The organism is Streptomyces calvus (assembly GCF_006782915.1).
Taxonomy (GTDB): Bacteria; Actinomycetota; Actinomycetes; order Streptomycetales; family Streptomycetaceae; genus Streptomyces; species Streptomyces calvus.
The window spans coordinates 1,034,101-1,089,941 of record NZ_VCNP01000056.1 but is presented as its reverse complement, the minus strand read 5'-3'; the positions used below and the strand labels follow the sequence as shown (position 1 = coordinate 1,089,941).

Sequence of the window (55,841 nt, the reverse complement as noted above, 5' to 3'; positions counted from 1 at the left end):
CACGGCGAGCATCCACACCGCGAAGTGGCCGCGCCGTGCGCCGGGCCGCACGAGCGGGCCGAGCCGGTCGGCGGCCTCGCGGGGGCGGCCGGCGCCGAGGTCGGCGCGGGCCGTCGCCCAGTGGGCGAGCGTCGCGGCCTGCACGAGCCCGTGCCGGCGGGCGGTGCGCAGGGCCGCCGCGCCGTGCTCGGCCACGACCTCCTTCTCCCCTTCTATCGAGGCGGCGAGCGCGAGTACGGCGTGCAGGTGGGCGGCCGTGTTCCGGCGGCCGGTGTGCCGGGCGGTGCGCAGCCCCTCCTCGGCGTGGGTCCGGGCGAGCTGGTGGTGCCCGGCACGCAGTTCGGCGTAGGCCAGGTACTCCAGCGCCCGCGGTTCGAGGGCGGCGGCGCCGCGGGTGCGCGCGGTCGCGAGCGCCCGCGCGCCGGCGCGCCGGGCGGCGGCCACGTCGCCGAGCATCAGCGCGGCCGCCGCGGACCTCAGCAGCGGCTCCGGCTCGTCGCCGCGCAGTCCGTGCTCGACGACGCGCCGCAGCGGGGCCGCGGCCAGGTCGAACCGCCCCAGCAGCACGGCCCGCATGCCGTCCCGGTGGTCACGGAGCACGGCGGTACGGGGCGGGGTCCCGGCGCCCGTGGGGCCGCCTGCGCCACCCGTGACCCCGGTACCGGCCGTGCCGGTCACGGAGTCGGTGGCCGCGAGGGCGCGCAGGCAGGCCGTGGAGTCGCCCGCCGCCCAGGCCGCGTCCGCCGCGCCCAGGACCGCCGCGTCGGCGTCCTCGCCGCGGGCGGTGGCCAGCAGGGCGGCGGCGAGCAGGAAGGACTCGTGGGCGTCGTCCACCGGTCCGTCGGCCAGGAGCACGGCGCCCCGCAGGAGTTCCGCGGCGCCGCGGGCCGCCGCGGGGACCGGGCCGCTGCGGGCGGCGTCGAGGAGGCGCCTGGCCTCGGCCGGGTGACCGGCGAGCACGGCGTGCTGCGCGGCGGCGGTGTACCGGTGGGCCCGCCGGGTGTCGTCCGTGGTGAGTTCGGCGGCCCGGGCGAGCGCCCGGTGGCACAGGGCGGGCGGGAACGCGCAGGCCGTCGCGGCCCTCGCCAGCCCGTCCGCGAGGGCGGGGGCGCGGCCCGTGACGCTCCACGAGCGGTGCAGCAGCGCGACGACGCCGTCGGGATCCGCCAGGCAGTCGGCCAGCGCCCGGTGCACGGCACGGCGCCGCTCGGGCGGCGCACCGGCGTACACGGCCCGGCCCAGCAGTGCGCTGCGGAACCTGATCCGGCCCTCGGCCATGACCAGCACCTCGGGTAAGGGCTCCCCGCCCGTCGCTTCGCCGCTCTCCCCCGCCGCGCGCAGGACCAGTTCCGCATCGGCGTCCGGCTCCCCCGTCACTCGTACCGCCGCCGCGGCGGCCAGCAGCAGTCCGGCCCGCTCGGGCGGTACGGCGTCGAGGCATCCGCCGACGACGTCGGCCAGCACCTCCGCGTCGGCCGGCGGCCGCGGCAGGGCCCGGCGGCCGCCGAGCTGGGCGGGCGACAGCCGCTGCACCATCGCCAGCAGCAGCGCGGGATTGCCGTCCGCCTCCGTCAGGAGTTCCTCGCGGACTTGGGGGTCCACGGCGCCGCCCGTCACGTCGTCGACCAGGCGCGCCGCGTCCGCCGGTGCGAGCGGGCCGAGCCGCAGCAGGGGCAGCGCCGCCCATTCGGGGTCGACGGGCCGGTGTCCGGCGACCGTCAGGAGCAGCCCCGCCCGCACTCCCGTCGAGCGCACCCACGTGGCCGCGTGCGCCAGCGCGGCGCGCGACGCGGCGTCCCAGAGGTGGGCGTCGTCCACGCAGACCAGGAGCGGGGAGGCGGCGGCCGCCGTCCGCAGGGCGTCGGCCAGCGCCTCGCCGGCAGCGCCGGGCCCCGGGGTGTGCGCGGTGACGCCGGCCGCGCGCAGCAGGGTGTGCAGGCCGCTCAGCGGTTGCGCGGAGCGGGCCGGTTCGGCGCGTACGTGCCACACCGGTCCGGCGCGGAAGGAGCGGGCCGCGTCGTCGAGGAACTGTGTGCGGCCGCATCCGGGTTCGCCGGTCACGACGCGCACGCCGCCGGTGCGCAACTCGTCCAGGAGCCGGGCGGCCGCCTGCCGCCGCGAGGTCGTCTGTCCGGTCATTCCCGTACCTTACTCAGGCGTAAGGTACGGCGGAAGACGCGGGTCCGCCTCCTCGGGGAAGCTCAACCGCCCGTTCACCAGCGGTTCTCGTACGGATGCGGAGCAGCGCGGTGTGCCGCCGCCCGCGGGCGCGGGCCCTCCTCTGTGCGCCCGCACAAGGCCGGTGGCGGCCCGCGTCGTGCACGCGGACCGCCACCGGGTGGTCGTGGAACGGGGTTGCCGGTTCCTCAGGAGGTGTGCGGGCAGTTGCCCCGGGACTCCTCGATCGTCAGGCTCGGCCTGGGCAGCGGGCAGAGGAACTGCTCGTAGCGGGTGTCGTTGTCGATGAACCGCTTGAGCCAGGAGATGCTGTACTTCGCGATCGTCGTGTTCGACGAGTTCGGCGTGAAGTGGGTGGCGCCGTTCAGTTCCAGGTAGGCGCGGTCCAGGGAGGACGGCAGGCCCGAGTACAGGGGCTCGGCGTGGCTGGAGACCGGGGCGATCGAGTCGCCGTCGGCCCCGAAGATCAGGGTGGGCGTGCGGACCTCGGGCCAGCTCTTGTCGAGGTTCCAGGGCGTCAGGGGGACGGCGGCCTGGAGCGAGGGCCGGTCCTTCGCGGCTTCGAGGGTGCCGCCGCCGCCCATCGAGTGGCCCATGACGCCGAGCCGGCTGCTGTCGATGCGGCCGCGGACGGCGCTGCGCTGGGTGAGGTAGTCCAGCGCGGCGAGCAGCTGGTTGCCGCGCGAGGCGGGCTGGTCGAGGGTGGAGTTGGTGTCGATGGTGAAGACCACGAAGCCCTGGGAGGCCAGGCGCGGTCCGAGCCAGGCGATGGAGGACTGGTAGGCGGTGTAGCCGGGCGAGATGGCGACCGCGCCGAAGGTGCCGTCGGCGGTGCTGGTCGGGTAGTAGATGGTGCCTCCGCCGAAGCCGGAGACGGCGAGCGAGGAGACGGAGAGCTCGGACACGGCGTAGGGGCCGCGCGTGGCCTCGATGCTGGATTCGGTCGGTGCCGGGCCGCGCTCGTAGGGGTTGTCCGCCGCGTGGGCGCCGGGGCCGCTGAGGGTGGTGAGGGAGACGACCGCGGCGACGGCCGCCGTGAGTCCGGCGAGCCGGCGGGTTCCGCGCCTGGCGGTGTGGGGGTGCTGGGGCACGAGGAGTGGTCCTCTCTGTCGCGGCGGGCCGCCCGGCCGGGCACGGAAGCACGGCTGGATCGGGGCCGTCCGGCCGGGGGCTCCACCAATGGGCTTGCGGTGCCACTCTCGGAGAGGAGGGGGCCCACGCGGACCGGCAATCTCACCGGTCTCCTGCGGCGGGCGGCGCGGCGAACCGGCGCGCACAGGCGCCGCATGCCGGAGGAAAGCGGGGGTACACGCACAGGCGCGGTCACCGTCGGAGTCGGCGCCGGCGGTGACCGCGCCACGGGTCGTCACGTCGATTCCGGCAGGCCGGCGCCGTTTCTGGCGCGGCGCTGCGCCGGTTCCTCAGGCCGCGTCGTAGACGTGGGCCCGGCCGCCGACCCACTTCACCCAGGCGGGATCGTCCAGCAGCCGTTCACCCTCGGGCAGCCCCGCGCGCCGCAGGAACTCCACCACGTCCCGGTCGGAGTGGGCGAGGCCGACGATCTCTCCGCGCACGGTCACCCGGCGTCCGCCCGAGCCGAGCGGCCGGTGTACCACGATCGGCGCCTTCGTCATCCTTCCAGGATCCGTCCGGGCCCGCCGGCCTGCATCCCGGCCCTCCGTCACTCGAGTGCCGCACCGGGCGAGCCGTCCGGGCCCGCGCCGTGCTCGTATGGAAGCGGCCTCCATGCCTACCGGGAGGGAGCCGGAAATGCACGAGATGTGGTGCGGTGCGGACACTTCGGGGGAGCCGGTGTGGCACGTCCTCACCCCGGACAAGACCTCGACGCTGTGCGGAGTGGAGAAGCAGGAGGAGTCGCCGCGGCGGCACTCGACGGACCGGCACTGCTTCTCCTGCATGAAGACGTTCCAGACGGTCGTGGCGTCGCGCTGAGGCGCGTGCGTCGCGCCTTCGCACGGGTGGGGCCGGGAGCGGTCCGACCGCCGCGGCCGGCATCGGCGGCGCGTGCGGACCGGGCCCCGGCGGTCAGTGGCAGGAGGAGCGGCCGTCCGGGTGCACCGGGTCGTGGGGCCGCTGCCGGCAGAAGCAGGACGCCTCGATGGGTACGTCCGCCAACGCGACCGCCTGGCGCAGCTGCCGGGCGACGATCGCCGCCTCCCCCGCCCTGCCGGTGCGCAGCAGGCACTCGTGGAACCCGTGCAGCGACCAGACGTTGCCCGGGTGTTGCAGGGGCCGGGGCAGGGTGTCGTCGAGACCGAGGTCGGCGCGGTACACCGCCTCGGCCTCGGCGACGCGGCCCTGTTCGAGGAGCAGCGCGCCGTAGGCGTGCCGGGTGGGCTGCATCCAGCCCCAGGGTTCGTCGTAGGGCAGGGTGTCGTCCAGTTCGACGGCACGCTCCAGTGCGGCGAAGGCGGTGTCGTACTCGCCCTTGCGGTAGGCGAGTTCGCCGTCCAGCATCGCCGCCGCGATGTCCAGGACGTCCCGGCAGGTGTTGTTGAACAGCATCCGGGTCCCGGGGACGCGGTCGACGGCCGCGCGGAAGCGGTCCCGTTCGGTCTCCGCCCGGTCGGTGTCCCCGGTCGCCGAGAGGGCCACCCCGCGGGCGTAGTGGAGCATCGCGGTGGTGACGCAGTGCAGGTGCGGATCGGCGGGGAAGGGCAGCGCGAGGAGGTCGTCCCAGCGGCCGAAGCGGACCAGGACGTGGAAGCGCATGGCGAGGAACCCCTCGAGCCAGTCGGCCATGGGCGGGCTCTGCACCCGCAGCAGGTCCTCGGGGACGGCGGCCTCGAGCTGTGCGGCGGCGTCGAGGGCGGTCCGGTACTGGCCGGCGAACATGGCGCCGTACATGCGGAAGTGGTGGTTGTGGACGCGGTAGAGCGTGTAGAAGTTCATGGCGCCGGCCCGCCGCAGGTACTTCTCGTCGGCGGCGACGGCGAGCGTGTTGTCCGAGACGACCCTGCGGTAGTCGCCGCACAGCACCTCCAGGTGTGAGGGCATGTGGTGCAGGTGCCCGGCGTCGGGCACGGCTCCGCGCAGCCGGTCGGCGACGGTGAGGGCCGCCTCCGGCGTCGGGGACATCTCCATCAGGTGGATGTACAGGTGGAGGACGCCGGGGTGGTGGGCGCCGGCGTCGGTGGCGAGCGCCCCTTCGAGCACCGCCCTGGCCTCCGGGGTGCGGGCGCCCTCGGCGGGCCGGCCGGTCGCGATGTCCCACAGCTGCCACGGGGTGAGGTTCATCAGCGCGTCGGCACACAGGGCGGCCACGTCCGGGTCGCCGGGCGCGCCCTCGTACACGGCGAGCATCCGGTCCGCGTACGGCTCGTTCCACACCGCGCAGTCCGCGGCGGCCCGTGCCTGCGGGTAGCGGGCGCGCAGGGCCTCGATCAGGGCCCGTTCGACGGGGGTGGCGTGGGCGGCCTTCTCGTGGGCGCGTTCCACCGCGGTGTGGGTGCGGAGGACGGTGCGGTCGAGTTCGTCGCCGTCGAAGGCCTCCCAGGGCTTGTTGTAGTTGGGGCCGAGGGCGTAGGCGATGCCCCAGTGGGCCATGGCGCAGTCCGGGTCGGCGCCGGCCGCCTTCTCGAAACAGGCGACGGCCTCCTCGTGGTTGAACGCGTAGGTCCACATCAGTCCGCGGTCGAACCAGAGTTGTGCCTCGGCCGACGAGGTCGTCACGGGGCGGCGGTAGGTGCCGAGGTCGTAGTAGTCGTCCATGTGTGCCTCCCGGGACGCGGACGGGCCGGAGACGGAAGCCGCTCGGGGACGGGCGGACCGGACGCCGGCGGGGCGCGGGGCCTCGCTCGGGCACCGGTGCGGGCCGCCTCCGGCAGGCGGGTCCGTCAGACGGAGGTGAGGAGTTGCGGGGACAGCACCTTGATCATGGTGTTGGTCCATCGCATCTGCCGCAGGGTCTGCGGATGGCAGGCGGAGACCAGGTCCAGCAGCGGCTGGTCCCGGGCGGCCTGCGCCGCCTGCGCGAGCATCTCCCAGTGCAGCGAGTTGCGCACGGCTGCCAGGTGCAGTTCCCGCAGGTCGTGCAGGAGCAGCAGGCCCGTTCCCGGGCGGCGGCCCAGGGCCTCCGCCGCCTTCTCCCGCAGTGCGGCGAGCGCGCCGGGCGAGGAGTGGTCGCGGGGCCCGGACAGCTCGACGCCGTGGCCCGGGCCGATACGGGCGAGCCGCGTGGCGTGTTCCCGGGACCAGCGGGCGACGTCGGTGGCGACGTGGTGGAACTCGTGCTCGGTGCGGTGGCGCTCCGCGGCGGCCAGCAGGTCGTGTTCCAGGTCCCGTTCGCCGTCGTGCAGGGCCCGCAGGGTGATGCCGATGCCGCTCATGCTCCGCTCCCCGCCGTCCCGTCGCTGCCGTCCACGGTGCCGCTCCGCGGCGCGTCACGCCGGGACACCAGCGTCAGGCGGGCCGCGGCCGTCTTGTACAGGGGCTGTTTGGAGACCGGGTCCCAGTCGGTGATGGTGGTCTCGTTGGCGGCCCGCCCGGGCACGTCGTCGGCCGGCCGGAACCCCGCCGGTGTGTCCCAGTAGCCGTAGTGGAAGGGCACGAACACCACGCCGTCACGGACGGCGGTGGTGCGCAGCCGGGCCCGGATCGCGCCGCGCGGTGTGGTGACCTGGACGAGGTCGCCGTCGGACAGGCCCTGTGCGGCGGCCTCGGCGGGTGAGATCTCCGCCCACACGTCGGGTGCGGCGGCGTTGAGTTCGGGGACGCGGCCGGTCTTGGTGCGGGTGTGGAAGTGGTACACGGTACGGCCGGTGATCAGTTGGAGGGGGTGGTCGGGCGAGGTGTCCTCGTGCGGGGGCAGGTACTCGGCCGCCTTGATGACCGCCTTGCCGTCCGGGTTGAGCGAGCGGTACTCCACCGGGGTCACGGTCGCGCCGGTCACCAGGTCCTTGCCGTAGCTCTCGCAGACGTCGGGGTGGGCGTGGGCGAAGCCGTCGGAGTGGAGGCGGGCGGTGCCGTCGAACGCCTCCTCGGTGCACGGCCACTGGATGCCGCTGCCGCCGCGCAGCCGGTCGTGGCTCAGCCCGGTGTAGTCGCAGGGGCGTCCGGCGCTGCACCGCTGCCAGGCGGCGAACGCGCCCTCGGGGTCGTGCCAGCCGATCAGCGGACCGCCGTCCTTGTCGCGGAAGTCCATGCGGGCGGCGAAGTCGAGGAAGATGTTGAGGTCGGGCCGGGCCTCGCCGGGTGGTTCGACGGCCTTCTCCGACAGGTGCACGGTGCGGTCGGTGTTGGTGAAGGTGCCGGTCTTCTCGCCCCACGTCGCGGCGGGCAGCACCACGTCGGCGAGTTGGGCGGTCTCGGTGAGGAACAGGTCCTGCACCACCACGAACAGCCGTTCCTGGGCCAGGATCGAACGGATCCGGGCCAGTTCGGGCAGGGAGACGGCCGGGTTGGTGCCGGTGATCCACAGCATGCCCAGCGAGCCCTGCTCGGCGTAGCGGAAGATCTGCATCGCGTGGGTGGGCGGCCCGTGGTGCGGGATGCGGTCGGGCTCCACGTTCCAGATCCGGGCGAGTTCCGCCACGTGCTGGTCGTTCTGCCAGTTGCGGAAGCCGGGCAGGTCGCCGTCGGCTCCGCACTCCCGGGTGTTCTGGGCGGTGGGCTGGCCGTTCATCTGGAGCAGCCCGCAGCCGGGCCGGCCCAGCATGCCCCGGACCAGGTGCAGGTTGTTGACCTGGACGGCGGCGGCGGAGGCCTGATGGGACTGGTAGACGCCCTGCAGCACCGTGGACAGCAGCCGGCGCGCGTCACCGAGGATCTCCGCCGCCCGCTCGATCTGCGCGGCGGGGACGTCGCAGATGCCGGCCGCCCACGCCGGGGTGCACCGCTCGACGCGCGAGGCGAGTTCGTCGAAGCCGACGGTGTGCGCCTCGATGTAGGCGCGGTCGGTCCGGCCGGTGCGGATGATCTCGTGCAACAGGGCGTTCAGCAGGGCGACGTTGGTGCCGGGACGGGGCGCGAGATGCACGTCGGCCCGGCGGGCGACCGGGGTGGAGCGGGGGTCGACGCAGACCAGGCGCGGCGGGTCGGCGCCCTCCAGCCGGTCGAGCATCCGCATCCACAGCACCGTCTGGGTCTCCGCCACGTTGTGCCCGAACAGGGCGATGGTGTCGGCGTGGTCGACGTCCTCGTACGAGCCGGGCTGGCCGTCCGAGCCGAAGCTCTCCTTGAGCGCCTCCGCGGCCGTCGCCGTGCACAGCCGCGTGTTGCCGTCGAGGTGGCTGGTGCCGATGCCGGCGTGGGCGAGGACGGCGAGGGTGTAGTACTCCTCCAGGAAGAGCTGCCCGGAGGTGTAGAAGCCGACGGCGCCCGGGCCCCGCTCGTCGAGCAGGTGCCGCGTGCGGGACACGACCCTTGCCATCGCCGTGTCCCAGTCCGTCTCCACCAGGCGGCCGTTCTCCCGTACCAGGGGCCGGGTCAGCCGGTCAGGGGCGTGGTTGGCCTGCCAGCCGTAGAGGTCCTTGGGTCCCAGCCGGCCCCGGTTCACCCGGTCGACCGCGCGGCCCCGCACGCCGACGATGCGTCCGCCGCGCACCGCGATGTCCATGGCGTCGCCGTTGGAGTGCAGGACGGAGGCGGACTGCGCCCACCGTTCCACGTCCTCCTCGGTGATCCCTTCCGCCAGGTGCATGTCGGTGCGGACCGGCCAGGGGCTTCCGGGCGCGTACGGGGTGCGCGGCCCCCACGGGTTCGCGATCCGGTCCGAGCTGTCCACGGTCCGACCTCCCTCGGGAAACGGTGACGCCCCGCGAGTACCCCCGCCCCGGGACACAAGGCACCACGATAGGCATCCGGCCGGACACGGCGGGTGACCGGAAGGCTCGGCGCGTCGTTCGTTCGAGCCCTCATCGCGCGACCGGCTGGCCCCGGCCGCGCGGGGCTCCCTAGGATGTACTCCCTGTCCAGCCCGTCCAGTTGGCGGCACGCCGCAGGGGGAACCATGCACACCGGTAAGCAGTTGTCCACCGAGATCGACGCGACCGTGCCGACGGCCGCGCGCATGTACGACTTCTATCTGGGCGGCAAGGACAACTACGCGGCGGACCGCGCGGCGGTCGAGGAACTCGACAAGGTGGTGCCCAGCACGCGCCGCCTGGCCCTGAACAACCGGCGTTTCCTCCAGCGGGTGGTGCGCACCCTCACGCAGGAGTACGGCGTCCGGCAGTACCTCGACCACGGCTCCGGCCTGCCCACCCAGGACAACGTCCACCAGGTCGCCCAGAAGATCGACCCGACGACGCACGTGGTGTACGTCGACAACGACCCGATGGTGCTGGTGCACGGCCGGGCCCTGCTGGAGCAGGACGAGCGCACGGTGGTCATACAGGCCGACATGCGCGACACCGACGGGATATTCGGGCACGCCGAGACCCAGCGCCTCATCGACTTCTCCCAGCCGGTCTGCGTGCTGTTCAACTCCGTGTTCCACTGCATCCCGGACAGCGACACCGACGGCCCCCTCGCCCTGGCCCGCCGGGTGCGCGAGCGGCTGGCGCCGGGCAGCTTCATGGTGATGTGCCAGCTGGTCAGCGAGGACCCGGAGGTCCGGGACTTCGTCACGAACTTCATGGACCAGGCGACCCAGGGGCACTGGGGCCGGGTGCGCGAGGAGAAGGACGTCGAGTCGTACTTCGAGGGCCTGGAGATCCTGGAGCCGGGGCTGGTGGAGGTGTCCACCTGGCGCCCGGACACCGAGGTGGCGCCCCGTCAGCTCACCCAGGAGTGGATCGAGTTCGGCGGCGTGGGCCGGATCCCCGAGTAGCCCTCCCCGAAACGACGCGACGCCCCTCGCGGCAGGACCAGGCGTCCGGCGAGGGGGCGCGGCGTGCGCACCGGGCGCCGCGAGGGCGTCGTTCCGCTCGTGCGTCACGACGCCGAGTAGCGCTGCCTTATCGTCGTGCGCAGTAGTTCCAGGGAGTCGCGGGGGCGCAGCGCCTCGTCCGCGAGGCGGTCGAGCGCGATCCGGTACTCCTCGGTCTCGTCGCGGTCCTCGAGGAAGTTGGCGCTGCGGATGTGCTCCAGGTAGACGACGTCGGGCAGGTCGAGTCCGCCGAAGCGCAGATAGGTCACCGGGATCGCGGGAGCCGACGCGTTCGTGACGTCCAGCGGCACGATCTGCACCGTCACATTGGGCCGCTCGGCCATGGTGACCAGGTGCTCCAGCTGCTCCTTCATCACCTCGGAGCTGCCGAGGACGCGCAGCAGGACCGACTCGTCGACGACGGCCCACAGCTGCGGGGCGTCCTGACGCATCAGCAGTTCGGCGCGGCGCATGCGCAGCTCGACCCGGCGCTGCACCTCGCTCGCCGGGGCGTTCGGCAGGCCCCGCTCGACCACGGCACGCGTGTACGCGGCGGTCTGCAACAGCCCGGGGACGTACTGGATCTCGAACGTACGGATCGTGGCGGCGGCCTCCTGGAGTCCGACCAGGCGGTCGAACCACTCCGGCATCAGCCGCTTGTCGTACCGCTGCCACCAGCCCGGCTCGCCGGCCCGCTGCAACAGCTTGAGCAGCACCGAGGCCTCGTACGCGTCGGTGCCGTACAGCGTCAGCAGGGCCCGGACGTCGTTCTCGGTCGGCGGACGGCGGCCCTTGCCGGACTCGATGCGGGACAGCTTCGCGCCACTGAAGCCGACGGAGCGCGCCGCCTGGTCCTGGGACAGTCCGGCGTCCTCGCGGAAGCCTGCCAGCTGCACGCCGACCAGCATCTTCAGCAGAGTCGGAGCCGGCTCGGGCCTGTCCAGATAGGGTTCCAGACGGGAGATGCGATGCGACGCGGCGGACATCCTGACTCCCAGCAGACCGGCACAAGGGCGACTTACACTATCGCACCTGACTCTGCCTCACCGCGCCCGCGCGCGGAAGCCCGCACAAAAAGTGGCGCGCCGAGTTCCGTTTCACCGGCGCCCGCCCGGGTGGCGGCCCGGATTACCGCCGGGCGTTCAGACGAGGTGGTCGAACTCGCCGTCCTTCGCGCCGGCCAGGAAGGCCGCCAGCTCCGCGGGCGTGTAGATGAGGGCGGGGCCGTCGGGGTCACGGGAATTGCGCACCGCTATCCCGCCGCCGGTCAGCGGGGCCACCTCGACACAGTTGCCCTCGGCGTTGCTGTGCCGGCTCTTGATCCAGCGGGCGTCCAACTGGCTGGCCCGCACTCCGTTCCGCACTCCTGGCACCGCTGTCTCCTTGCTCTCCGCCTGTCCCGCGGCGTGGCGAAAAATCTCGCGCAATTTCTCGTGCAATTGCACGGGCCCGCCGTCAGCGTGGATAATAGCCGCGGCGTCAACCCCCGTGCTGCCGCCCCGTCCTGACGTCGCATCGAGGAGATGCCGTGTCATCACCTGCGTATCCCGTACTCCGGCCGCCGATCGCGGCCATGGTGCGGGTGGGTGACCCCGGCACGACCCCGGTCTTCCCGTACGGCCCGCTGCCCGCGGCGCCGCACGAGGAGCCGCACTCGGCGGCGGCGGAGGCGGCCCACACCGCGTCCGACCCGGTGGTGCTGCGCATCGCGCGCGGCCCGGAGGGCCTGGCCAGGGCCCGTTCCTTCACCCGGGACACCCTGCGCGACTGGTCCCTCGGCCACCGCTGCGACGACGCCACCCTCGTGATGACCGAGCTCGCCGCCAACGCCGTGACCCACGCGGCACCGCGGTGCGCGGGTGCCCCGGACGTGCGGCTCGGGTTCCGCCTGGAGCCGGCGCACCTGCTGCTCACCGTCTCCGACCCCGACGACCGGGCGCCCGTCCTCGCGCCCGGGGCAGGCTCCGGCCTGGAGGAGCACGGCCGCGGCCTGCACATCGTCGACGCCCTGTCCGAGGCGTGGGGCTGGACGCCCACCCCTCCGGCGGGCAAGACGGTGTGGGCCCGGTTGTCGACGAGCCCACCCACCTGACACGACTGCCGCGGAAAGGCACCCACGCCATGCGCAGCGCTTCTACGGAACAGCCGAGCAGCGAGCGCCCAGTGCGCCACACGCCCCCCACCGAAGTGGCCCCCACCACACCTCTCGCGGCCCTGTCCCGCGTGCCCTGGGCCGACATGCAGGACTCCACCGGATCGGCGGCCGCCATCCCGCTCCTGCTCAACAGCATCGCCTGGGGGGACGCCGACACCGCCCGGGCCGCGCTGGAGGACCTGCGCAAGCGGATCTGCCAGTACGGATTCGTCACGGAACAGGCGACCGCGGCCGTGGTCCCCTTCCTCTGGGAGCTGGCCCGGCTGCCGCACGTCACCTGCCGGGCCAGGATCATCCAGCTGCTCAGGGCCATCGCCGACGCCCGGCAGTGGGAGAGCACCGCCACCGCCTATCCCAAGCTGCTCAACCGCCGCGAGAACCCCGTGGTGTGGGAGCGCAAGGCCCGGCAGGCGGTGCGCGCGCGGCGCGACGACCTGGACCGCCTGCTGGCCGAGGAGGACACCGAGATCGCCCGCGCCACCACGGAACTGGCCCGGGCGCTGGCCGACTGAGACGACGGGCCGCGCCGTCCGGTGCGGCCCGTCGGGGCACGCGCGCGACCTTCGGGGGACGAGTCGCGCGCCGGGGGGAGGGTCGCGCGCGGTCATGGGGGACGACCGCGCGCGACCCGCACATCCGGTGACGGCCGACCGGCCGGTCAGGGGCCGCCCCTCGCCTCGCCGGGCACGGCAGTGTAGACATGGCACATGGTCCGACTCATGGGTCGATCCCAGGCCCGGTCGCCCGTGCGGCCCGGCGCCGCCGCGTCCGTACGGCGCCGACGGGAGGGGAGCGGCCGGTCTCCGTGGCATCCGGCGGCGGTGCTGCGATCGGTGCTGAGCGGTCGCAGCGTCGCCGGACAGGTGTTCGTGCTGCACCTGGTGATCGTGTTGCTGCTGGTGGTGGCCGCCGTCGTCGCGCTGGTGCTCCAGGTGCGCAGGGACAGCACCCAGGAGGCCCGCAACCGCTCGCTCGCCGTCGCCGAGACCTTCGCCAACGCGCCGGGCATCATCGAGGCACTGGAATCCCCCGACCCCACGGCCGTGCTCCAGGCGCGCGCCGAGGCCGCCCGGGAACAGGCGCGGGTCGACTTCGTCGTCGTCATGAACACCGACGGCATCCGCTACACGCATCCCAGGCCGGACCGCATCGGCAAGCGGTTCGTCGGCACCACCGCACCCGCGCTGGCCGGGGAGCCGGTGGTGGAGGAGATCGAGGGGACCATCGGGCAGCTGGTGCAGGCGGTGGTGCCGGTGGAGGATCCCGACGGCACCGTGGTGGGCCTGGTGTCGGCGGGCATCACGACCGAGCACGTCGGCGGCGCCACGGAGGCCCAGCTGCCGCTCGTGCTGAGCGCCGCGCTCGCCGCGCTGGCCCTGGCCACCGGAGGCGCGGCGCTGGTCAGCAGACGCCTGCTGCGCCAGACCCACGGGCTCGGCCCGCACGAGATGACCAGGATGTACGAGCACCACGACGCGGTGCTCCACGCGGTCCGCGAAGGCGTGATCATCGTCGACGGCGACGGCACCCTGATGCTCGCCAACGACGAGGCGCGGCGGCTGTTCAGCCTGCCCGAGGACGCCGAGGGCCGGCATGTGAAGGACATCGGGCTGGATCCCGGCACCGCCGACCTGCTGTCGTCGGCGCGGGTCGCCACCGACGAGGTGCATCTGGTGGGTGACCGGCTGCTGGCCGTCAACCAACGGCCCACCGACCGTGCGGGCGGCCCGCGCGGCAGCGTCGCGACGGTGCGCGACTCCACCGAGCTGCGGGCCCTGTCCGGCCGGGCGGAGGCCTCCCGCGAGCGGCTCAACATGCTCTACGACGCCGGGGTGGGCATCGGGACGAGCCTGGACGTCACCCGCACGGCCGAGGAACTCGCCGAGCTGGCCGTGCCCCGCTTCGCCGACTTCGTCACGGTCGACCTGTTCGAGTCGGTGCTGGTCGGCGGCCACCCGGAGGCGGGCGGCGCGCTGCGCCGCACGGCCCTGACGGGGATCGCCGAGGACGCTCCGCTCTACCCCAGGGACGCGAAGATCCGCTGGGTCGAGTCGTCCCCGCAGGCCGTCAGCCTCAGCACCGGCAGGCCGGTCCTGGAGCCCCGGCTGGGCCGGGCCAGGGGCTGGCAGGCGCAGGACCTGGAGCGCTCCGGGCAGATCGTGGAGTACGGCATCCACTCGCTGATCACGGTGCCGCTGCGGACCGGCGCCCTGGTGCTGGGCGTGGTCTGTTTCTGGCGGTCGAGGAAGCCGGAGCCGTTCGACACCGAGGAGCTGGCCCTGGCGGAGGAGCTGGTCGCCCGCGCCGCGGTCTCCATCGACAACGCCCGCCGCTACACGCGCGAGCACAGCATGGCGGTGACGCTCCAGCGCAGCCTGCTGCCGCGGACCCTGCCCGACCAGAACGCCCTGGAGATCGCCTACCGCTACCTTCCCGCGCAGGCGGGCGTCGGCGGGGACTGGTTCGACGTCCTGCCGCTGTCCGGCGGCCGGGTCGCGCTCGTGGTCGGCGATGTCGTCGGGCACGGCCTGCACGCGGCGGCCACCATGGGGCGGCTGCGCACGGCGGTGCACAACTTCTCCTCCCTCGACCTCCCGCCCGAGGAGCTGCTCGCGCTGCTCGACGAGCTGGTGGCGCGCATCGACCAGGACGAGGCGCAGGACGAGCACAGCGCACCGGTCACCGGGGCGACCTGCCTGTACGCCGTGTACGACCCGGTGTCGCGGCACTGCACCGTGGCGCGCGCGGGCCATCCCCCGCCGGCGCTGGTCCGGCCGGACGGCACCGTGGAGTTCTGGGAGGTGCCCGCGGGGCCTCCGCTGGGGCTCGGCGGCCTGCCGTTCGAGTCGGCCGACCTGGAGCTGCCGGAGGGCAGCCGGCTGGTGCTCTACACCGACGGGCTGGTCGAGGACCGCAGGCACGACATCGACGTCGGCCTGGAGCAGCTGCGCGAGGCGCTGTCCCGGGCCGGTGACTCGCCGGAGGACACCTGCCGGGTGGTCCTGGAGTCCAGGGGCCCGCTGCGGGCCGGCGACGACATCGCGCTGATCGTGGCGCGGACGCAGGCGCTCGGCGCCGACCGGATCGCCGACTGGCAGGTGCCGCCGGACCCGGCGGCCGTGGGCGAGGTACGGGCCGCGGTGATCCGGAAGCTGGCCGAGTGGGGGCTGGACGAGCTGGCGTTCGCCACGGAGCTGATCCTGAGCGAGCTGGTCACCAACGCGCTGCGCTACGGCGGCACCCCCATCCGGGTGCGCGTGCTCCACGACCGGAACCTGATCTGCGAGGTCTACGACAGCAGCAGCACCTCGCCGCACCTGCGGTACGCGACGATGACGGACGAGGGCGGACGGGGATTGTTCCTGGTCGCCCAGCTCGCCGAGCGGTGGGGCACCCGCTATCTGCCCGCCGGAAAGGTCATCTGGGCGGAACAGGCCGTTCCATGATCCGCGGCGGTCCTGCCATAAGGGCCGCCGGGAGACCTCATAAGAGAGGCTTATGAGCCCATAGACCGGACCCGCGTACCAGGTAAGGCATGCCTCAGTTTAGGCTTCCCAGCGAGTCGCTTGTCATCGCTCGAAGGGAACCTGACCATGCCCCGCCCCCTGCGGGTAGCCATCGTCGGATCCGGCCCCGCCGGGATCTACGCCGCCGACGCCCTGCTCAAGTCCGACGTGGCCGCCGAACCGGGCGTGTCCATCGACATCTTCGAGCGCATGCCGGCGCCGTTCGGACTGATCCGCTACGGCGTAGCCCCCGACCACCCGCGGATCAAGGGCATCATCACCGCCCTCCACCAGGTGCTCGACAAGCCGCAGATCCGCCTGTTCGGCAACGTGGACTACGGCACCGACCTCCACCTCGACGATCTGCGCGCGTTCTACGACGGCGTGATCTTCGCCACCGGCGCCATGGCCGACCGCGCGCTGCCCATCCCGGGCATCGACCTCGACGGCTCCTACGGCGCCGCCGACTTCGTCTCCTGGTACGACGGCCACCCGGACGTGCCGCGCACCTGGCCGCTGGAGGCCGAGAAGGTCGCCGTGCTCGGCGTCGGCAACGTCGCCCTCGACGTCGCGCGCATCCTCGCCAAGACGGCGGACGAGCTGCTGCCGACGGAGATCCCGCCGAACGTCCACGAGGGCCTGAAGGCCAACAAGGCCGTGGAGATCCACGTGTTCGGCCGCCGCGGTCCCGCGCAGGCCAAGTTCTCCCCGATGGAGCTGCGGGAGCTGGACCACTCCCCCACCATCGAGGTCATCGTCGACCCCGAGGACATTGACTACGACGAGGGCTCGATCGAGACCCGGCGCGGCAACAAGCAGGCCGACATGGTCGCCAAGACCCTGGAGAACTGGGCGATCCGCGACGTCGGCGACCGGCCGCACAAGCTGTTCCTGCACTTCTTCGAGTCACCCACCGAGATCCTCGGCGAGGACGGCAAGGTCGTCGGCCTGCGCACCGAGCGCACCGCCCTCGACGGCACCGGCAACGTCAGGGGCACCGGCGAGTTCAAGGACTGGGACGTCACCGCGGTCTACCGCGCCGTCGGCTACCTCTCCGACAAACTCCCCAAGCTGCCCTGGGACATCGAGTCGGGCACCGTTCCGGACGAGGGCGGCCGGGTCGTCCAGGAGACCGGCGAGCACCTGCAGTCGACGTACGTCACCGGCTGGATCCGGCGCGGTCCGGTGGGCCTGATCGGCCACACCAAGGGCGACGCCAACGAGACGGTGGCGAACCTGCTGGACGACTTCGCCAACGGCCGCCTGCAGACGCCGGGTTCGCCCGAGCCGGAGGCCGTGGACGCGTTCCTCGCCGAGCGCGGGATCCGCTTCACCACCTGGGACGGCTGGTACAGGCTGGATGCCGCCGAGAAGGCGCTGGGCGAGCCGCAGGGCCGCGAGCGCGTGAAGATCGTCGAGCGCGAGGACATGCTGCGGGAGAGCGGCGCATGAGCCACTGACCCCTGAGCGGTCGCGCGAGAAGCGTCCGTTCGGCCCGAACCCGGGCCGGACGGACGCTTTTTCTGTATATGATCCAGCCTTCACCGAAACACCACATGGCCTTCACCGAAGGGTCATGCAGGGGGGATGAGTTCATGCGTATACGCACCGCTGCCGTCGCCACCACCGCCGTCGCCGGCGCGCTGGCCGCTCTGACGGCCGTTCCGGCCCAGGCCGCCGAGTACAGCTCCGCACTGAAGGTGCGCGGCGTCCAGTACGACGCTCCCGGGCGCGACTCCAACCGGTGCTCCACCGGCAACACCGACGAGGAGTACCTGACGGTCAAGAACTACTCGTCGTCCTCGACGGTCAACCTCAGGGGGTACGTGGTCAAGGACGCCGCCGGGAACCGGTTCACCTTCACCGCCAACCACTACCTCCAGCCCGGCGACTACGTGAAGCTGCGCGGCGGCAACGGCACCGACTCCGACAAGTACAACGTCGTCTACCGCGACAACTGCAACTTCCTGTGGAACAACGACAAGGACACGATCTACCTGTACAAGCCCTCGGGCGCCCGCGCCGACGTGCACGCGTACACCAGGAGCGGCTCCGACCCGGACGGCAACGGGTACATCACGTTCCACAAGTGACCGGGCGGCGCTCCGCGCCGTGGCGGCGGGCCGTCAGTCCGGCAGGACAAGGCGGTCCGTCTCGCCCGGCTGGACGCTCACGGCACGGTCCGGCAGGTGCACCTCGATCGGGGACCGGCCGGACGAGGGCACGGTGACCTCCAGCAGGCCGCGTTCCAGGCGCAGCCGCACGCCCCAGTGGCCGTGGTAGCGCAGGGTGAAGCCGTAGGAGGACAGTTCGGGCAGCGGTACCGGGTCCAGCCGGAGGGCTCCGGCGCGGGTCTCCAGCCCGGTCAGTCCGCGCTGGACCAGGTCGAGGGTGCCGGCCATGGCGCCGAGGTGGATGCCCTCACCGGTGGTGCCGCCCTGGATGTCGGCGATGTCCGCCTGGAGGGCCTCCTGGCAGAACTTCCAGGCGTCCGCGCGCCGGGCCCGGGCGAGCACCCAGCCGTGCACCAGTCCGCTGAGGGTGGAGCCGTGGCTGGTGCGGTGCAGGTAGTGGTCGACGGTGCGCCGCCAGGTCCGGTCGTCCAGGTCCAGGCCGAGTCTGCGGAAGACGGCCTGGAGTTCGGCGGGTGAGAACAGGTAGCCCAGCATCAGCACGTCGGCCTGCTTGGAGGCCTGGTAGCGGTTGACGGTGTCGCCCTCGGCCTCCAGGATCCGGTCCAGGCGCCGGATGTCGCCGTACCGGCGCCGGTAGCCGCGCCAGTCGAGCTCGGCGAGTTCGCCGTACCCCTCGAACTGGCTGATGACGCCGTCGTGGAAGGGGACGTGCAGGGTGCGGGAGATGTGGTCCCAGGCGTCGAGTTCGCTGTCGTCCAGCCCGGTCCGCTCGGCGAGTTCGCGGCGGCGCGGCTCGGGCAGGCCGCGCAGCACGTCCAGGGTGCGGCCGAGCACCCAGGCGGCGGTGACGTTGGTGTAGGCGTTGTCGTCGAGTCCCGGTTCGGCGGCGTCCGGGTAGGCGTCGTGGTACTCGTCGGGCCCGACGACGCCCTTGATGCGGTAGCGGCCCAGGCGTTCGTCGTGGGTGGCCGAGTCCGCCCAGAAGCGGGAGATCTGCAGCAGCATCTCGGCGCCCTTGGTGTGCAGGAACTCCTCGTCGCCGCTGGCCTCGCAGTACTGCAGCACGTTGTACGCGATCGCCGACCCGACGTGGTGCTGGAGGTGCGAGCGGTCGGGCAGCCAGCGGCCGGAGCGGGGGTTGAGGTGCAGCTTCTGGGTCTCCTCCCGGCCGTCGCTGCCGCTCTGCCAGGGGTACATCGCGCCCCGGCGGCCCGTGTCCCGCGCGGCGGCGCGGGCGCGTTCCAGGCGCCGGTGCCGGTAGTGCAGCAGGGCGCGGGAGACCTCCGGGAAGTGCAGGTTGAGGTACGGCAGCACGAACAGCTCGTCCCAGAAGACGTGCCCGCGGTAGGCCTCGCCGTGCAGTCCGCGGGCGGGGACGCCCACGTCGAGGTCCGCGGTGTGCGGCGAGAGGGTCTGCAGGACGTGGAAGAGGTGCAGCCGCAGGATGCGGCCCGCCTCGCCCGGCACGTCCAGCTCGGCGCGGCGCCACAGCTGGTCCCAGGCCGTCAGGTGCGGTTCCAGCAGCGCGTCGAAGCTGCCGGCCCGGCCCACCCGGTCGACGGCGGCGTGCAGCGGGTCGCTGATGGCGGGGTCGCGGGAGGTGTGCAGGGCGACGACCTTGTCGACGGTGGCGGGCCGGCCGGCAACCAGTTCCAGGCGGGTCGTCTGCAGGGCGCGCGGGCGGTCGTGCCGGTGGGTGACGGGCGCGGGTGACGTCAGCCGGGCGGCGAGGGCGATCCGGACGTCGGAGGTGCGGGTGCGGCAGCGCAGCCACACGGTGTCGGCGTCGGCGGTGCCGGTCAGCACGTGGGTGAGGTGGCGGCCGTCCAGGTCCCGGTAGCGCGGCACTCCGGCGTTGGTGACGCCTCCGTCGAGCGCGGCCTCGGTCTCGAGGGGGCCCGAGTAGCCCTCGGCGGTGAACTCGGTGCGCAATCCCGCCAGATGCGGGTCGGCCATGTGGACGAAGCGGTGCTGGCGCACCAGGAGCGCCCGTCCGCCGCCGAGGTCGTAGCGGGTGCGGCGTTCCAGCAGTCCGGACGACAGGTGGAGGGTCTCGCCGTGGTCGAGGACGGGCGCGGTGTCCGGGGAGAGCCAGGCTTCGCCGGGCAGCCGGAAGCGCAGCGGCAGCCAGTTCGGCAGGTTGACCATGTCCTCGTTCTCGACATGGCGTCCGGCCACCTCGGAGGTGAGCCGGTTGTAGCAGCCGGCCGCGTACGTGCCCGGGTAGTGCACCTGGTCGGCGGAGCACTCCGGCAGCGCGCCCCGGGTGGCGAAGTATCCGTTTCCCAGGGTGCACAGGGATTCCCTCAGGCGCGCGTCGGCGGGGTCGTACCCCTCGTGTTCCCAGGTCCAGGCCGTCACTTCGACGCTCCTCCCGCCGACGGCTCTCGCGCGTCGTCGGACTTTCCGTACGCCGACGTCGGCGCCGTACCGCAGCAGTCTGTCCCGGAGGCGTCACCGGGGGTGAGACCCACGCCGGTCGTGGGCCGGACGGCCCTGCCACGGCCGGCGGCCGCCGACGGGTACCCCGGACGGGTGCGGGTCACACACCGCCCGGGGAGGGCCGGTGGCGTCGGCGGGAGGGCGTCGGCGGGATCAGATCTCCAGTTCGGACTCGATGCGCCGCAACTGGTGCCGTGCCATGGCGAGGTTGGCCCGGCCCGCGTCGAGCACCAGGTACAGGAAGAGGCCGTTGCCGCCGCGCCCCCTGAGCAGGCGGATCAGGTGGTACTGGCTGCTCAGGGTGATGAGGATGTCCTCGATCTCCTCGTTCAGGCCCAAGTGCTCCATGGTGCGCAGCTTGGCCCGTACGACGTCGGTGTTGCCGGCGGCGGCGACCTCCAGGTTGAAGTCCTTGCCGCCGCCCAGGGTGCCGAGGGCCATGCCGCTTGTGTAGTCGACGAGCGCGGCGGCGGTGGCGCCCTCGATGGTGCCGAGGCATTCCTTGAGCGCGGTCTCGGTGTTGGCCATGGGGGTGGGTCCTTTCCGTCGTGATGGGTGTCGGGGTCGTGCCGGGTGTCGGGGTGGGGGCGACCGCCCGTCGGGCGGGGAGGGGGGCGAGGGCGGGAGCGGGTCAGTCGCCGGGCTGGTGGCGGGGGCGTTGCGGGGTCCGCACCGGGAGCGTGCCGATGCGCCGGGACGGGTCCTGGTCCGGGACGGGCGCGGGCCGGTCCGCGTGCCGTCCGGTGCCCGGGCCGATGCACGTGCCCACGAGTTCCGCGATCCGGGCGCCGCTGCGCCGGCCCTCCAGGTGGAGCCGGCCGACGTTGACCCGGTCGTCGGCGAGGAGGGTGAGGACGGCGGTGGGGCCGGCCGCGTAGGTCGCGACGTAGCCCCGGCTGCCGCGGACCAGCAGTTCGCGGAAGTCGCCGCGGGCGCCGGCGTCCGTGACGCGGTGCGCCACGCCGAGGGAGGCGGCGGTGAGCGCGGCGAGCCCTTCCGGTTCGGTGTCCGGCACGTCGTGGGCCAGGAGGAGGCCGTCGACGGTGACGGCGAGGGAGCCCGCCAGCAGGGGGACGCGGGTGCGGAGCCGACGCAGTTCGTCCAGCACGTCGGTCTCGACGGCCATGAGCAGTCTCCTTTCGGCACGCTGCCGGCGCGCGCGGATCACAGTGCCTCCAGGGCGTCCAGGAGCCGTCTCAGCAGGGCCGTGTCGGGCTCGTCCCAGGCCGCGCCGCCCGCGCCGGTGGCGGGGTGGGCGGGCGGGGGCGGCGCGGGGGCGACCAGTCCGTCGGCGGCCAGGCGGCGCAGTTCGACGAGGGTGTGGAAGGTGCGGTGGGCCGAGGCCGAGGCGATCTGCGCGGCGGTGCGGACACCGTCGACCAGGGCGAGGGTGCGGGCGCGGCGGGGTGGCAGCGCGACGGGGCCGGTGCCGCCGGTCCGGGTGAGCGGGGCGGTGTCGACGGCCGGGTCGGGCCAGATGCGGTGGAGCAGTTCGCGGCGGCGCCACGACTCGTGCAGCACGGTCGCCACGGGTACGGGGCGGACCGCGCCGAGCCAGTGGGTGACGCCGGGCCGGAAGCGGAGCACGGTGCCGCCGTGGGCGAGCGCGCAGTAGGCCGCGTCGAACAGCGCGCCCAGCTGGCACAGTTCGAGGGCGCCGGCGGTGAGGCGTCCGCTGTCCACCAGGTGGCGGCCCACGCGGTGCCGGGTCCCGGCCCGTTCGACGGCCTCCCACCAGCCGGCCGGCGGGACGGCTCCGCTGCGGGTGAGCAGCTCGCCCAGGTCGGGGCTGTGCGGGGACTCGACGTGGACGACGTGTCCGGCCGAGAGGTAGAAGATCCCCGCCCGCGTGGAGAGCGCCCCGGTGGCCCGGTCGGCCGCGAGGCGGTCGAGGAGCTCCGGGGCGGATCCGTCGGCGCGGGCCACGGTGGTCATCCCAGCACCAGGCGGTCGGCCGTCTCGGCCAGCCGTATGCGGGCGAGGGCCAGGTTGCCGTCGGTCCGGTCGAGCCACAGGTACAGGAACACCGTGCTGTCGAAGGGGGTGCTGACGAACCGGAGCAGGTGGTACGCGTCCGCGGTGGTGAGGATCAGGTCCTGGACGGGCGGCTCACTCCCGGGCGGGGGCGGTGGTGATCCGGTCCCCGGGGTGGCCGGGACTGCTGGGGTGGCGGGGGCGAGGGTGCCGCTCTCCACGGCCAGGCGGGCGAACTCGGCGGTCTCCGCGGCCGTGGCCTCCGCGTCACCGCCCGGTGCCTCGCCCACCGCGCCCAGGGCGAGGCCGCTGATCCAGTCGGCCACGAGCGCGCCGCGCGCGCCCGGCAGTCGCATGGTCTCCAGCAGGCTCTCGTCGATTCCGGGCACGCCGGATCCTCCCTTTCGCACGGCTGTACCGCGAACGTGACATCGACGCTACGGTGCGTGCTCGACCGAGGTGAGGACTTTGGCGTTTTCCGATGGAATATGCGTCAGGAATGGTCCGGCGCTGGTAGGGTCGGCGCCTTTGCCGCGTGGCGTGCGGGCTTGTCGTCCCGCCTGGTGCGGGCAGGGCCGGCCCCGATGCGGATGGTGGGCCGGCCCTGCCCGCGGGACCCATTGTGGTGAGGGCCGGGCAGCGGGGACCACGAGTGAGGTGACCTCTCCGTGTGTGCGCCGCGCACACCCCGCACGCGACACCGTGCGCGCCCCGCGGGGTCACATGGAGGCCGGACGGGGCGGGTAGGCGCAGGCGGTACCGCCACCCGGCGGAACCCCGCGTCATGACGCCGGCCGCCGGCGACGATACTGGCAGGAGCACGTGCCCCCGCTCACCACTGGACCCATGCCGACCTCCTCCACAGTCCGCCCCCCGACCCCTTCGACGGTCTGGCTGACCCGCGGCCGCCACCCCGGCTCCTCGGCCGACCGGGTGCTCCGGCGCAGCCTGCGCCGGCTCAAGGACGACCGGGCCATCGACGACCATCTGGAACTGCCCGCCTCCGGGACCGCACCGGACCTCGTGTTCGAAGCCCGGATGCGGGTCGACGGCGAGGTCACCGTGCGCGCCCGGCTGACGCTCGGGCCCGCCACGGACCGGGGCCGGGACTGGACGCTGGTCGCGGAGGCGGAACGGCCCTGGGACCAGGCCTGGCCCTCCCCGGTCGGCATGTTCTGGCCGCGGGAAGCCGACACCGGTGCCCACGCCGATGCCGGCACCGACACCGACACCGACTGGCGCCTGGACGCGGCGACCGGGCTGCGGCTCGGCGGGATCAACCCGCTCCCGGAGGACGACAAGGCCGCACGGCGGCTGCTGCGGGACTGCGCGCGCGACGCGTGGCACATCCATGTCGTCGTCCACGAGGCCATGACCACGGACGAGCGCGGCCGGGTGCCGCTCGCGCGCTGGCTGCCGCCGGGGCTGCGGCACCGTGTGGTGGAGCACCGGGCCGCGCCGCAGCAGTTGCGGGTGGCGAACTGGGCGCTGCGGGAGGTGGGTGTGGAGGTCCCGCGCGGCGGTGCGGTGGTGCTGCCGGGCGGGCTGGCCGAGGACGCCGCCTCCGATGCGTTCGCCGTACGGGCGGTGTTCCTGGACGGGACGGAGCCGGTCGACCTCGTCGAGGCGGTGACCCGGTTCGGCGCGACGCCGCGCGCGCTGCCGGACGAAGCCCGGGACGCCCTGACCGCGCTGCGGGAGGACTGGCACCTGCTGACCCTGGAGGAGGAACTGGCCCGCGAGCGGGCGCTGGTGGCCATGTACGCGGAGGCGCTCGACGCCATGACGAAGTCGCGCGACCTGTACCGCGAGGCCGCGGAGCGCGCGCACGAGGCGCTGGCCGCGTACCGGGAGTCGGCCGACGGTCAGGGCGCCCCGCGCCCGCCCGCACCCCGGTCCTCCTCCCCCTCCCCTCTCCAGCAGCTGACCCGCACCCTGGAACGCCTCAAGGCCGGCAGCCCGAAGGCCCGGCGCCCGGCGCCCGGCGGAGACGACGAGCCCGCCCCGGAACCGCAGCCGACGACACCCGACCGCTAGGGGTGTCGTTCGGATCAGCGCTCTCACGCCTTCCGCCCTGCCCTTGCCGGGCAGGGCGGAAGGCGTGAGGGCCGGGTGTCAGTCCGCCGCGCGGTGTGCCTCGGCGGCGGGCCAGGGGGTGGAACGGCCGGCGGGGAGGGCGGAGGCCACCCGGACCACCAGCGCTGCCAGGGCCAGCAGCGCCGCCATGACGGCGGCCGGGCCGGCCAGCCACGGAGGCGCCAGCGCGAGGTCCACGACCCGGGTCAGGGCGGCCGACGGGAAGGAGCCGCCGTAGGCGTGGGCGGCCGCGAGGACCGAGGGGACCACGAGCGCGGCCACGAGCACCACGGCGCCGGGGCGGACCACCAGGATCAGCGCCAGCACCGTGCAGAGCACCGACAGGCCGACGGTGAAGGCGTGCAGGCCCAGTGAGACGCCGTCACGCTGCAGCGGGAAATGGGCCACGGCGCAGACCGCGAGGGCCACGGCGGTGAGCCGGCTCGTCCAGATCACGGGCCTGGCGACGGACCCGGGCGAGCGGTCGCGGGCGGCGGTGCCGCCGCGCCGGAACCGCCCCGTCTCCCGGCCGGCCGGAACGTCCTGGCGGGGGCGCCGCGTCCGGCGGCGGCCGTCCGCGCGTGCGGCGATGCGCAGTCGGCCCGGGCGGCGGGCGGTGGCCGGCTTGCCGCCGCCCGCGCCGCCCGCGCCGTCCTGGTGGCTCCGGTCGTCGCGGCGGGACGGCGCCGCGGCCGTCCGGGCGGCAGGTTCGGGCGGCCGGTGGGCGGCCAGGCGGTCGATCAGTTCGACGAGTTCGTCGACGGACCGGCCGGTCGCCGCCGCGCGCAGTGCCTCGTCGCGGCAGTGCGGCGCCAGCGGCTCGCTGTGCAGCAGCGCCACCAGACGGGTGACGTCCTCGACGGAGCGGTGCGCCGCCGCGGCGCGGATGGTCTCGTCCGCGCTGTCGGCGTCGCGCGGCGGGCGCGTCAGCAGGGCGACGAGGCGGGTGACGTCCTCCACGGGCCGGTCGATCCCGGCGGCACGCAGGGCGTCCACCACGGCACGCGTGTGTTCGGGCGAGCGCTCCAGCGCGGTGATGAGGTCCACGACCTCCTCCAGCGGCCGGTCCGCCACGGCGGCGTGCACCAGGTCGCTGACCGGATCGCGGTACGGCGTCCCGGCCGCGTCCGCCGCGGGGCGGGCCGGGCCGGACGGGCGCTCGCGGGCCGCCGCTGCCGTACGGCCCGGCGGGTCCAGGGTGTCCGGCGGGTCCAGGGCGTCCGGCGGGTCCGCGGGTCCGGGCGGGGCGAGCGGGTCCACCAGGTCGACCGTGGCCACCGGGTCGTAGGAGGGCTCGGGGCCGTCCGCCCGTTCCGGGTGGTGTGCCGCCGGCGTCCGTGAGCGAGCCGCGTCCGGCCGGTGCGTGCCGGTCGCGGTGACCGTCGTGTCGGTGGGCAGGGCCGATGCGGCCGCCTCGCCGGGTATGACCGGTTCGTTCGAGGAAGGGGACGAAGAGTACGTGCTCATGCTCGACTCCAGGGGGAAGGCTGATGACCATTACTAGGCGCCCCCACCGCTCACGGCCACTCGACTGGGCCACCGGGATGACCTGCGGGGATTTGGAGTTTCACGGGCCTGCCCGGGGGCATTCGACGCGAGCGCGCGCATGGCCGGTCCTCGCCGCCATACCGGCGCCGAAAGCGGGAATCCGCTCGGAGAAAGCTGTGCCGCCGTCAGGACGGCGGCACCGGCCACCGGAAACCACCGGGAATCACCGGCACATCACCGGAAACAGGGGAAAGGGGGGACGTCCGTTGGATGCGACCACCGTGGTGCTGACCGTCGCCGCGGTCCTCGCGGCCGTGGTACTGGCGGTCGCCGTCGCCGTCCTGGTGCGCCTGGTCCGCACGCGGCGGGAGCTGCGTCGCGCGGGGCTGCCGACGGGGCCGCGCTGGGTGTTCTGGGGCGCCGTCCTCTATCTGGTCCTGCCGGCCGATCTGGTGCCCGACCCGGTCTACCTGGACGACATCGGCGTCCTCCTGCTCGCTCTGCGCAGCATGCGCGGCTCCGTCACGGCGCCGGCGCCCGGAGCGCCCCCGCGGCGGCCCGGCCGACAACCCGCCGACGACTACGCTCCGTGAGGAAACCAACCACTCGTTCGATTCGTATAAGTCTCTGGAAGCCAAAAGAAGTCGGCGGACCAAGCGGCGGCGCGCAGGGGGCCGTTGTCTGGTCGGCGCAGCACCGACGAGGGAGACACGATGCAACCGTTCGCGCTCAACTACGCCCGTCCGGCAGTGGAGTTGGCCGTTGCCACTCCGTACGCGTACGACTCCGGACTGCAGTTGAACGTACTCGGGGACGGACGGATCGCGGCCTGCGACCACGCGCTGTTGCGTGAGGTGGGGACGACGACGTCCACCGCGGGCTCCAAGACCCACTTCGACGACTGAACGCGGACCGTAGACCATGACCGTGCTGATCCTCACCAGTGAGGAGGATGTGACCGCCGACATGGTGGTGGTCCATCTCAACGGTTCCGGAGTGCCGGTGGTGCGCCTCGACCCGGCCGATCTGACCGATGGTGTCTCGCTGTCCGGCGAGTACGTCCACGGTCGCTTCCGCGGCCATCTGTCCGCCGGGGGGCGGCTGGTGAGCATCGGCGGGCTGCGGTCCGTGTGGGTGCGCAGGCCGGGTGTCCCGGCCGGGCGGGCGCCGCAGCCGTCGGCATGGCTGACCGAGGAGGCGTCCCAGGCGCTCTACGGCATGCTGCGCGGCTGCGACGCGCGCTGGATGAACCACCCGGACGCGGCCCGGCGGGCCCGGCACAAGCCGTGGCAGCTGCGGCTGGCGCAGCGCTGCGGTCTTCCCGTGCCCGCCACGCTGATCACCACGTTCCCGCGGGCGGCCCGGGAGTTCGCGGAGCGCTTCCCGGATCTGGTGGTCAAGCCGGTGTCGGGGGCTCACCCGCAGGATCCGCCGCGGGCCGTGCCGACCAGCAGGGTGGCGCCGGACACGGACTTCTCGGCGGTGGCGTTCGGGCCGACGCTGCTGCAGCGGCGGATCGCCAAGCGGGCCGACATCCGGCTGACCGTGGTGGGCGACCGGCTCCTGGCGGCCCGCAAGGCGACGCCCGCGGACGCCGATCCGAGGGAGGTCGATGTGCGTTTCGCCACACCGGGGCCGCCCTGGGAGCCGGTCGAGGTGCCGGCCCGGACCGCCGAGGCCGTTCGCGCGTATCTGCGTCGCGCCGAACTGGCCTACGGGGCTTTCGACTTCGCGGAGGACGGGGACGGGACCTGGTGGTTCCTGGAGTGCAATCAGTCGGGTCAGTTCGGTTTCGTGGAGGTGGAGACGGGACAGCCGATCGCCCGGAGCATCGCCGAGTGGCTGTCCCGCCCCGTTCCCGAGGAGCCTGCGGAGCTCGACGAGGCGAGCAGCACGGCGTGCTGAGCGTCCGTCACCGAAGGGGTCGGTGGGTCAGTGGGTCCGCGGGCCGGGCAGCATGGCGGCGCGCTGCCAGCCGTTGCCCGGGGACTGCGGCCGGTCGAGGCCGGGGGCGTAGCCGGGGGACTGCAGAGGCCGCATGGCCAGCTCCAGTTCCCTGCTGACGCGTTCGGCCTCGCGGCGCACCTGTGCGGGCACGTCGCCGCACTCCGCGATGAGTCGGTCGTAGATGGGGGAATCCTGGAACACCCGACAACGTGCCTTTCTGCTCGACGGCCCCGGTGCGGGGACGCAACTGCCGAGTCTAGGCGCCCGTCCGCCGTGAGGTGGGAGTTCTCCGGGACGACGTGACGCGGAACGGTCACGGCGGATCCGTCGCGCACGGCGGCGACAGGGGTCGGGAGCGGGTGGTCAGGCTCCCGTCGTCGAGCCGGGCCGGACGATCATCAGGACGGTGACGGTCGCCCACAGCAGGTTGAACACTCCCGTGGACATGGCGAGTTGGACGGTGCTCCGCCGGTCGACGGGCCGCTGCTCGGCCAGTTGTCCGACGAGTTCGTCCTGACGGGGCAGGACGAAGGCGAGGAGGACGCCGGCGGCGGCCGCGGTCAGAGCGATGGAGGTGACGAGCCAGCCGTCGCCGAGGACGCCCATGGCGAGGGCCGTGGCGAGGCCGAGGACCGGTACGGCGACGCCGACGCGGGCGTAGACCCGGCAGATGCGGTGGAGCAGCGCGACGGTGCTCAGCGCCGTCGCGGCGGTTGCGTCGCCTTCGGCCGGGGCGGCGCGGCGCGCGGCCGGCGGGAACATGCTCGCCGCGACGGTGACGGGGCCGACGGCGATGATGGCGGCCAGGACGTGGAGGGACAGCAGGAGCTTGGTCACCGGGACTCTTTCCATCGTGTGATCAGCGGTGCCGGGCTCACGTTAGGGTCCGGGCGGCCCCGTCCCCAGGGGCTGAAACGACAGGTTCCCACGGATTCCCGCCAGGTCCTTCACCGGCGTGTACGGCGTCCCGCCCGGCCGCTGCCCCGGTGCCGGCACATGGCGGGAACCCGCCTATCGTGGCGGTCATGCACTCCGTGGCGATTCTGGTTCTCGACGGCGTGGTGCCGTTCGACATGGCGGCGCCCCTGCAGGTCTTCGACTGGACGCGGCTGCCCGACGGCCGGCACCCCTACCGGGTGCGGCTGTGCGCCGAACGGCCGGAGGTCCTCGCGGACGGCGGGTTCACCCTGCGCGTCGACCGCGGACTGGAGGCGCTGGCGGACGCGGACACGGTCATCGTCCCGGGCCGCGCCGAGGGCGCCCCGCCGCCCTCGGCCGCCGTGCTGGCGGCGCTGCGCCGGGCGGCCGGGGCGGGCACCCGGATCGCCTCCGTGTGCGTCGGCGCGTTCGTGCTGGCGGAGGCGGGGCTGCTGGACGGGCTGCGCGCCACCACGCACTGGGTGGCCGCCGCCGACCTGGCCCGTGCCTTCCCGCGCGTCGATGTGCAGCCGGACGTGCTCTACGTCGACAACGGTCAGATCCTCACCTCGGCCGGGGCCGCGGCCGCGCTGGACATGTGTCTGCACATGATCCGCCGGGACCTGGGCTCGGCGGTGGCCGCGAACGCCGCCCGGATGTCGGTCATGCCGCTGGAACGGGAGGGCGGGCAGGCGCAGTTCATCGTGCACGAGCACCCGCCCGTGCCCCGCGGCTCGGACCTGGAGCCGCTGCTGGACTGGATCGAGGACAACCTGGCGCACGAGGTCACGCTCGCGGCGATGGCGGCGCGCGCCGGGATGAGCGAGCGCACCTTCAGCCGCCGCTTCCGCGAGCAGACGGGCACCACGCCGTTGCAGTGGCTGCTGCGGGCGCGGGTGCGACGGGCCCAGTACCTGCTGGAGAACAGCGACTACACGGTCGAACGGATCGCCCAGCAGTCCGGCTTCGGCTCACCCACGGCGTTCCGCGAGCGGTTCCGCAAGGTCGTGGGCACCACGCCGTACGCCTATCGCTCGACGTTCAACGGGCGGCGCACGGCCGCCGCGGTCCGCTCGGAGCGGTGAGCGCGGACGGCGGGGCCGCGGCCCGCCCGCTCAGACGGCCAGGGGCAGGTCGCTCCCGCCGTCCGCCCGGTCGGTCGCGGGCCGCGTCCGGGCGAGCAGCGCGTCGCCGCGCGCTATGGCGTCGTGGACGCGGGGCGTTCCCATCATCATGCAGAGCGTGTCGCTGACGTCCTGCAGTTCCCGCGCCGCCGCGGGCGAGTGCCGTTCCGCCTGGGCGATGCGCAGCGTGGCGTACCGCGTCAGCAGCTGTCTGACGACCTTCGGGTCCGGTCCGAGCACGTGGGGCCCCTCTCTGGTTTTCGCTGCGTATGCCCGGATCCGGCGGAAGCACTCACCTCATGTGCTCAGCTGACCGCAATTGACCGAAAACCTTCGCAGCCTGACCGGCTGTCTTGCGACCTGTCCGAAATGAGACGCTCTCCCGGCCGAGAACGGCCGGTGCGTTCGACAACGTCCCGTCGGATTCGGAACAACCGGCCGGGTCGTCCGTGTCCGCGTTCGCCGCTGCCCTCCCCCGGCCGCCCGGATCAGGCGGCCTGGCCGCTGTGCAGTGCCGTGTACGCCCCGCCCCGGCGCAGCAGTTCCTCGTGGGTGCCGATCTCCTGGATCCGGCCGTCGGCCATCACCACGATCCGGTCGGCACCGCGCACGGTGGACAGCCGGTGCGCGACGACGAACGTCGTGCGCCCGCGCAGCAGCCGGGCGAGCGCCTCCTGCACCAGCGCCTCGGAGCGGGTGTCCAGCGCCGACGTCGCCTCGTCGAGGACGAGCACCTTGGGGTCCCGGATCAGGGCACGGGCGATGGCCAGACGCTGGCGCTGCCCTCCGGACAGCCGTGCGCCGCGCTCGCCGACCAGGGTGTCGAGGCCCTGCGGCAGCCGGTCGACGAACTCCAGCGCGTTGGCGTCGCGCAACGCGGCCCGTACCGTCTCCTCGTCGGCGTCGTCCATGCCGTACGCGACGTTCTCCCGTACGGTCCCGTCGAACAGGATCGACTCCTGGGGCACCACCGACAGGAATCGCCGGTAGGTGCGCAGGTCGAGGCCGTTCATGTCGGCGCCGTCGAGCAGCAGCCGGCCGGAGGTCGGGCGGATGAAGCCGATGACCAGGTTGAGCACCGTGGACTTGCCCGCGCCCGAGGCGCCCACGAGCGCGATGGTCTCGCCGGGCGCGACATCGAGGGTGAAGTCCCGCACGGCGGGCCGCCCGTCGCTGTCGTAGGCGTGGCCGACGCCCTCGAAGGTGATCGCGCCGCGCACCGCGGTGACCTCCGACTTGCCCTCGTTGTCCTCCAGTTCGGGCGCCTGCAGGACCTCGCCGACCGAGCGGACGGACTCCAGCCCCTTGGTGATGACCGGGGCCAGTCCCGCGAGCGTGGTGGTCGAGTTGGTGAGCGTGGTCAGGAAGGCGCTGAGCATCACGACGTCGCCGGGCGTGACGCCCCAGACCTGGTAGTACGAGATGAGGGCCGCGCCGGCCAGCACCAGCACGCCGACCACGTTGAGCACCACCCAGGCCAGCGAGCCGAACCGGCCGTTGACCAGGTCGAGGCGCATACCGGAGGTGAGCAGCCGGTTCAGGGTGCCGTTCATCCGGCGCAGCGCCTTGCCCTCCAGGCCGTGGGCGCGGGTGACGGGGATGAGCCGGGTCATCTCGGTGACCCGGGAGGACAGCGCCTCCACCTCGTGGCGGAAGTGCTCGTTGTGGGTACGCAGCCGTGCCCGCAGGCGGGCGACGAGCAGGGCGGCGGCGGGCACGACGACGAGGAAGACGGGGAGGAACTCGGGGGTGCGGACGGCGATGATGACGAAGCCGCCGGTGAGCACGGTGAGCGCGCCCAGTCCCAACTCGGCGGTCTGCTGCACCATCTGCTCCACCGTCTCGACGTCCCGGACCACCTTGGCCTGGAGCACGCCGGCGCTGACCCGGGAGTGGTAGCCGATGGAGAGCTGCTGCATCCGGGTGCACAGCGCGGAGCGCAGGGCGGTGCCCATGCGGCGGACGCTGCCGTACAGCAGCCGGACGTAGAAGACGTGCAGGGGGTAGTTGACCACCAGGATGAACATGATGACGCCGGTACTGGTCCACAGCCGGGACACGGGCTGGTGCTGCACGACGGTGTCGATGATGGACGCCGTGATCAGCGGCAGCAGCCAGACGGGGCTGTGTTTGACCGTGAAGACGGCGACGGCGCCGGCCAGCCGTCCGCGGTCCGCCCGGAACAGATAGGCGAGGGTGCGGACCGGGTGCTCGCCCCGGTAGCGGTGGTCGAGCGGTTTCTCCAGCGACGTCGCCATCGGCGGTGGTCCTCCCGGGAGTACGTGTTCGGCGGGCGCTCGCCTCCCAGTGGCTCTGTTCGACGTGCACCCATTCCAGCAAGCGCTTTCCAATCGGCGCCGGGAGTACACCAGGCGCAGGGGTGCCGCGTCGGCGGCGTCCAACGCCTGAGACGGGCACCGTGCGTCCCGTGCGGCGCCCCGTGCGCGGGACGGGGCGGGCGCCGAACGCCGTGCGACTCCGGGAATCCCCGGGCGCCGGACGCCGCGCGACTCCGGGAATCCCCAGGCGCCGGACGCCGCGCGACTCCGGGAATCCCCAGGCGCCGGACGCCGCGCAACGCCACAAGCTCCCCGGACGGCGTCCGGCTCGGGAACCCCCTCGGCCTTCAGGCGGCATCCGGCCCGCGAGCCCGCCGCGCGCGTCGGACGGCGCCCGGCTCGGCGATCTTCTCGCGTCCCGGACAGCGTCCAGCTCGGCGATCTTCTCGCGCGTCAGGCGGCGTCTGGCTCGGCGATCTCCTCGCGTCCCGGACGGCGTCCAGCTCGGCGATCTCCTTGCGCGTCAGGCGGCGTCCAGCTCGGCGATCTCCTCGCGCTCAGGCGGCGTCCAGCTCGGCGGCCTCCTCGCGTCCCGGACAGCGTCCGGCTCGGCGATCTCCTCGCGTCCCGGACGGCATCCGGCTCAGCGGCCTCCTTGCGTCCCGGACGGCGTCCGGCTCAGCGGCCTCCTCGCGCGTCAGGCGGCGTCCAGCTCGGCGATCTCCTCGGGCGTGAGCACGAGGTCGGCGGCGCGCACCGAGTCACGGATGGACTCCGGCCGGCTCGCTCCCGGGATCGGCACGACGACCGGCGACTTGGCGAGCATCCACGCCAGGCACACCTGGTGCGCGCTCACCCCGTGCGCCTGCGCGATGCGCCCGAACGGGGCGTGGGCGGTGGCGAGTTCACCGGCCCGGGAGATGCCGCCGAAGGGGCCCCACGGCAGGAACGCGATGCCGAGTTCGTCGCACAGGCGCAGTTCCGGCTCGCTGGAGCGGAAGACCGGGGAGAACTGGTTCTGCACCGAGACCAGGCGCCCGCCGAGGATCTCGTCGGCCTGCCGGATCTGGTCCGGGTCGGCGTTGGAGATGCCCGCCATGCGGATCTTCCCCTCGTCCAGCAGCTCGCGCAGCGCGCCGACGGACTCCGCGTACGGGATCCGGGGGTCGGGCCGGTGGAACTGGTAGAGCCCGATGGCCTCCACCCCGAGCCGGCGCAGGGACGCCTCGCAGGCGCTCCTGAGGTGCGCGGGGCTGCCGTCCAGCGTCCAGCTGCCGTCGCCGGGCCGCAGATGGCCGCCCTTGGTGGCGACCAGTACGTCGCCGCCCCGCTCGTGGGAGGCGAGGGCCTTGGCGACCAGCGTCTCGTTGTGGCCGACCTCGTCGGCTCCCATGTGGTAAGCGTCCGCGGTGTCGATCAGCGTGACACCGGCGTCCAGCGCGGCGTGCAGGGTGGCCAGGGAACGGGCCGTGTCGGGGCGGCCCTCGATGGACATGGGCATGGCGCCCAGTCCGACGGCGCTGACCTCGACATCACCGATACGGCGGGTGTGCATGGGCGCGTGACCTCTTCCGGCTGTCGCTTCGCGGGGCTGCGGGGAAAGCGCGTACCAGCCTGCTCGGCGCGCGGCCGGAAATCCAATAGAAGAAAGCGAACGCATTCAGCAGACGGGGCGCTGAATCCGGCCGACGGTCGCCCCGTGGGCGCCGCCGCGCGGTGGTCGGTGCCCGGCGTTACGCTGCGCGGAGCCGACTTTGCACCCATTCGGGAGGTTCTCATGGCCTCGGTCCTCAACCCGTATCTCAGCTTCGACGGGGACGCACGGCAGGCGATGGAGTTCTACAAGGACGTCTTCGGCGGCGAGCTGCGCCTCAACACCTACGGCGACTTCGGGCAGCCCGGCGCCGAGAACGCCGACAAGATCATGCACGGCATGCTCAGGACCACCGAGGGCTTCACCCTCATGGGCGCCGACATGCCGCCGGGCATGGAGCACAGTCCCGGCAACACCTTCGCCGTGAGCGTCAGCGGCGAGGACGAGTCCACGCTGCGCGGCTACTGGGAGAAACTCTCCAGCGGCGGCTCGGTGTCCGTGCCGCTGGAGAAGCAGATGTGGGGAGACGTCTTCGGGATGTGCACGGACCGCTTCGGCATCCCGTGGATGGTCGACATCAGCCGGCCAGAGGGCTGAGCCCGTCCCCGTCGCGGGGCGGACCGCTCGTGCCCCGCACCACCAGTTTCGGGTCCAGCACCGCCTCGCGCGGGCCGAGTTCCTCGTCCCGCAGCCGCTCCACGGCGAACCGCACCGCGTGCTCGGCCATCAGGGCGGCGTCCTGGCGGACCGTGGTCAGGCCGATCGGCATCAGATGGGACAGATGACTGTCGTCGTAGCCGACCACGGACAGGTCGCCCGGGACGTCAACGCCTGCCCGCGTCATGACCATCAACAGGCCCATCGCGCACCGGTCGTTGCCCGCGAGGACGGCGGTCGGCAGCGGTACCCCCCGGTCGCGCTCCGCCAGCAGCATCCGGCCGGTCTCGATGCCGGACCGCTCGGTGTGCTCGCCCGGGATCACCCTCAGTTCGGCCTCCAGGCCGTGGCGGCGCATCGCGGCCCGGTACGCGCGCCGCCGCTCGGCGGAGCCGGGGCCGCGCCCGCCGTCGATGTGCACGATCCTGCGGTGCCCCAGCCCCACCAGGTGGTCCATCGCCTGGCGTACGCCCTTGCCCTCCGCGGTGTGCACGAAATCGACCGGGGCGTTGGGGACGCGACGGCTGACCGAGACGGTGACCAGGCGCCGCCCCAGCTGTTCGAGACACTCCTGATCGGCGTCGGCCCCGAGCAGGATGAGCGCCTCACAGCGGTGCCCGAGCAGCGCCTCGGCCGCCTGGGACTCGCTGCGGCCCCGCGCGGCCGCCGAGAGCAGGACGTCGTAGCCGAGCCGCTCGGCCTCCGGGTAGATGCCCTCGATCAGGTCCATGTGGAAGGTCTGGTGCACGGTGAACATCACGCCGAGCGTGCGGCTGCGCCCGCGGGCCAGCAGCCGGGCGGCGCTGTCGGGGCGGTAGCCGATCTCGTCGGCCACGCGCAGCACCCGCTCGCGGGTCTCGCGGCCCGCTCCCGGCTGGTTGCGGAAGACGATCGAGACCAGCGCGCGGGACACCCCCGCCTTCGCGGCGACGTCCGCCATCGTGGGCCGCGACCTGCCCGATCCGTCCACTCGTGAACCACACCCTCCGGCGTCCGCCCGCCCCCGCGGGCTCCCGCGGTGTCCGGCGAGCGGCTGTTGACACGACATTTCGTCCGGGATCATCGTACTGACCTGGAGCGCGTCAGTAGCGCGCGCCAGGGACCCGCGACGAACACAGACGGTCCGGCGGCGGACGCCGGCCCCGGAGAGGCGGCGGCATGCGGATCGGACTGCTCGGCACCGGACCGTGGGCGCGGATGGCGCACGCGCCCGCGCTCGACGGTCACCCGGACGTCGAGTTCACCGGCGTGTGGGGCCGCCGGCCCGAGGCCGCCCGGGAACTGGCGGCCCTCCATGGCGTCCGGGCCTACGACGACGTGGACGCCCTGTACGCCGACGTGGACGCCGTCGCCGTCGCGCTGCCGCCCGCGGTACAGGCCGAGTCGGCGGTGCGGGCGGCCCGGGCCGGCTGTCATCTGCTGCTCGACAAGCCGCTCGCGCCGACGGTCGCGCAAGGGCGGGCGGTGGTCGAGGCGGCGGCCGAGGCCCGGGTCGCGTCGGTGGTGTTCTTCACCACCCGCTTCCAGCCCGGCCCGCAGGAGTGGATCACCGAACAGGCCCGGGTGGGCGGCTGGTTCACCGGGCGGGCGCAGTGGCTCGGGGCGGTGTTCACCGCCGGGGACAGCCCTTTCGCCGCCTCTGCGTGGCGGCGGGAGAAGGGCGCGCTGTGGGACGTCGGCCCGCACGCCCTGTCCGTGCTGCTGCCGGTGCTCGGCGACCCCCGGCGGGTGACGGCGGCCGCGTACGGTCCCGGGGACACCGTGTATCTCGTCCTCGACCACGCGAGCGGCGCGTCGAGCAGCCTCACCCTGAGCCTGACCGCTCCGCCGGCCGCGGCGGGCGCCGCGGTCGAACTCCGCGGCGAGTCCGGGGTCACGCACCTCCCGGAGGCCACCGACGGGCCGGTCCCGGCCCTCACCCGGGCCCTGGACGCGCTCCTCACCGCGGCCGCCACGGGCACCGCCCACCCGTGCGACGCGGCATTCGCCCTCCGCGTCACCGAAACCCTGGCCACGGCCGAGGCGCTGCTGCGCGACGGAACGCCCTGACCGGGCCACGGCGGAGGCACTGCTGCGCGACAGAACGCCCTGACCTGGCCACGGCCGAGGCACTGCTGCGCGACGGAACGCCCCGACCGGGCGCCGGCGCGTGAACGACTCCGGCGCGGACACCCCCACGCGGACCTCGGCGGCGAACCCGTGGAACTCCCGCCGGGCGCGTGGGCTGTCCTGGCGCGGCCGGTGCCGTGAGCGCGGCCTCGAGGGGCCGACGGTCCCGGCCCGCGACGTCACGGCCCAGGACGCCGGACAACCCGGTGCTAAAATGGGTGCGTTGGCCTTCGGCACGCCACGTGGGTGTGCCCGGAGGCTTTTTTCATGCCTTCCGACACCTCCGCACCCAGCACGTCTCCCACCGCCGGCTACCGTGGCCTGCTCCGCAACCGTGAGTTCGCCGGCTTGTACGCCGGCTTCACCCTGACGGTCGCCGCGAGCACCTTGTCGGGCTTCGCGCTCGGCACGCTGGTCAACCATCGGACCAACTCCCCGTTCCTGACCGCCGTCAGCATGTACGGCTCCACGTTCGCGACGGTGCTCGGTGCGCTGACGCTCATGTCGGTCGCGGACGGAAAGCGCCCGCGCCGGACCCTCGTCGCGCTCCAGTGCGTCTCGCTCGTGGGTGTGGCCGCACAGGCGGTTCCCGGGCTGCCGCTCGCCGCCCGGTTCGGCCTGCTCCTCGTGCTGGGATTCCTCCAGTCCCTGGGCACGGGAACACGGATGGGGTTGCTCGCCGAGGTGGTGCCGGACTCCACGTACGCACTGGCACGTTCACTGATGAACATCACCTCGGGCGGCACGGCCGTCCTCGGCTACGCCACCGGCGCGGTACTTCTGCGGTACCTGAGCCCGCAGGAGGTCTTCGTCGCCGCGGCGGCCCTGACCGGAGCCGGATCGGTCATCGTGGCGGCGACTGTCCGGGAACGCTCGATCCGTCCGGCCTCCCGGCCCGGACTGCGCCGGACCTGGAAGACGAACATCGCGCTCTTCTCCCACTCCGGCCACCGCGCGCTGCTGCTGAACCTGTGGGTCCCCAACGGCCTGGTCGTCGGTTGCGAGGCGCTGTTCATCTCCTACGCCCCGGAGCACGCCGGCGCCTTCCTGGCCGCCGGATCGGCAGGCATGCTCCTCGGTGACCTGACGGTCGGCCGACTGCTCACCGCCGGGCAGCGACGCCGCTGTGCGTTCCCCCTGCGACTGCTGCTCGCCGTCCCTTACCTGCTGTTCGTCCTCCACCCGCCGGTGCCGGTGGCGACAGCCGCGGTGTGCATCGCCAGTGCCGGGTTCGCCGCCACCCTGCCGCTCCAGGAGCAACTTCTGGAGCTGACCCCCGATCCGGTCCGCGGCCAGGTCCAGGGAGTCGAGTCCGCCGGGCGGATGACGTGGCAGGGCATCGGAGCCGCGGTCGCCGGCGGCGTTGCCCAGCACTCCGCCCCCGCCACCGCCATCACGGCCGTGGCCGCGGTCTCCGTCGCCATCACCGTCCTGTCCCGGCCCTTCGTGGTCCGCGCCCGAGCCGTCCGCGTCGAGACGGCCGACGTACGAGCCGACCCGAGGTAGTCGCTCACCGGGTGACGCCAGCTCGGCACTTCGAAGCCCTCGCACACCCTGCCGCTCCTGCCCGCCCCGTCCCGCGCCCCGCCCGTCCTCCCCGTCCGCTGCGCAATGGAGCGCTCTCAGCGCGCTCCGTGTTCGCCCGCTCCGCTCGCCTTAAGTCACCCTTAAAGGCCGGTTAAGCCCTCGTGGGCTCTTCGTCGGCGTTTCAAGTAGGCGCAGGTCAACGCGGGTTGAGGACAAGTCGGACCATTGGCGGGACCCGTCGCTGTCCCTACCATCGAAACCCGCGCCGGTCCCGGCCCGCGGGCATGAGAGCGCTCTCAGCACGCCGAGGGCGCCTCCCGTGTCCGTCCCCCCACGCCGGCCCGGCGCGGTCAGGAAGCCGCACGAACACTCCAGGAGACCCCCACATGACTCCTCGTCACCAGCGCAACCTCGGCCGCCGCAAGCTTCTCTTCGCCCTCGGCGGAGCCGCCGTGGCCGTCCCCGCCGCGGCCGCGCTCGCTCCGCACGCCCTCGCGGGGCAGTCCGGTGAGCGCAGGGCCAAAGCCGCGGCGGCGGGGCCCCTGCCGCTGACGATCGTGAACAACAGCGGCTCCTTCGACAACGCGAACGTGCACCTGTACGTCGTGGGCAACGCGGACGGCCGTCAGGTGCGCCTCACCCCCGACGGCACGCTGGCCCCGATCGCCGCGTCCGACAACGGCTCCGACGGCTTCACCGACTACGCGATCAGCCTGTCCGGCGGCGAGACCAAGCTGTCCCTGCCGTACATGTCGGGCCGGATCTACGTGGCGCTCGGCGGGAAGCTCAAGCTGAAGGCCGTCACGGACGGCAACGGCAACGCCGCGCTGCAGTACCCGGCCGGCTGGGTCTCCTCCGACCCCAACTACGGCGTGCTGCACGACTGCGCCGAGTTCACGTACAACTCCTCCGGCATGTTCTGCAACACGACGATGGTCGACATGTTCAGCGTGCCGCTGAGCATCCGGCTCACCGGCTCCAAGGAGCAGACGACCGGCACCGTGCGCGAGGGCGGCCGCGCGGCCGCGTTCGCCGCCGTCAAGGAGGTGGAGGCCTTCTCCCGGCTCGTCGTGGACGAGACCCGGATCATCGCCCCCGGCCACGGGCTGGACGCCGGCCTGTTCGCCGAGGACTACTTCGCCCAGTACATCGACGAGGTGTGGAGCACCTACACCGGCAAGGACCTCAAGATCACCACCAATGCCGGCACGTTCACCGGCCGGGTGCGCGGCGACCGGTTCACCTTCGACGGGCCCGCCCAGGCCTCGTTCGGCAAGCCGTCGACGCGGGACGTGCTGTTCTGCGACGGCGCCCTCGCCGCCCCGAACGACGGCACCACCGGGCCGGTCGCCGCGGTGCTGGGCGCCGGCTTCAACCGTTCGACGCTCCTCAGCCACCCCGACCAGCCGACCACCGACGCGTCGGTCTTCTACGGCACCGAGCTGACCAACCACTACTCCAAGGCCATGCACACGGCCACCGAGGACGGCAAGGCGTACGGCTTCGCCTTCGACGACGTGGCCGACTTCGCCTCGTACATCCAGGACACGGCCCCGACGGGCCTGCAGCTGACGATCAGCCCCTTCTAGTCCGGCCGCCGTGCCGGTCCGGCCGGACCGGAGTGCTGGCAGTCCGGACAGTCAGGGCAGTCCGGCTGGACCGGCACGGCAGCCTCGCGTGCGTTTCCCCGCCGGGGTGTGCGACCCGGGCCCGCACCGCAGGAGCAGGTTTCCCGCGGGCCCGGGAAGGTACCCCGGGATCCAGGAGGCGGCCCTTCACCGCGGTGCCGCGAGCGTTCCGGATGCACGGCGGGCTCCCGCGTTGAATGGTGAGATATCGGACCCGATGACAGCACCGGGGCCGCAACAGCGAACCGGACCCGAGGAGCCAGAAGATGTCGACGTCCCAGCCCGACGCGTCCCGGCAGCCCGAGGACCGCACCACCCCGGACAGCCTGCTCCACGCCCGCACCGGCACCGATGTGTCGCCGGAGGACCTGGTCCTTGCCTCGGGCAAGGACCTCACGCCGCACAACCTCGACTGGGCCAAGCGGAAGCTGGCCGAGGAGGGGCCCGCCGCCCTGGACAAGATGCTGCCCTGAATCCCCGCGTCCCCTGACCCGGGGGCCCTGTCGGCGAAGTTCCGGGGCGCGTCCCCGGCGAAGGGGTCACGGAGCGCCTCGCGCTGAAGGGGTTGCACACGGGACGGGACGGCGCCGCCGGTCCGCGGCCTCACGGCTGCGGACCGGCGGCGCCGCCCTGTCCGGCCTCGGGTGCCGTCCGTCCCGGTCATCAGGTGGCGGGGTGCCTCGAGAACGGTCGTTCCGGCTGCCCTCGCGGGGCGCCTCAGGCTCAGCCCGGTCCCGGTCGCCCTTCAGGTTCAACCTCGTCGTCCCTCAGGCAGGTTCCGCCCGATCCTCGTCGTCAGGCGTCTCAGGCCCCGTCCCGGTCCCGGTCCTCGGGCAGCACGGTGTCCTCCTCGACGACGTGGACCGCGGCTTCCTCCGCCCCGGCGGCCCCGCCGTCGATGCCCACGTCGTCGGCCACGGACTCCTTCGTGGTGTCGCTGCGGGCGCCCTCGTCGGGCGCGACCAGGCGTCCGGCACGGTCGGTGCCCGCCTGCGGGTCGACCGGCTCGCCCTCACCGCCCGGCAGGTCGCCCACCTCGTCACCCGCGGGCCCGGACGCGTCGGGCACCTCCTGCGCCAGCCGCTGGTCGAGGCTCTCCCCGTCGTGCTGCTCGGCGGCCGTGGTGCCGTACTTGGTGACGCCCAGGGGCTTCTCCGGTGGCGAGTAGCCCTCGTCCAGGGTGTCGTCGTAGGACCGCTCGTCGAGGGCGTCCTGCATGTCGAGCGGCGCGGCGTCCTCCTGCTCCTCGTTGCTCCCGGTGGGCTGGTACACGTCGTCGGCCATCGGTTCGCTGCCCATGGCTGCCTCCCTGTCACGCTGCGTCGGCTCGTATCGTCCGCGGTGTCAGATCCGCGTTTCCCGTGACGCGATCTCTAACCCCGTGCGCCGGACGACAGGGAACCCGCCGCGCGGGGCGAGGTCACACGGGCGCGTTCGGGCCGTCGGGCCGGGATTGCCGCCGTTCGACCACGGCGACGCTCAGCCGCCGCGTCTCCGCCTCGGCGAGCCGTTCGTAGCCGTCCTCGGTGATGACCGACACGACCGGGAAGATGCGGCGTGCCAGGTCCGGGCCGCCGGTCGCGGAGTCGTCGTCGGCCGCGTCGTAGAGCGCCTCCAGGGCGGCCAGGGCGGCCTCCTCACGGGTCATCTCCGGCCGGTACAGCTTCTTCAGCGCTCCCCTGGCGTACGGCGAGCCGGAGCCCTCGGCGTGGAAGCCGTCCTTCTCGTAGCGGCCGCCGACGGCGTCGAAGGAGAAGATCCGGCCGCGTCCCCCGCCGGGCCCTGCGCTGTCGTAGCCGGCGAGCAGCGGGACGACGGCGAGGCCCTGCATGGCCTGCGCGAGGTTCTGCCGGATCATGGTCGCCAGCCGGGTCGCCTTCGCCGCGAGGGTCATGGGGACGCCCTCGATCTTCTCGAAGTGCGCGAGTTCGACCTGGTAGAGCCGCACCATGTCCAGGGCGATGCCCACGGACCCGGCAATCGCGATCGCGGTGTGGTCGTCGGCGGGCAGCACCTTCTCCAGGTCGCGCTGGGCGATCAGATGGCCCAGCGTGGCCCTGCGGTCGCCGGCGACCAGCACGCCGTCGCGGTACGTGAGCGCGAGAACGGTGGTGCCGTGCGGGGCCCGCACACCGCGGACGTCGTCGGGCAGGGCGCGCGGGGCCGGCAGGTCGGGTCGGTGGGCCGCCAGGAACTCGGTGAAGGACGAGGTCCCCGGAGTGAAGAACTCCTCCCCCAGCCGCCCTTCGTGATCGCTCGCCGTCATGCCGTCCGCCCCCTCGTCGCCCGTCCGCGCACCGACAACCGACTCCTACCTGGCCCGGCCGCGCGGGAAACACCGGACGGCGGGACGCCGACGGTCCTCATCCGGCGGGGACGGAGCCCGGCGCCGGGGCGATACGGGCCTCGAGGCCGCCGATCCGGTGGGCGGGCCAGTCGCGGGCGTAGCCGGGCGGCGTACCGCCGGGGCCGGTGAACGCGGCGACGGGAATGCGCCCGGCGGTGCGGACGATCTCGGCGACCGTGGTGTTCTCGTTGTTGCCGGAGGTCGCGCCGGAGGAGCAGCCGGTGTAGTAGCCGATCGGGATGGCCTCGTGGCCGGTGACCAGGCAGGGCGGGCGGACACCGAGCCGGTGCAGTTCGCCGGCCGTGCGGGCCCAGTCACGGCGGCTGTCGACGTTGCGGTCCACCGTGTACACCAGGACCGTCAGCTGCACCGTCAGATGGCCGGCCAGCCCGAGCGCGACCAGTGCCCTGACGGTCGGCCGCCACCTTCCGCGCGGTGCGGTGACCAGGTGCCACAGGGCGTCGGCGACCGGGATCGCGAGGAGGGCGTAGGCGGGCTGGAGGAAGCGGGGCGCCGCGTAGCCGATCATGAACAGGTACGGGAGCGCGGAGGTCGTGGCGCAGGCCAGCGGCAGCAGCGTGCGCAGGGTGCGCCGGGCCCGTACGGCGACGATCAGCCCGAGGACGGCGAGCAGCGGCAGGACGAACCACCACAGGGTGATCACCGGGTGGGGCATCGACCCGGTGCAGGGGCGGCACAGGGCCCGGCCGCCCAGGCTGCGGAGCTGGTCGTCGACGGCGATCTGCCAGCCGAGCCCGCCCTGGATGCGGGAGGCCTCGGCCAGCCGCTCCCGCAGGCCGCCGAACGCGGCGTACGCCTCGACCGCCCACGGAACGGCACCGGCCGCGAGTCCGCCCACGAGGGCGAGCAGCAGTCGCGGTGACCGGAGGGCGAGGACGGTGACGAGGAGCGGGACCGTCACCCAGACGGCGTCGGCGGGCCGCATCCACGCCATGAGCGCGGCCCCCGCCACCACGCCCCACAGCGGGCCGCGGGGCGCGGGGTCGGCGCGGTGGCGCAGCAGGCAGCCGACGGTGATCAGCGCGCCGACGGCGACCCAGTAGTTGGGCATGGCCTGGGGGCCGTAGAAGAGCGTCACCCACAGGGAGGCGAAGAAGGCTCCCGCGGTGACCAGCACCCGGGTCGGGAACAGACCGCGCCAGCAGCGCAGGGCCAGGTACAGGGCGAGGGCGGAGAGCACGGCCAGGTGGACGCGCAGCAGCACCGTGGACGACGACCAGGACGCCACGGGTGCCACCAGCAGGGAGACGCCCCGGGAGCGGGGCGCGCTGAAGAAGGCGGCCGGGTGGTGGGAGGTGACCTGGCTGACGTAAACGATCTCGTCCCAGCCGAGTCCCAGCACCGGTCGGACGAGGGCGAGTTGGGCGAGCGCGAAGACGGCGGCGAGCAGCGCGAGCGGCCCGGGCCGGCGTGTGCGACGGCGGGTGTGCGGCGCGGGCCACCGCTCGCCGCGCCGCCGGGTGCCGGCGAGGAGGGCACCGGGGCCGTCGCTCATCGTCCGTCCTTCGTTCCCGCGCGTCATGGGGCCCGGTTTCCAGCGGCCGTGCGTTCCACGGGCCGGGGTGGGGGAACCGGGTTTCCGGACAACGTTTCCGGAAAACAGGGACAAACTAACCCGCGGGCGTCGGGCGCGCAGGGCGGTATACGGCCAACCGCCTCACCCGCACCGGGCCCTCCGCCACGGCCCGGCTGCGCGCACGGCGGGCCGTGTCCGCGCACGGGTCACGGCACCACGGTGTGCGCGGGTCCTGGCCGGTGAGCGCGGCGCCGCCCAGCCGGAGCCGCTCGCCGGTGGTCACCGCCCACTGCCGAGCAGGTCCAGGTCCGTCACGACGCGGTCGGCGCCGTGCGCGTACAAGGCGTCGGTCCGCCCCACCCGGTCGACACCGACGACGTAGCCGAAGTGGCCGGCGCGGCCCGCCTCCATGCCGGCCAGCGCGTCCTCGAACACCGCGGCCTGGAAGGGCTGCACGCCGAGGTCCTCGGCGGCGGCGAGGAAGGTGTCCGGTTTCGGCTTGCCGGGCAGTCCGCGCTCGGCGGCGACCACGCCGTCGATCCGTACGTCGAAGAGGTCCTCGGCGCCGATCGAGCGCAGGACGTCACGGCAGTTGGCGCTGGAGGAGACGACCGCGGTGCGCAGCCCGCGGGCGCGGACCGCCTCGATGTAGCGCAGGGTGCCGTCGTAGGCCTCGACGCCGTGGCCGCGGATCCTCGCCAGCAGCAGACGGTTCTTGCGGTTGCCGAGGCCGTGCACGGTGCGGGCGTCGGGCGGGTCGTCGGGCGTGCCCTCGGGGATTTCGACGCCGCGGGAGGCGAGGAAGGTGCGCACACCGTCGGCGCGCGGACGGCCGTCGACGTACGCGTCGTAGTCGGCGTCGGTGAAGGGCCGGAAGGAGTCGCCGTCCCGTTCGCGCAGGAAGGCGTCGAACATCTCCTTCCAGGCGGCGGCGTGGACGACGGCCGTCTTCGTGACGACACCGTCGAGATCGAAGAGGCAGGCGCGAATACCGTCGGGCAGACCCAGAACCGTCATACGAGACACGGTTCCCCGTGCGGCGCCGCACAGTGAGTGGCGCGGGCCACATGGCCGCAGGACGCCGCCCTCCCCGGTGGCACACTCCCTGTGTGGCACTGACCTTCGACGACCTCATCACCCGCGCCCGTTCCCTGCCGAAGGACGGTCGGCGCGCGATCCTCGGCATCGCCGGCAGCCCCGGCGCGGGCAAGTCCACGCTCGCCGGACACCTGGTGCGGGAGCTGAACGGCACCGGCCGGCCATGGGTCGCGCACGTTCCCATGGACGGCTTCCACCTCGCCGACGCCGAACTCGACCGGCTGGGCCGCCGCGACCGCAAGGGCGCCCCGGACACGTTCGACGCCGCCGGATACGCGGCGCTGCTGCGCCGGCTGCGCGAGGAGCCGTACGACGACGTCGTGTACGCGCCCGGCTTCGAACGGGTGCTGGAGCAGCCGCTCGCGGGCGCCGTCCCGGTCCCGCCGAGCGCCCGGCTGGTGGTGACGGAGGGCAACTACCTGCTGCTGGACACCGGTGCCTGGGCGCGGGTGCGGCCGCAGCTCGACGAGGTGTGGTTCTGCGCGCTGGACGAGGAGGAGCGGCTGCGCCGGCTGATCGCCCGGCACGAGGAGTTCGGCAAGAGCCACGAGGAGGCGGTGGCGTGGGTGGAGCGCAGCGACCGGCGCAACGCCGAACTGATCGCGCCGACCCGGGAGCGGGCCGACCTGGTCGTGCCGGAGTCGGCGCTGCCCGGGGCGTCCCGGCCGGTGGAACCGGCTGGACGGGACGCGGTCCGCTGACGCAGGCTCTCGTTCCATGATCAGAGAAGCCACGGTGACCGACGTCCCCGAGATCCGCGCCATGATCCGCGAACTCGCCGCCTACGAGCGGGCCGCCGAGCAGGCCCGTGCCACGGAGGAGCAGCTCCGCGCGGCCCTGTTCGGGGAGCATCCCGCGGCGTCCGTCCTGATCGCCGAGGACGACGGCACCGGTGAGGTCGCGGGGTTCGCGCTGTGGTTCCGGCGCTTCTCGACCTGGACCGGTACGCGCGGCATGCACCTGGAGGACCTGTACGTGCGCCCGCACGCCCGGGGCGCCGGACACGGCCGGGCACTGCTGGCGGCCCTGGCGGCGATCTGCCGGGACAGCGGTTTCGAGCGCTTCGAGTGGATGGTGCTGGACTGGAACGAGCCGGCGATCGCCTTCTACGAGGCGCTCGGTGCGGAGCCGCTGAAGGAGTGGACGGTGTGCCGGCTGACCGGTGCCCCGCTCAGTGAACTGGCGGCGCGGGCACCGGCCGTGGCGGGCCGACCGGACTGACGGCCGGCCGGGCATCGAGTACCGCTTCGGGCGCGGTGCCGTGGGAGCGGGACCGGCCGGGCACGGTCGGCCGGACGCCCGACCGGCTCCGGTTCCGGTTCCGGTTCCGCCCGTTCGTGCTCCCTCGAGGGCTTTCGTGACAAGCCTGGTCACCGCGGTGCGTGGGCTATGTTGAAACCTTCGTGGGAGACGAAGGAGGCGCCCCGGTGCCATCGCCGCAGCAGGCACGCGCACAGGCATCCGCGATCACCTCGGGGAAGGCGGTCCAGGACACGGAGGTGTCCCCGACGGCCCAGCTCCGCAAGCTGTTCGACCGTCCCCGGCTCTCCCCCGGGCAGCGGCGCATCGCCCAGTACCTGATCGAGCACATCGCCGAGGCAGCGTTCCTGTCGATCACGGACCTCGCGGACCGGGTCGGGGTCAGCCAGCCCTCGGTGACCCGGTTCGCCTCGGCGGTCGGCTTCAGCGGCTACCCCGCGCTGCGCGAGAAGCTCCAGTCGATCACCCTCGGCACCCGTGCCGGCGGTGCCGCCGAGGAGATCCGGGGCAACGAGCTCCAGGCCGCCGTCGACGCCGAGATCGAGAACCTGGAAAATCTGCGGCGGGACTTCGCCGACACCGACCGGGTCATCGAGACGGGCCGCCGGCTGTCCGCGTCCACGCCGCTCACCGTGCTCGGTCTGCGCATCTCCGTCTCCCTGGCCGAGTACTTCGCCTACGCCGCCCGGCGCATCCACCCGGACGTACGGCTGGTGACGCGGGGCGGCAGCGTGGCCTACGACGCGCTGCTGCAGTCCCGGGAGGCGGGCGGCACCTGGGTGCTGGCGTTCTCCATGCCGCGGCACGCACAGGAGACCCTCACGGCCGTACGGGTCGCCCGCAGCGCCGGGCTGAAGGTCGCGCTGGTCACGGACCTGGCGCTGGGCCCGATCGTGGACGAGGCCGACGTCACCTTCGCCACCGGCACCGGGTCGCGGCTGGTGTTCGACTCCTACGCCGCCCCGGGCGTGATGTGCGCGGCACTGCTCCAGGCGATGACGGACGCGGATCCGGAGCGGACGCAGGCCCGGCTCGACGAGTACGAGCACGTCGCGGACGAGCACCACTTCTTCCTCCGGGACTGAATCCCGGCGAGGCCGGCGCGATCGCCGCGGACCGGAGGGCAGGCCCGTCCGAAGCACGCATGAATGTTTTCATACGTCTTGAAAACCAGACGGCATATATAAATACTGCACACGGATCGCGACCCGGCCGCTCCGGACCGCGCTCCACCACCCCTCACACGTCACCCGCTCCGCCCGGAAGGCCGACGGTCCGTCATGCGCAGCCAGCACCTCTCGCCGCGGATGACACGTGTCCCCACCGGGCGGCCTCGCGAACACTCTGAGCCGCCGGCTCCTACCCGCTCCTGCGGTCAGGGTGTTGGGCCGGGCTTCCCCTGCCCGGCCGCCCGTGGCGGCCCCGGTCGGCCCCTGGGCCGGGGCCGCCCCACCGCGTCGACCACCCCAGCGACGCCGTACACCCGGAAGCGATGATCATGTCCCTGACGTCCACGTGGCTCGGTCCCGACTGGCCCCGCCAGGTCAAGACCCCCGGCAGCTACGACTGGGAGCGCTCGGCGGCCAAGTGGCTGCGCGAGCTGGTGCCCGCGCGCTACGCGAGCTACCCCGCGCTGATGCGGCACCCCGTCCTGCTGGCCCGGCACGCGCAGATCCAGGTCGAGCACGAGATCCGGGTGGCCAGGACCGCCCTGCAGACCGCCCGTGCCGATCTGCCCCGGCTGGGACTCCACGAAGGTGTCATCGAGCACACCATCAAGCTCTACGCGGCCGAGGTCACACAGCTCCAGCACATCGCCCGCAGCGTGCGCGCGGTCACCCAGGCCCTGGCCCGGACCGCACGCTGACCGCACCGTCGCGGGGCCGCGCGGGGGCCGTGCGGGGGCCGTGCGGTCCGGGAGCGGCCCGCCGCCGCGCGGTGTCGGGCGCACTGCGCGGGAACGAGCCGGTCAACGAACCGGGACTCGTGTGCGATGCTCAACGCGTGATGAGCGAGCCCGTCGTCCCGGTGGAGTCCGGCACCACGCCCGACCTGGTGGAACTGGCCAGGGTCGTCGCCCAGCAGCGCGCCGAGATGGACCGGCTGCGTGAGCAGGCCGCGACCTCGGCCGTCGTGGAGCGCGCCAAGGGCGTCGTGATGGCACTGACCGGCTGCTCCGCGGACGCCGCGGGCGAGACGCTGCTCCAGCGGGCCAAGGCGGCCCGCCGCACCCTGATGGAGGAGTGCTGGATCACCCTGGGCGAGGCGGCGCCCGCCCGCTCCGGCACCGGCCGGCCCCCGGCGCACCCCGACCGGGACTCCGCGGACGCCACCACCGTGCTCGCCGGGTCCGACACCGCTCGGACGCCCTCCGACACCGGCGACGCCCCCGACGACGTCGCCGACGCCCTGGCCCGCCTGGGCCGGGCCCTCGTGCACGCCGACACCTCCCAGGCACTCGCCCGGTGCCTGCTGGACCACCTCGGGCAGGACCTCGGCGCGGACTCGGTCATGATCTACGTCCGCCGGCCCAGCGGCGGCCTGGAACTGATCGGGCACGCCGGCGTCGACGAACGCGTGGCCACCCAGTGGCGGCAGATCCCACCCGTCAGCCGTGTCGCCGTGGTGGACGCCCTGGCGGCCGGCGAACCACGCTGGCTGGAGGACTTCGCCCGGGACAGCGCACGGTACGAGCTGATCGGCGACCCGCCCGACCGGTGGCGCTCCCGCGCCTGGCTGCCGCTGCCCACCGGCGACGGGCCCGAGGTCTGCGTCGGTGTGCTGCGCGGGCGTCCCGGCCCGTTCACCCCGCGCGACCGTGTCCATCTGCACGGGGTGATACGGCTGTGCGCCGGCCGGCTGCGCACGTTCACCACCCCGCCGGAACGGCCGGCCGAGGCGCTCCCGGACGCGGTACGGGCCCTGTTCGCGGCGCTGCCGGTCGCGGCGATGCTGCTGACCCCGGTGCGCGGCCCCTCCGGTGAGAGCGAGGACTTCCGGATCGACGCCGCCACCGCGCAGGCCGGCGACGTCCTGGTCGGCACCGGGGACGATCTCACCGGGCGCCGGCTGCGGGAGTTCTGGCCCGACCTGGCGGACGCTCCGCTGGGCCGGGGCTGCCTGGACGCGCTGGCCACCGGGGAGACGTACGAGGGTGAGCCGTTCGCCCACCAGGAGGTGGTGGACGGTGTCGCGGAGCTGTCCACCTACTCCGTGCGGGTGACCCCGCTCGCGGACGCGCTGGTCGTCACCTGGGTCCGGCACGCCTCCTCCGACCGGCAGGAGCAGCGGCTCGCCGACCTGCAACGGCTCGGGAACCTGGGCTGGGCCAACTGGAACCTGGCCACGCGCGAGGCGTCCTGGTCGTCGCAGGTCTTCACGATCCTCGGCCGGGACCCGGCGCGGGGGCCCGTCCCGCTCTCCGCCCTCGCCCGGCTCGCGATCCCCGACGACCGGCCCGCGCTGCGGCGCGCCGTCACGGACCTGGTCCGGGCGGGCAGCTCCTTCGACGTCCCGTTCCGCGTCCGTGACACCCGCGGGGTGCGGCACCTGCGTCTGGTCGCCGAGCCGGTGGCCGACCGCCACGGCACACCCGTCGAGGTGCACGGCTTCGTGCAGGACCTGACCGCGCGGCGGCGCGCCGAGCTGGCCCTGGTGGAGAGCGAGCGCGCGATCCTCACCCAGCACGACGTGCTCCAGTCCGAGCGGACCCTGGTCGCCCGGCTGCAGAACGCCCTGCTGCCGCTGCCCGAGCGGGAGGTCAGCCTCGCCGGGCTGCGCGTCGAGGTCGCCTACCTGCCCGCGCAGGCGGGCATCCACGTCGGCGGCGACTGGTTCAGCGCCATCGAACTGCCCGACGGCGACGCCCTGTTCGTCGTCGGCGACGTCGCCGGACACGGGGTGGACGCCGTCGCGACCATGGCCCAGCTGCGGTTCACCGCCAAGGGCATGGTCATCACCGGGTCCTCGCTGACCGGTGCGCTCGCACGGCTCAACACCCTGCTGCTGCACTCCCGGGACAGCCACGGCACCGCCACGATGGTCCTGGCCCGCTACCGGGCGGCCGAACGGCGCCTGCTGTGGGCGCAGGCGGGCCACACCCCGCCCCTGCTGCTGCGCGGCGGTGAGGTGACCTATCTGCGCCGGCCCAGCGGTGTGCTGCTCGGCGCGACCACCACGCCGCACTTCGAGGAGGCCGAGTGCCTGCTCGAACCCGGCGACCGGGTGCTGCTGTACACGGACGGCCTGGTGGAGCGGCCCCCGGAGAACATCGACGTGGGCCTCGACCGTCTCGCCGCGGCCGTGGCGGCCCACCCGGAGGACGAGCCGGGTGCCCTCGGCACACTGCTCGACGCGATGCTGGAGGGCGAGCGCCGCGACGACGTCTGCGTCCTCGACATCCGCGTGCCCCGACCGCGGTAGCGGGCGCCGCGGCGTTCGTCCTCGGCCGGCGCGGGTCCGGCGGGTTCAGCCGCCGGTCACGCCGGTGGCGTGCAGGAAGCGGCGCAGGGAGGCGGCCATGGCGGACACGAACGCCTCCCGGGCCGTGTCGTCGAGGGCGTCCAGGGACAGGTACGGGTTGAGGTCCTCCAGCTCCACCAGGAGCAGCTCGCCGTCCGGCACACGGCAGGCGTCGACGCGCTGGATGCCGTGGTCGAGGGTGTTCCAGCCGGTGAAGCCCCGGGCGAAGTCGAGGTCGGCACGGGTGGGTTCGTACGGCTCGAGCTGCCAGCGCCGGTCCGGGTGCGGGGCGTACAGGGCGTACTGGAAGTCGTGGTCGACGAAGTAGAAGGAGACCTCGTAGGCGAAGTCGATGTACGGCTGGACCAGGACGTCGCCGTCCACGAGCGCGCGCACCTCGTCCGCGGGGACGACGCGCAGCCCGATCGAGTCGGCGCCGAGCCGCGGTTTGACCACGTACCGCTCCGTTGGGGGCAGCCGGTGCAGGTCCTCCGGCCGGTCGACGGTGGGGATCACCGGTCGGCCTGCGGCGCTCAGGTCGAGCAGATAGCCCTTGCCCGCCATGTCGCCGCGGCCGGTGAGCGGGTTGTAGACCGGTGTGCCGGCCGCCGCCGCGCGCTCACGGAAGGCGTCGTGGGCGTCCTGGTACGCCAGTACGGGGCCGCTGTTGCGGACCACGACGGCGTCGAAGCCGTCCATCAGGGCGGCGGCGTCCCGCGGGTGGCACAGGGCCAGGTCGACGTGCTCGCGCAGCCGGGAGGTCAGGAAGACGTCCTCGTCGCCGTAGCGGCGGCCGCGGGCGGGGTAGGCCAGGTCGGTGACGTACAGGACACGGGGACGGGCGGGCGGCATACGGGCTCCTCGGGGCGATCGTGGCTCGATCATAGGAACGACCTGCGCGAACGCGAGCGGCGGTACTGAGTGCCGCGCCGGGAGTGCACCCAGTGCCACCCGGAAGCTGCCGGTGTTAGGTTCCGTCCATGAGCTCCAGCAGTACGGCGCACGGCCGCGGTGACCGGGCCGTGAAGCCGCCGATACGGGACGCCCTGGTCGCGGCGGCGTTCCGGCTGTTCCTGGAACGGGGCTACGAACAGACCACCGTCGACGACATCGTGGCGCTCGCCGGTGTCGGACGGCGCTCGTTCTTCCGCTACTTCCCGTCCAAGGAGGACGTGGTCTTCCCCGACCACGAGCGGTGCCTCGCCGACATGACGGACTTCCTGTCCGCGAGCGGCGACGGCGACGACCCGGTGCGCACGGTCTGCGACGCGGCCCGGCTGGTGGTGCGGATGTACGCCGAGAACCCGGCGTTCTCCGTGCAGCGTTACCGCCTCACCAAGCAGGTCCCGGGACTGCGGGCGTACGAGCTGTCGGTGGTGTGGCGCTACGAACGGGCGCTCGCCGGGTACCTGCGGACCCGCTTCGCCGGTCTGCGCGACAGCACCCTGCGGGCCGACGTGGTCGCCGCGGCCGTGGTCGCCGCGCACAACAACGCGCTGCGCTCCTGGCTGCGTTCGGACGCAACGGGTGACGCGGAGGCCGCGGTGGACCACGCGCTGGGGCATGTGCAGGCCGCGTTCGGGGACGTCCCGGTGCCGCCGGCCGGCGAGGACCCCGAGGACGTGGTGGTGGTCGTGTCCCGGCGCGGGGCACCGCTGTGGCGGGTGGTGCAGGAGCTGGAGGCCGCGCTCGGGCGCGACTGACCCGCTACGTCCACTCCCCCGCAATCGAGGGTACCGAGTGCCTTTACCTATGGCACTGAGTGCCATACTCTGGGGCCGTGCACGGTGGCACGGGACACCGGGCACACGCGTGCCGGGGTGACCGCGCACGCCGGATTCCGGCCGAGTGCAGGGAGTTGACCAGCGTGTACCACCACTCAGGAAGCGTCGCTCAGCAGGCAGCCGGCTCCGCGACGGGCATCCTCGCGCCCCGGGCGGCGGACCACGCGGAGGCCATGGTCTTCCAGCGCTGCACCTGGTGCGGCACCGCCATGTACCACCGGCTGCTGTGCCCGGTCTGCCAGGGCAGCGACCTGCGCACGGAGCGCAGCGAGGGCGTCGGCACGGTGCGCCACTCCACGGTGCTGCACCGCAACACCCCGGCGGCCCGCAACGTCTCCCTCATCGAGATGGCCGAGGGGTTCGTGGTGCGCGGCCGGGTGATGGGGCCGCCGATCGGCATCCACAGCGGCGACCGGGTGCGGCTGTCCACGGCGAAGGACCCGGTGCGGGGCGAGCCGGTCTTCCAGCTCCTGGACGAGCCGTACCGGGCCTGGACCTGACGGACCGCCGGACGCGGCGCGTCCGGCGTCTCAGAGGGTGACGCGGATACCGACCGTGCCGTTCGCGCCCCGGCGGAGCCGGCTGCCCAGGAGGGTCAGCCGGCCCACCAGGCCGTACTTGCGGGCGATCAGCGCCCGGTAGCGGGCGCTGGTGGCCGGGTCGCAGATCTCCGCGGTGGCCGGCACCTGGTCACCGGTCGGCTTGCCGCGTACGTCGCACGGGCCGACGAGGACGTCACCACGGGCGCGGATCCGCTTCACCTTCCACGAGTCGGCGGCGGTCCACACCCCGAGCGCGTCACCGTCCCGCACCACCCACACCGGCGTGGCAACAGGCGTACCGTTCCTGCGGTAGCTGGTGACCAGCAGGTACTTCCCGGCTCCGAGCCGGTCCGACAACTCCTCGTCCATGCGAGAAGCCTAGTGACCCGGGTCGGCAATTCGCACGCGTCGTCCGACGGACAGCTCCGGGCCCTTCCACCACAACCACCGCAATGGGACCAGTGATTGCCCGGACAGGTCCTAGGCGTCCGGACGGCGCGCCACGAAGACGAACTCCCGGCCCGGGCGGTCGGGGGCGTCCCGTACCTCGTCCACCGTGAAGCCGTGCGCGGCGAGGTCCGCCTCGGCCTCCTCGCGCCCGCGGAAGCGCAGCGTCGAGTCCGACGTCAGCACCGCCCCGTCCGCCGCGAACACGTAGGTGGTACGGAACGTCACCAACGGGCCGTCCACGTCGGTCACCTGGTGCCAGTGCTCGACCGTGCCGATGCCGGGCACGTCCGTCCTGCCGTACGAGTCCTCCCGGGTCCACCGCTCCCAGGCGCGCCGGGCCGGGTCGCGGGTCTCGAAGACCAGGCGGCCCCCGGGCCGCAGGGCCGCGTGGGCTCCGCGCAGGGTGCCGTGCCAGGCGTCGGGGGCGACGACGGCCTGGGCGACGTTCGCCGTCATGGTCGCCAGATCCATGCGCAGCGGCGGCAGCGCCGTCGCGTCGCCCTCGATCCAGCGCACCCGCTCGCCGCCCGGTTTGGCGCGGGCCACGTCGAGGGAGGCCCGGGCGGGGTCGACACCGACCACCTCGACGCCACGACCGGCCAGGAGCAGGGCGAACACCCCGGTTCCGCAGCCGATGTCGAGCACCCGCCGGGCCCCGAACTCCTCGGCCATGCGCAGATACGCGTCGAGGTCGCTCCGGTCGGGGTCGAGGGGGTCGTAGACCGCCGCCAGCCGTGGATGTGCGAAACACTCGTCAGCCATGCCGTGGACGGTATGCGGCCGGAGCCGTTGCCCGCGCCCCCTTTACCGCCGGAGGGCCACCGCCATCCGCCGCACCGCCTCGGTGAGCAGTCCGGGCGTGGTGGCGAGGTTGAGCCGGGCGTGACCGGCGCCGCCCGTGCCGAACGGCAGCCCCGAGTTGAGGGCCACGCGGCCGTGCCGCAGGAAGACCTCGGCCGGGTCGTCGCCGAGGTCCAGGCCCCGGCAGTCGAGCCAGGCGAGGTAGGTGGCCTCCCCCGGGCGGTAGCGGATCGCCGGCAGGTGTTCGGCGAGGAGCCCGGTGAGCAGCCGGCGGTTGGCGTCGAGGCCGGCGAGCAGGGCGTCCAGCCATGCGGTGCCCTCCCGCAGCGCGGCGGTGTGGGCGAGGACGCCGACGTGGCTCGGGCCGTGCCCGACCTCCTCGGGCATCCGCGCCAGGTCCGCGGCCGCCTCCGGCCCGGCGACGGCGAGGGCCGCCTTGAGTCCGGCCAGGTTCCACGCCTTCGACGCCGACATCAGCGACAGGCCGCGCTCGCCGCCCGGCACGCTCAGGTACGGCACGAACCGCGCGCCGGCGAGGACCAGCGGTGCGTGGATCTCGTCGGCGACGACGCGGACGCCGTACCGTTCGGCGAGTGCGGCGACGGCGGACAGTTCGTCGGCGGTGTGCACGGTGCCGGTGGGGTTGTGCGGGCTGCACAGCAGGTAGGCGGCCCGTTCCCGGCCGGCCGTCACCCGCCGGAAGGTGTCCTTCAGCACCTCCGGGTCGATCCGGCCGTCCGCGCCGAGCGGGGCCTCGACCACCCGGCGGTCCAGGTGCCGGACGAAGGCGTAGAAGGGCGGGTACACGGGAGAGTTGACCACGACCGGGTCGCCGGGGCCGGTGACCAGTTTCAGCATCTCGACCACGCCGAGCATGACGTCGGGCACGATCGCGGTGCGCTCCACGGCGAGCCCGTCCCAGTCCCACCGCTGCCGTGCGAAGGCGGCCAGCGCCTCGGCGTACGCGCTGCCGACGGGATAACCGGTGTCGCCGCGTTCCATCGCCCCGGTGACGGCGCGGACGACCGGTTCGGCGAGCGGCACGTCCATCTCCGCCACCCACACCGGCAGTACGTCCTCCGGATAGGTGCGCCACTTCATGCTGGTGCGGCGGCGCAGGAGTTCCGGGGTGAGGGCGTGCAGCGGGTTCGGTTCACCGGACGTCTCGTGCGGGATCCTCGTCATGGCGACACGATAGGGCGGCCGCCGCGGTCGCGGACATGGGCACGACGGGCGCCGCGGTATCGCGGCGGAGGTGAACGCCCCGGGTTGCGCGGCCGTATGGGGGAAGGGCGCTCGGGTCAGGGGAGGCCCCCGCGGTGCGCGCACCGCGCTGCCGAGGTTCGGGAGCCATGCATGAGGCACGCACGACGACGTCTCGTCCGGCGGGTGACACGTCTGGCGGCCGTCGGAGGACTCCTGGTGGGGGCCACGATGGTCACCCACGCCGTCGCCGACGAGCCCCGGGTGGCCCACTCCGTCCCGTACTCCACCGCCGGTGATCCGGCGGCCGGCCCGGCCGCCGGACTCGTGTCCCGGCTCGGCACCTCCCGTACGGCGGGCAGCTGGGTCGGCGCGGACGGGGCGACGGTGGTCGCGGTCACCGACGAGGCGGCGGCGGCCGAGGTGCGGCGGGCCGGGGCCGAGCCGAGGAGGGTGCGCCACAGCATGGACGACCTGAAGTCGGCCACGCGGACGCTGCGTTCGGCGCCGCGCGTGCCGGGCACGGCGTGGGCGCTGGACTACCGCGGCAACGAGGTGGTGGTCCGCGGGGACAGCACGGTGTCCGCGCGGGACTGGTCCGAGCTGACCGAAGTCGCCCGCGGCATCGGGACGTTCGTCCGCATGGAGCGCACCGGTGGCACCTTCACCACCCGGATCAACGGGGCGCGGACCATCCTGTCGGCGGCCGGCCGCTGCTCGGCGGGTTTCAACGTGACCGACGGCCGGCGGGACTTCGTGCTGACGGCCGGGCACTGCGGGCCGGAGGGCT

General features: G+C 73.7%; 53 protein-coding genes (2 of these 53 only partly in view). 25 read left to right on the top strand and 28 right to left on the bottom strand.

All coding sequences use genetic code 11. The features are described from left to right. From FGW31_RS33175 to FGW31_RS33165, 3 genes are all read right to left on the bottom strand, one after another. Positions 1–2,139: the 5' portion of a helix-turn-helix domain-containing protein gene (locus FGW31_RS33175; RefSeq protein ID WP_142197251.1), read on the bottom strand. It extends 606 nt beyond the left edge of the window; the window shows 2,139 of its 2,745 coding nt (coding positions 1–2,139); its start codon is at positions 2,137–2,139; the stop codon falls past the left edge of the window. 227 nt (positions 2,140–2,366) lie between these two features. Continuing rightward, positions 2,367–3,269, bottom strand: coding sequence for a bis(hydroxyethyl) terephthalate hydrolase (gene bdeA, locus FGW31_RS33170; protein WP_142197250.1), 903 nt, complete (start codon positions 3,267–3,269; stop codon positions 2,367–2,369). A gap of 330 nt (positions 3,270–3,599) precedes the next feature. Further along, complete coding sequence (locus tag FGW31_RS33165; RefSeq protein ID WP_182674995.1) at positions 3,600–3,812, bottom strand: hypothetical protein; 213 nt, start codon at positions 3,810–3,812, stop codon at positions 3,600–3,602. Positions 3,813–3,948: 136 nt separating this feature from the next. On the opposite strand from FGW31_RS33165, the gene FGW31_RS33160 reads away from it, so the two are divergent. Then, positions 3,949–4,131, top strand: coding sequence for a hypothetical protein (locus tag FGW31_RS33160; protein ID WP_233288755.1), 183 nt, complete (start codon positions 3,949–3,951; stop codon positions 4,129–4,131). 93 nt (positions 4,132–4,224) lie between these two features. On the opposite strand, the gene FGW31_RS33155 is transcribed toward FGW31_RS33160, so the two are convergent. The 3 genes from FGW31_RS33155 to FGW31_RS33145 all read right to left on the bottom strand — a co-directional run bounded on the left by FGW31_RS33155 (position 4,225) and on the right by FGW31_RS33145 (position 8,923). Then, on the bottom strand, positions 4,225–5,910 hold the full coding sequence (locus FGW31_RS33155; RefSeq protein WP_142197248.1) for a tetratricopeptide repeat protein: 1,686 nt from the start codon (positions 5,908–5,910) through the stop codon (positions 4,225–4,227). Between the two features lie 125 nt (positions 5,911–6,035). Then, positions 6,036–6,527 carry a hypothetical protein gene (locus FGW31_RS33150; RefSeq protein WP_142197247.1) on the bottom strand — a complete coding sequence of 164 codons (492 nt, stop codon included), beginning with the start codon at positions 6,525–6,527 and terminating at the stop codon, positions 6,036–6,038. Next, positions 6,524–8,923, bottom strand: a complete 2,400-nt coding sequence (locus FGW31_RS33145; RefSeq protein ID WP_142197246.1) for a molybdopterin oxidoreductase family protein — start codon at positions 8,921–8,923, stop codon at positions 6,524–6,526. Before FGW31_RS33145 ends, FGW31_RS33150 begins: the two co-directional genes overlap by 4 nt. Before the next feature lie 225 nt (positions 8,924–9,148). Between FGW31_RS33145 and FGW31_RS33140 the strand changes: the two genes are divergently transcribed. Further along, positions 9,149–9,970: an SAM-dependent methyltransferase gene (locus FGW31_RS33140; protein ID WP_142197245.1), complete on the top strand. Its 822-nt coding sequence runs from the start codon at positions 9,149–9,151 to the stop codon at positions 9,968–9,970. A 104-nt stretch (positions 9,971–10,074) separates the two neighbouring features. Here the strand turns inward: FGW31_RS33140 and FGW31_RS33135 are convergent, their stop codons facing one another. Together FGW31_RS33135 and FGW31_RS33130 are read right to left on the bottom strand one after the other, a co-directional pair. Further along, a complete protein-coding gene (locus FGW31_RS33135) occupies positions 10,075–10,995 on the bottom strand; it encodes a helix-turn-helix domain-containing protein (protein ID WP_142197244.1) in 921 nt (306 codons plus the stop codon). 156 nt (positions 10,996–11,151) lie between these two features. After that, positions 11,152–11,382, bottom strand: coding sequence for a DUF397 domain-containing protein (locus tag FGW31_RS33130; RefSeq protein WP_142197243.1), 231 nt, complete (start codon positions 11,380–11,382; stop codon positions 11,152–11,154). Between the two features lie 200 nt (positions 11,383–11,582). Here FGW31_RS33130 and FGW31_RS33125 point away from each other — a divergent pair, with 200 nt between their 5' ends. The 5 genes from FGW31_RS33125 (at position 11,583) to FGW31_RS33105 (ending at position 17,763) form a co-directional block, all read left to right on the top strand. Next, positions 11,583–12,101: an ATP-binding protein gene (locus FGW31_RS33125; RefSeq protein ID WP_142197325.1), complete on the top strand. Its 519-nt coding sequence runs from the start codon at positions 11,583–11,585 to the stop codon at positions 12,099–12,101. A 29-nt stretch (positions 12,102–12,130) separates the two neighbouring features. Next, complete coding sequence (locus tag FGW31_RS33120; RefSeq protein WP_182674997.1) at positions 12,131–12,676, top strand: hypothetical protein; 546 nt, start codon at positions 12,131–12,133, stop codon at positions 12,674–12,676. A gap of 207 nt (positions 12,677–12,883) precedes the next feature. After that, on the top strand, positions 12,884–15,610 hold the full coding sequence (locus tag FGW31_RS33115; protein WP_142197241.1) for a SpoIIE family protein phosphatase: 2,727 nt from the start codon (positions 12,884–12,886) through the stop codon (positions 15,608–15,610). A gap of 147 nt (positions 15,611–15,757) precedes the next feature. Next, positions 15,758–17,122 carry an FAD-dependent oxidoreductase gene (locus FGW31_RS33110; RefSeq protein ID WP_142197240.1) on the top strand — a complete coding sequence of 455 codons (1,365 nt, stop codon included), beginning with the start codon at positions 15,758–15,760 and terminating at the stop codon, positions 17,120–17,122. A 143-nt stretch (positions 17,123–17,265) separates the two neighbouring features. Beyond that, entirely contained in the window at positions 17,266–17,763 is a 498-nt protein-coding gene (locus tag FGW31_RS33105) for a lamin tail domain-containing protein (RefSeq protein WP_142197239.1), read from the top strand. A 33-nt stretch (positions 17,764–17,796) separates the two neighbouring features. Here FGW31_RS33105 and FGW31_RS33100 read toward each other — a convergent pair whose 3' ends face one another. The 5 genes from FGW31_RS33100 to FGW31_RS33080 form a co-directional block, all read right to left on the bottom strand. Next, on the bottom strand, positions 17,797–20,166 hold the full coding sequence (locus FGW31_RS33100; RefSeq protein ID WP_142197238.1) for a glycoside hydrolase family 65 protein: 2,370 nt from the start codon (positions 20,164–20,166) through the stop codon (positions 17,797–17,799). Between the two features lie 234 nt (positions 20,167–20,400). Further along, positions 20,401–20,775, bottom strand: a complete 375-nt coding sequence (locus FGW31_RS33095) for a roadblock/LC7 domain-containing protein (protein ID WP_142197237.1) — start codon at positions 20,773–20,775, stop codon at positions 20,401–20,403. 103 nt (positions 20,776–20,878) lie between these two features. Continuing rightward, entirely contained in the window at positions 20,879–21,373 is a 495-nt protein-coding gene (locus tag FGW31_RS33090; protein ID WP_142197236.1) for a roadblock/LC7 domain-containing protein, read from the bottom strand. A gap of 38 nt (positions 21,374–21,411) precedes the next feature. Continuing rightward, entirely contained in the window at positions 21,412–22,182 is a 771-nt protein-coding gene (locus FGW31_RS33085) for a hypothetical protein (RefSeq protein WP_142197235.1), read from the bottom strand. After that, positions 22,179–22,610: a hypothetical protein gene (locus FGW31_RS33080; protein WP_142197234.1), complete on the bottom strand. Its 432-nt coding sequence runs from the start codon at positions 22,608–22,610 to the stop codon at positions 22,179–22,181. The genes FGW31_RS33085 and FGW31_RS33080 overlap by 4 nt, the downstream gene beginning before the upstream one ends. A 457-nt stretch (positions 22,611–23,067) precedes the next feature. On the opposite strand from FGW31_RS33080, the gene FGW31_RS33075 reads away from it, so the two are divergent. Next, a complete protein-coding gene (locus FGW31_RS33075) occupies positions 23,068–24,258 on the top strand; it encodes a hypothetical protein (RefSeq protein WP_142197233.1) in 1,191 nt (396 codons plus the stop codon). 78 nt (positions 24,259–24,336) lie between these two features. On the opposite strand, the gene FGW31_RS33070 is transcribed toward FGW31_RS33075, so the two are convergent. Next, the gene (locus FGW31_RS33070; protein ID WP_182675001.1) at positions 24,337–25,764 is read right to left on the bottom strand and encodes a hypothetical protein; all 1,428 of its coding nucleotides are present in this window, start codon (positions 25,762–25,764) and stop codon (positions 24,337–24,339) included. A 287-nt stretch (positions 25,765–26,051) separates the two neighbouring features. Here FGW31_RS33070 and FGW31_RS33065 point away from each other — a divergent pair, with 287 nt between their 5' ends. From FGW31_RS33065 to tgmB, 3 genes are all read left to right on the top strand, one after another. Next, positions 26,052–26,378 carry a DUF1232 domain-containing protein gene (locus FGW31_RS33065; RefSeq protein WP_142197232.1) on the top strand — a complete coding sequence of 109 codons (327 nt, stop codon included), beginning with the start codon at positions 26,052–26,054 and terminating at the stop codon, positions 26,376–26,378. Between the two features lie 120 nt (positions 26,379–26,498). Continuing rightward, the gene (gene tgmA / locus FGW31_RS33060; RefSeq protein WP_004935783.1) at positions 26,499–26,690 is read left to right on the top strand and encodes a putative ATP-grasp-modified RiPP; all 192 of its coding nucleotides are present in this window, start codon (positions 26,499–26,501) and stop codon (positions 26,688–26,690) included. 16 nt (positions 26,691–26,706) lie between these two features. Then, on the top strand, positions 26,707–27,690 hold the full coding sequence (gene tgmB / locus FGW31_RS33055; protein ID WP_142197231.1) for an ATP-grasp ribosomal peptide maturase: 984 nt from the start codon (positions 26,707–26,709) through the stop codon (positions 27,688–27,690). A 27-nt stretch (positions 27,691–27,717) separates the two neighbouring features. Here the strand turns inward: tgmB and FGW31_RS33050 are convergent, their stop codons facing one another. Continuing rightward, positions 27,718–27,933 (bottom strand): hypothetical protein, encoded by a 216-nt coding sequence (locus FGW31_RS33050; RefSeq protein WP_142197230.1) that lies wholly within the window; start codon positions 27,931–27,933, stop codon positions 27,718–27,720. A 162-nt stretch (positions 27,934–28,095) separates the two neighbouring features. Continuing rightward, complete coding sequence (locus tag FGW31_RS33045; protein ID WP_142197229.1) at positions 28,096–28,569, bottom strand: hypothetical protein; 474 nt, start codon at positions 28,567–28,569, stop codon at positions 28,096–28,098. 188 nt (positions 28,570–28,757) lie between these two features. Between FGW31_RS33045 and FGW31_RS33040 the strand changes: the two genes are divergently transcribed. Continuing rightward, entirely contained in the window at positions 28,758–29,735 is a 978-nt protein-coding gene (locus FGW31_RS33040; RefSeq protein WP_142197228.1) for a GlxA family transcriptional regulator, read from the top strand. A gap of 30 nt (positions 29,736–29,765) precedes the next feature. Here FGW31_RS33040 and FGW31_RS33035 read toward each other — a convergent pair whose 3' ends face one another. The 3 genes from FGW31_RS33035 to FGW31_RS33025 form a co-directional block, all read right to left on the bottom strand. After that, positions 29,766–30,014: a DUF5133 domain-containing protein gene (locus FGW31_RS33035; protein ID WP_142197227.1), complete on the bottom strand. Its 249-nt coding sequence runs from the start codon at positions 30,012–30,014 to the stop codon at positions 29,766–29,768. 248 nt (positions 30,015–30,262) lie between these two features. Next, positions 30,263–32,032 (bottom strand): ABC transporter ATP-binding protein, encoded by a 1,770-nt coding sequence (locus tag FGW31_RS33030; RefSeq protein ID WP_142197226.1) that lies wholly within the window; start codon positions 32,030–32,032, stop codon positions 30,263–30,265. A 718-nt stretch (positions 32,033–32,750) separates the two neighbouring features. Continuing rightward, on the bottom strand, positions 32,751–33,608 hold the full coding sequence (locus FGW31_RS33025) for an aldo/keto reductase (protein WP_142197225.1): 858 nt from the start codon (positions 33,606–33,608) through the stop codon (positions 32,751–32,753). 222 nt (positions 33,609–33,830) lie between these two features. Between FGW31_RS33025 and FGW31_RS33020 the strand changes: the two genes are divergently transcribed. After that, entirely contained in the window at positions 33,831–34,244 is a 414-nt protein-coding gene (locus FGW31_RS33020) for a VOC family protein (RefSeq protein WP_142197224.1), read from the top strand. Here FGW31_RS33020 and FGW31_RS33015 read toward each other — a convergent pair. Further along, positions 34,225–35,244, bottom strand: coding sequence for a LacI family DNA-binding transcriptional regulator (locus tag FGW31_RS33015; protein ID WP_142197223.1), 1,020 nt, complete (start codon positions 35,242–35,244; stop codon positions 34,225–34,227). The genes FGW31_RS33020 and FGW31_RS33015 overlap by 20 nt on opposite strands. A gap of 218 nt (positions 35,245–35,462) precedes the next feature. On the opposite strand from FGW31_RS33015, the gene FGW31_RS33010 reads away from it, so the two are divergent. The 4 genes from FGW31_RS33010 (at position 35,463) to FGW31_RS32995 (ending at position 40,041) form a co-directional block, all read left to right on the top strand. After that, entirely contained in the window at positions 35,463–36,353 is an 891-nt protein-coding gene (locus FGW31_RS33010; RefSeq protein WP_142197222.1) for a Gfo/Idh/MocA family protein, read from the top strand. A gap of 327 nt (positions 36,354–36,680) precedes the next feature. After that, entirely contained in the window at positions 36,681–37,919 is a 1,239-nt protein-coding gene (locus FGW31_RS33005; RefSeq protein WP_142197221.1) for an MFS transporter, read from the top strand. 407 nt (positions 37,920–38,326) lie between these two features. Then, positions 38,327–39,529 (top strand): beta-1,3-glucanase family protein, encoded by a 1,203-nt coding sequence (locus FGW31_RS33000; protein ID WP_142197220.1) that lies wholly within the window; start codon positions 38,327–38,329, stop codon positions 39,527–39,529. A 305-nt stretch (positions 39,530–39,834) separates the two neighbouring features. Continuing rightward, entirely contained in the window at positions 39,835–40,041 is a 207-nt protein-coding gene (locus tag FGW31_RS32995) for a hypothetical protein (RefSeq protein WP_142197219.1), read from the top strand. A gap of 331 nt (positions 40,042–40,372) precedes the next feature. Here the strand turns inward: FGW31_RS32995 and FGW31_RS32990 are convergent, their stop codons facing one another. From FGW31_RS32990 to FGW31_RS32975, 4 genes are all read right to left on the bottom strand, one after another. After that, entirely contained in the window at positions 40,373–40,867 is a 495-nt protein-coding gene (locus FGW31_RS32990; protein ID WP_142197218.1) for a DUF5709 domain-containing protein, read from the bottom strand. Positions 40,868–40,988: 121 nt separating this feature from the next. Beyond that, positions 40,989–41,834: a proteasome subunit beta gene (gene prcB / locus FGW31_RS32985; RefSeq protein WP_142197217.1), complete on the bottom strand. Its 846-nt coding sequence runs from the start codon at positions 41,832–41,834 to the stop codon at positions 40,989–40,991. 97 nt (positions 41,835–41,931) lie between these two features. Next, a complete protein-coding gene (locus FGW31_RS32980) occupies positions 41,932–43,431 on the bottom strand; it encodes a hypothetical protein (protein WP_142197216.1) in 1,500 nt (499 codons plus the stop codon). Positions 43,432–43,731: 300 nt separating this feature from the next. Then, positions 43,732–44,469, bottom strand: coding sequence for a beta-phosphoglucomutase family hydrolase (locus FGW31_RS32975; protein WP_142197215.1), 738 nt, complete (start codon positions 44,467–44,469; stop codon positions 43,732–43,734). Between the two features lie 92 nt (positions 44,470–44,561). Between FGW31_RS32975 and FGW31_RS32970 the strand changes: the two genes are divergently transcribed. The 5 genes from FGW31_RS32970 (at position 44,562) to FGW31_RS32950 (ending at position 50,232) form a co-directional block, all read left to right on the top strand. Continuing rightward, complete coding sequence (locus FGW31_RS32970; RefSeq protein WP_142197214.1) at positions 44,562–45,251, top strand: nucleoside/nucleotide kinase family protein; 690 nt, start codon at positions 44,562–44,564, stop codon at positions 45,249–45,251. 16 nt (positions 45,252–45,267) lie between these two features. Beyond that, positions 45,268–45,771, top strand: a complete 504-nt coding sequence (locus FGW31_RS32965; protein WP_142197213.1) for a GNAT family N-acetyltransferase — start codon at positions 45,268–45,270, stop codon at positions 45,769–45,771. Positions 45,772–45,977: 206 nt separating this feature from the next. Further along, complete coding sequence (locus FGW31_RS32960; RefSeq protein ID WP_182675003.1) at positions 45,978–46,895, top strand: MurR/RpiR family transcriptional regulator; 918 nt, start codon at positions 45,978–45,980, stop codon at positions 46,893–46,895. A 407-nt stretch (positions 46,896–47,302) separates the two neighbouring features. Next, on the top strand, positions 47,303–47,677 hold the full coding sequence (locus FGW31_RS32955) for a hypothetical protein (RefSeq protein WP_161176145.1): 375 nt from the start codon (positions 47,303–47,305) through the stop codon (positions 47,675–47,677). A gap of 140 nt (positions 47,678–47,817) precedes the next feature. Beyond that, positions 47,818–50,232 (top strand): SpoIIE family protein phosphatase, encoded by a 2,415-nt coding sequence (locus FGW31_RS32950; protein ID WP_142197210.1) that lies wholly within the window; start codon positions 47,818–47,820, stop codon positions 50,230–50,232. 45 nt (positions 50,233–50,277) lie between these two features. Here the strand turns inward: FGW31_RS32950 and FGW31_RS32945 are convergent, their stop codons facing one another. After that, on the bottom strand, positions 50,278–51,123 hold the full coding sequence (locus FGW31_RS32945; RefSeq protein ID WP_142197209.1) for an ATP-grasp domain-containing protein: 846 nt from the start codon (positions 51,121–51,123) through the stop codon (positions 50,278–50,280). 128 nt (positions 51,124–51,251) lie between these two features. On the opposite strand from FGW31_RS32945, the gene FGW31_RS32940 reads away from it, so the two are divergent. Both FGW31_RS32940 and FGW31_RS32935 read left to right on the top strand, forming a co-directional pair. Further along, entirely contained in the window at positions 51,252–51,974 is a 723-nt protein-coding gene (locus FGW31_RS32940; RefSeq protein ID WP_142197208.1) for a TetR family transcriptional regulator, read from the top strand. Between the two features lie 164 nt (positions 51,975–52,138). Further along, entirely contained in the window at positions 52,139–52,555 is a 417-nt protein-coding gene (locus FGW31_RS32935) for a Zn-ribbon domain-containing OB-fold protein (protein WP_142197207.1), read from the top strand. A gap of 30 nt (positions 52,556–52,585) precedes the next feature. Here FGW31_RS32935 and FGW31_RS32930 read toward each other — a convergent pair whose 3' ends face one another. The 3 genes from FGW31_RS32930 to FGW31_RS32920 all read right to left on the bottom strand — a co-directional run bounded on the left by FGW31_RS32930 (position 52,586) and on the right by FGW31_RS32920 (position 55,033). Next, a complete protein-coding gene (locus tag FGW31_RS32930) occupies positions 52,586–52,966 on the bottom strand; it encodes a PPOX class F420-dependent oxidoreductase (protein ID WP_142197206.1) in 381 nt (126 codons plus the stop codon). A 111-nt stretch (positions 52,967–53,077) separates the two neighbouring features. After that, entirely contained in the window at positions 53,078–53,809 is a 732-nt protein-coding gene (locus FGW31_RS32925; protein WP_142197205.1) for a class I SAM-dependent methyltransferase, read from the bottom strand. 42 nt (positions 53,810–53,851) lie between these two features. Beyond that, a complete protein-coding gene (locus tag FGW31_RS32920) occupies positions 53,852–55,033 on the bottom strand; it encodes a MalY/PatB family protein (RefSeq protein ID WP_142197204.1) in 1,182 nt (393 codons plus the stop codon). A 171-nt stretch (positions 55,034–55,204) separates the two neighbouring features. On the opposite strand from FGW31_RS32920, the gene FGW31_RS32915 reads away from it, so the two are divergent. Beyond that, positions 55,205–55,841, top strand: partial view of a S1 family peptidase gene (locus FGW31_RS32915; RefSeq protein WP_182675005.1) — the 5' end (the start) only. It continues 737 nt past the right edge of the window; the window shows 637 of its 1,374 coding nt (coding positions 1–637); the start codon lies at positions 55,205–55,207; the stop codon falls past the right edge of the window.

Bases quoted from the DNA above. Each gene is read 5' to 3' on its own strand.
- tgmB (WP_142197231.1), top strand. From the start codon at position 26,707: ATGACCGTGCTGATCCTCACCAGTGAGGAGGATGTGACCGCCGACATG.
- FGW31_RS33165 (WP_182674995.1), bottom strand. From the start codon at position 3,812: ATGACGAAGGCGCCGATCGTGGTACACCGGCCGCTCGGCTCGGGCGGA.
- FGW31_RS33005 (WP_142197221.1), top strand. From the start codon at position 36,681: ATGCCTTCCGACACCTCCGCACCCAGCACGTCTCCCACCGCCGGCTAC.
- FGW31_RS33000 (WP_142197220.1), top strand. From the start codon at position 38,327: ATGACTCCTCGTCACCAGCGCAACCTCGGCCGCCGCAAGCTTCTCTTC.
- FGW31_RS33105 (WP_142197239.1), top strand. From the start codon at position 17,266: ATGCGTATACGCACCGCTGCCGTCGCCACCACCGCCGTCGCCGGCGCG.
- FGW31_RS32930 (WP_142197206.1), bottom strand. From the start codon at position 52,966: ATGGACGAGGAGTTGTCGGACCGGCTCGGAGCCGGGAAGTACCTGCTG.
- FGW31_RS32940 (WP_142197208.1), top strand. From the start codon at position 51,252: ATGAGCTCCAGCAGTACGGCGCACGGCCGCGGTGACCGGGCCGTGAAG.
- FGW31_RS32995 (WP_142197219.1), top strand. From the start codon at position 39,835: ATGTCGACGTCCCAGCCCGACGCGTCCCGGCAGCCCGAGGACCGCACC.
- FGW31_RS32975 (WP_142197215.1), bottom strand. From the start codon at position 44,469: ATGACGGTTCTGGGTCTGCCCGACGGTATTCGCGCCTGCCTCTTCGAT.
- tgmA (WP_004935783.1), top strand. From the start codon at position 26,499: ATGCAACCGTTCGCGCTCAACTACGCCCGTCCGGCAGTGGAGTTGGCC.
- FGW31_RS32950 (WP_142197210.1), top strand. From the start codon at position 47,818: ATGAGCGAGCCCGTCGTCCCGGTGGAGTCCGGCACCACGCCCGACCTG.
- FGW31_RS32990 (WP_142197218.1), bottom strand. From the start codon at position 40,867: ATGGGCAGCGAACCGATGGCCGACGACGTGTACCAGCCCACCGGGAGC.
- FGW31_RS32980 (WP_142197216.1), bottom strand. From the start codon at position 43,431: ATGAGCGACGGCCCCGGTGCCCTCCTCGCCGGCACCCGGCGGCGCGGC.
- FGW31_RS33115 (WP_142197241.1), top strand. From the start codon at position 12,884: ATGGGTCGATCCCAGGCCCGGTCGCCCGTGCGGCCCGGCGCCGCCGCG.
- FGW31_RS33110 (WP_142197240.1), top strand. From the start codon at position 15,758: ATGCCCCGCCCCCTGCGGGTAGCCATCGTCGGATCCGGCCCCGCCGGG.
- FGW31_RS32955 (WP_161176145.1), top strand. From the start codon at position 47,303: ATGATCATGTCCCTGACGTCCACGTGGCTCGGTCCCGACTGGCCCCGC.
- FGW31_RS33150 (WP_142197247.1), bottom strand. From the start codon at position 6,527: ATGAGCGGCATCGGCATCACCCTGCGGGCCCTGCACGACGGCGAACGG.
- FGW31_RS33155 (WP_142197248.1), bottom strand. From the start codon at position 5,910: ATGGACGACTACTACGACCTCGGCACCTACCGCCGCCCCGTGACGACC.
- FGW31_RS33075 (WP_142197233.1), top strand. From the start codon at position 23,068: ATGCCGACCTCCTCCACAGTCCGCCCCCCGACCCCTTCGACGGTCTGG.
- FGW31_RS33025 (WP_142197225.1), bottom strand. From the start codon at position 33,608: ATGCACACCCGCCGTATCGGTGATGTCGAGGTCAGCGCCGTCGGACTG.
- FGW31_RS32945 (WP_142197209.1), bottom strand. From the start codon at position 51,123: ATGCCGCCCGCCCGTCCCCGTGTCCTGTACGTCACCGACCTGGCCTAC.
- FGW31_RS33010 (WP_142197222.1), top strand. From the start codon at position 35,463: ATGCGGATCGGACTGCTCGGCACCGGACCGTGGGCGCGGATGGCGCAC.
- FGW31_RS33160 (WP_233288755.1), top strand. From the start codon at position 3,949: ATGCACGAGATGTGGTGCGGTGCGGACACTTCGGGGGAGCCGGTGTGG.
- FGW31_RS32965 (WP_142197213.1), top strand. From the start codon at position 45,268: ATGATCAGAGAAGCCACGGTGACCGACGTCCCCGAGATCCGCGCCATG.
- FGW31_RS33070 (WP_182675001.1), bottom strand. From the start codon at position 25,764: ATGAGCACGTACTCTTCGTCCCCTTCCTCGAACGAACCGGTCATACCC.
- FGW31_RS33120 (WP_182674997.1), top strand. From the start codon at position 12,131: ATGCGCAGCGCTTCTACGGAACAGCCGAGCAGCGAGCGCCCAGTGCGC.
- FGW31_RS33020 (WP_142197224.1), top strand. From the start codon at position 33,831: ATGGCCTCGGTCCTCAACCCGTATCTCAGCTTCGACGGGGACGCACGG.
- FGW31_RS33125 (WP_142197325.1), top strand. From the start codon at position 11,583: ATGGTGCGGGTGGGTGACCCCGGCACGACCCCGGTCTTCCCGTACGGC.
- FGW31_RS33140 (WP_142197245.1), top strand. From the start codon at position 9,149: ATGCACACCGGTAAGCAGTTGTCCACCGAGATCGACGCGACCGTGCCG.
- prcB (WP_142197217.1), bottom strand. From the start codon at position 41,834: ATGACGGCGAGCGATCACGAAGGGCGGCTGGGGGAGGAGTTCTTCACT.
- FGW31_RS33085 (WP_142197235.1), bottom strand. From the start codon at position 22,182: ATGACCACCGTGGCCCGCGCCGACGGATCCGCCCCGGAGCTCCTCGAC.
- FGW31_RS33015 (WP_142197223.1), bottom strand. From the start codon at position 35,244: ATGGCGGACGTCGCCGCGAAGGCGGGGGTGTCCCGCGCGCTGGTCTCG.
- FGW31_RS32925 (WP_142197205.1), bottom strand. From the start codon at position 53,809: ATGGCTGACGAGTGTTTCGCACATCCACGGCTGGCGGCGGTCTACGAC.
- FGW31_RS32920 (WP_142197204.1), bottom strand. From the start codon at position 55,033: ATGACGAGGATCCCGCACGAGACGTCCGGTGAACCGAACCCGCTGCAC.
- FGW31_RS33135 (WP_142197244.1), bottom strand. From the start codon at position 10,995: ATGTCCGCCGCGTCGCATCGCATCTCCCGTCTGGAACCCTATCTGGAC.
- FGW31_RS33095 (WP_142197237.1), bottom strand. From the start codon at position 20,775: ATGGCCAACACCGAGACCGCGCTCAAGGAATGCCTCGGCACCATCGAG.
- FGW31_RS33040 (WP_142197228.1), top strand. From the start codon at position 28,758: ATGCACTCCGTGGCGATTCTGGTTCTCGACGGCGTGGTGCCGTTCGAC.
- FGW31_RS33090 (WP_142197236.1), bottom strand. From the start codon at position 21,373: ATGGCCGTCGAGACCGACGTGCTGGACGAACTGCGTCGGCTCCGCACC.
- FGW31_RS33030 (WP_142197226.1), bottom strand. From the start codon at position 32,032: ATGGCGACGTCGCTGGAGAAACCGCTCGACCACCGCTACCGGGGCGAG.